Annotated in this window: 51 protein-coding genes and 1 tRNA gene (1 of these 52 running past the window's edge); 27 read left to right on the top strand and 25 right to left on the bottom strand. The window is 62.0% G+C overall.

Going from position 1 to position 57,548, the window contains the following annotated elements:
- Positions 1–795, bottom strand: the 5' portion of a protein-coding gene (locus tag C6W91_RS09120) for an FAD-binding protein (RefSeq protein ID WP_082996153.1). It extends 327 nt beyond the left edge of the window; only the first 795 of its 1,122 coding nucleotides appear in the window; it begins with the start codon at positions 793–795; its stop codon lies beyond the left edge, outside the window.
- Between the two features lie 44 nt (positions 796–839).
- Positions 840–2,288: an FAD-linked oxidase C-terminal domain-containing protein gene (locus C6W91_RS09115; RefSeq protein ID WP_065271691.1), complete on the bottom strand. Its 1,449-nt coding sequence runs from the start codon at positions 2,286–2,288 to the stop codon at positions 840–842.
- A gap of 82 nt (positions 2,289–2,370) precedes the next feature.
- Here C6W91_RS09115 and C6W91_RS09110 point away from each other — a divergent pair, with 82 nt between their 5' ends.
- The gene (locus tag C6W91_RS09110; protein ID WP_065271692.1) at positions 2,371–3,105 is read left to right on the top strand and encodes a DUF599 domain-containing protein; all 735 of its coding nucleotides are present in this window, start codon (positions 2,371–2,373) and stop codon (positions 3,103–3,105) included.
- 37 nt (positions 3,106–3,142) lie between these two features.
- Positions 3,143–3,502, top strand: a complete 360-nt coding sequence (locus C6W91_RS09105; protein WP_065273609.1) for a hypothetical protein — start codon at positions 3,143–3,145, stop codon at positions 3,500–3,502.
- A 9-nt stretch (positions 3,503–3,511) separates the two neighbouring features.
- Here the strand turns inward: C6W91_RS09105 and rlmH are convergent, their stop codons facing one another.
- From rlmH to C6W91_RS09090, 3 genes are all read right to left on the bottom strand, one after another.
- Positions 3,512–3,982, bottom strand: coding sequence for a 23S rRNA (pseudouridine(1915)-N(3))-methyltransferase RlmH (rlmH, locus tag C6W91_RS09100; RefSeq protein WP_065271693.1), 471 nt, complete (start codon positions 3,980–3,982; stop codon positions 3,512–3,514).
- A gap of 107 nt (positions 3,983–4,089) precedes the next feature.
- Positions 4,090–4,449 (bottom strand): ribosome silencing factor, encoded by a 360-nt coding sequence (gene rsfS, locus C6W91_RS09095; RefSeq protein WP_065271694.1) that lies wholly within the window; start codon positions 4,447–4,449, stop codon positions 4,090–4,092.
- Positions 4,450–4,627: 178 nt separating this feature from the next.
- A complete protein-coding gene (locus C6W91_RS09090; protein ID WP_082996041.1) occupies positions 4,628–5,992 on the bottom strand; it encodes a mechanosensitive ion channel family protein in 1,365 nt (454 codons plus the stop codon).
- Between the two features lie 123 nt (positions 5,993–6,115).
- Here C6W91_RS09090 and C6W91_RS09085 point away from each other — a divergent pair, with 123 nt between their 5' ends.
- The 5 genes from C6W91_RS09085 to C6W91_RS09065 all read left to right on the top strand — a co-directional run bounded on the left by C6W91_RS09085 (position 6,116) and on the right by C6W91_RS09065 (position 10,659).
- Positions 6,116–6,229: an isopropylmalate isomerase gene (locus C6W91_RS09085; protein ID WP_065271695.1), complete on the top strand. Its 114-nt coding sequence runs from the start codon at positions 6,116–6,118 to the stop codon at positions 6,227–6,229.
- A 53-nt stretch (positions 6,230–6,282) separates the two neighbouring features.
- Positions 6,283–7,689: a 3-isopropylmalate dehydratase large subunit gene (leuC, locus tag C6W91_RS09080; RefSeq protein WP_274840016.1), complete on the top strand. Its 1,407-nt coding sequence runs from the start codon at positions 6,283–6,285 to the stop codon at positions 7,687–7,689.
- Between the two features lie 12 nt (positions 7,690–7,701).
- Positions 7,702–8,307: a 3-isopropylmalate dehydratase small subunit gene (gene leuD, locus C6W91_RS09075; protein WP_065271697.1), complete on the top strand. Its 606-nt coding sequence runs from the start codon at positions 7,702–7,704 to the stop codon at positions 8,305–8,307.
- Positions 8,308–8,740: 433 nt separating this feature from the next.
- Positions 8,741–9,574: a hypothetical protein gene (locus C6W91_RS09070; RefSeq protein ID WP_274840017.1), complete on the top strand. Its 834-nt coding sequence runs from the start codon at positions 8,741–8,743 to the stop codon at positions 9,572–9,574.
- A complete protein-coding gene (locus C6W91_RS09065; protein WP_370570770.1) occupies positions 9,571–10,659 on the top strand; it encodes an endonuclease/exonuclease/phosphatase family protein in 1,089 nt (362 codons plus the stop codon). The genes C6W91_RS09070 and C6W91_RS09065 overlap by 4 nt, the downstream gene beginning before the upstream one ends.
- Here the strand turns inward: C6W91_RS09065 and C6W91_RS09060 are convergent.
- On the bottom strand, positions 10,645–11,559 hold the full coding sequence (locus C6W91_RS09060; protein ID WP_065271700.1) for a sugar nucleotide-binding protein: 915 nt from the start codon (positions 11,557–11,559) through the stop codon (positions 10,645–10,647). The genes C6W91_RS09065 and C6W91_RS09060 overlap by 15 nt on opposite strands.
- Before the next feature lie 92 nt (positions 11,560–11,651).
- On the opposite strand from C6W91_RS09060, the gene C6W91_RS09055 reads away from it, so the two are divergent.
- Positions 11,652–12,560 carry a LysR family transcriptional regulator gene (locus C6W91_RS09055; RefSeq protein ID WP_065271701.1) on the top strand — a complete coding sequence of 303 codons (909 nt, stop codon included), beginning with the start codon at positions 11,652–11,654 and terminating at the stop codon, positions 12,558–12,560.
- 73 nt (positions 12,561–12,633) lie between these two features.
- Complete coding sequence (leuB, locus tag C6W91_RS09050; protein ID WP_065271702.1) at positions 12,634–13,737, top strand: 3-isopropylmalate dehydrogenase; 1,104 nt, start codon at positions 12,634–12,636, stop codon at positions 13,735–13,737.
- Here leuB and C6W91_RS09045 read toward each other — a convergent pair.
- The gene (locus C6W91_RS09045) at positions 13,734–15,347 is read right to left on the bottom strand and encodes a Na/Pi cotransporter family protein (RefSeq protein ID WP_274840019.1); all 1,614 of its coding nucleotides are present in this window, start codon (positions 15,345–15,347) and stop codon (positions 13,734–13,736) included. The genes leuB and C6W91_RS09045 overlap by 4 nt on opposite strands.
- A 133-nt stretch (positions 15,348–15,480) precedes the next feature.
- On the opposite strand from C6W91_RS09045, the gene C6W91_RS09040 reads away from it, so the two are divergent.
- Positions 15,481–15,557: transfer RNA gene (locus tag C6W91_RS09040), tRNA-Pro, on the top strand.
- A gap of 55 nt (positions 15,558–15,612) precedes the next feature.
- Here C6W91_RS09040 and C6W91_RS09035 read toward each other — a convergent pair.
- The 5 genes from C6W91_RS09035 to C6W91_RS09015 form a co-directional block, all read right to left on the bottom strand.
- Positions 15,613–16,902, bottom strand: coding sequence for a TRAP transporter large permease (locus C6W91_RS09035; protein ID WP_065271704.1), 1,290 nt, complete (start codon positions 16,900–16,902; stop codon positions 15,613–15,615).
- A 69-nt stretch (positions 16,903–16,971) separates the two neighbouring features.
- Positions 16,972–17,976, bottom strand: coding sequence for a TRAP transporter substrate-binding protein DctP (gene dctP / locus C6W91_RS09030; protein ID WP_370570769.1), 1,005 nt, complete (start codon positions 17,974–17,976; stop codon positions 16,972–16,974).
- Positions 17,977–17,998: 22 nt separating this feature from the next.
- Complete coding sequence (locus tag C6W91_RS09025; RefSeq protein WP_065271706.1) at positions 17,999–18,487, bottom strand: TRAP transporter small permease; 489 nt, start codon at positions 18,485–18,487, stop codon at positions 17,999–18,001.
- A 42-nt stretch (positions 18,488–18,529) separates the two neighbouring features.
- On the bottom strand, positions 18,530–19,666 hold the full coding sequence (locus C6W91_RS09020; RefSeq protein WP_065271707.1) for a MaoC family dehydratase N-terminal domain-containing protein: 1,137 nt from the start codon (positions 19,664–19,666) through the stop codon (positions 18,530–18,532).
- A gap of 37 nt (positions 19,667–19,703) precedes the next feature.
- Positions 19,704–21,263: an acyl-CoA synthetase gene (locus tag C6W91_RS09015; RefSeq protein ID WP_065271708.1), complete on the bottom strand. Its 1,560-nt coding sequence runs from the start codon at positions 21,261–21,263 to the stop codon at positions 19,704–19,706.
- 149 nt (positions 21,264–21,412) lie between these two features.
- Between C6W91_RS09015 and C6W91_RS09010 the strand changes: the two genes are divergently transcribed.
- Genes C6W91_RS09010 through C6W91_RS09000 form a run of 3 tightly spaced genes read left to right on the top strand, consistent with a single transcriptional unit; the run spans position 21,413 to position 23,847 of the window.
- A complete protein-coding gene (locus C6W91_RS09010) occupies positions 21,413–22,198 on the top strand; it encodes an IclR family transcriptional regulator (protein ID WP_065271709.1) in 786 nt (261 codons plus the stop codon).
- Between the two features lie 3 nt (positions 22,199–22,201).
- Complete coding sequence (locus C6W91_RS09005; protein WP_082996042.1) at positions 22,202–22,624, top strand: PaaI family thioesterase; 423 nt, start codon at positions 22,202–22,204, stop codon at positions 22,622–22,624.
- Positions 22,621–23,847 (top strand): CaiB/BaiF CoA-transferase family protein, encoded by a 1,227-nt coding sequence (locus C6W91_RS09000; protein ID WP_065271710.1) that lies wholly within the window; start codon positions 22,621–22,623, stop codon positions 23,845–23,847. The genes C6W91_RS09005 and C6W91_RS09000 overlap by 4 nt, the downstream gene beginning before the upstream one ends.
- Here C6W91_RS09000 and C6W91_RS08995 read toward each other — a convergent pair.
- Together C6W91_RS08995 and C6W91_RS08990 are read right to left on the bottom strand one after the other, a co-directional pair.
- Positions 23,844–26,363 (bottom strand): ATP-binding protein, encoded by a 2,520-nt coding sequence (locus tag C6W91_RS08995; RefSeq protein WP_065271711.1) that lies wholly within the window; start codon positions 26,361–26,363, stop codon positions 23,844–23,846. The two genes, C6W91_RS09000 and C6W91_RS08995, sit on opposite strands and share 4 nt — an antisense overlap.
- 6 nt (positions 26,364–26,369) lie before the next feature.
- A complete protein-coding gene (locus C6W91_RS08990) occupies positions 26,370–27,092 on the bottom strand; it encodes a response regulator (RefSeq protein WP_065273612.1) in 723 nt (240 codons plus the stop codon).
- 248 nt (positions 27,093–27,340) lie between these two features.
- On the opposite strand from C6W91_RS08990, the gene phnD reads away from it, so the two are divergent.
- The 6 genes from phnD to C6W91_RS08960 all read left to right on the top strand — a co-directional run bounded on the left by phnD (position 27,341) and on the right by C6W91_RS08960 (position 34,608).
- Positions 27,341–28,324, top strand: coding sequence for a phosphate/phosphite/phosphonate ABC transporter substrate-binding protein (phnD, locus tag C6W91_RS08985; protein WP_274840020.1), 984 nt, complete (start codon positions 27,341–27,343; stop codon positions 28,322–28,324).
- A gap of 124 nt (positions 28,325–28,448) precedes the next feature.
- Positions 28,449–29,222, top strand: a complete 774-nt coding sequence (gene phnC / locus C6W91_RS08980; RefSeq protein ID WP_065271712.1) for a phosphonate ABC transporter ATP-binding protein — start codon at positions 28,449–28,451, stop codon at positions 29,220–29,222.
- Entirely contained in the window at positions 29,219–30,013 is a 795-nt protein-coding gene (phnE, locus tag C6W91_RS08975; RefSeq protein ID WP_065271713.1) for a phosphonate ABC transporter, permease protein PhnE, read from the top strand. Before phnC ends, phnE (C6W91_RS08975) begins: the two co-directional genes overlap by 4 nt.
- Positions 30,013–30,822: a phosphonate ABC transporter, permease protein PhnE gene (phnE, locus tag C6W91_RS08970; RefSeq protein WP_065271714.1), complete on the top strand. Its 810-nt coding sequence runs from the start codon at positions 30,013–30,015 to the stop codon at positions 30,820–30,822. The genes phnE (C6W91_RS08975) and phnE (C6W91_RS08970) overlap by 1 nt, the downstream gene beginning before the upstream one ends.
- Before the next feature lie 188 nt (positions 30,823–31,010).
- Complete coding sequence (locus C6W91_RS08965) at positions 31,011–31,931, top strand: sulfite exporter TauE/SafE family protein (RefSeq protein WP_065271715.1); 921 nt, start codon at positions 31,011–31,013, stop codon at positions 31,929–31,931.
- Positions 31,932–32,169: 238 nt separating this feature from the next.
- The gene (locus tag C6W91_RS08960) at positions 32,170–34,608 is read left to right on the top strand and encodes an ATP-binding protein (RefSeq protein ID WP_065271716.1); all 2,439 of its coding nucleotides are present in this window, start codon (positions 32,170–32,172) and stop codon (positions 34,606–34,608) included.
- Positions 34,609–34,725: 117 nt separating this feature from the next.
- Here C6W91_RS08960 and C6W91_RS08955 read toward each other — a convergent pair whose 3' ends face one another.
- From C6W91_RS08955 to C6W91_RS08910, 10 genes are all read right to left on the bottom strand, one after another.
- Entirely contained in the window at positions 34,726–36,042 is a 1,317-nt protein-coding gene (locus tag C6W91_RS08955) for a TRAP transporter large permease (RefSeq protein WP_065271717.1), read from the bottom strand.
- A gap of 11 nt (positions 36,043–36,053) precedes the next feature.
- Positions 36,054–36,554 (bottom strand): TRAP transporter small permease, encoded by a 501-nt coding sequence (locus C6W91_RS08950; RefSeq protein WP_065271718.1) that lies wholly within the window; start codon positions 36,552–36,554, stop codon positions 36,054–36,056.
- A 63-nt stretch (positions 36,555–36,617) separates the two neighbouring features.
- Entirely contained in the window at positions 36,618–37,589 is a 972-nt protein-coding gene (dctP, locus tag C6W91_RS08945; protein WP_065271719.1) for a TRAP transporter substrate-binding protein DctP, read from the bottom strand.
- A 257-nt stretch (positions 37,590–37,846) separates the two neighbouring features.
- The gene (locus C6W91_RS08940) at positions 37,847–38,989 is read right to left on the bottom strand and encodes a M20/M25/M40 family metallo-hydrolase (protein ID WP_274830435.1); all 1,143 of its coding nucleotides are present in this window, start codon (positions 38,987–38,989) and stop codon (positions 37,847–37,849) included.
- Between the two features lie 2 nt (positions 38,990–38,991).
- Positions 38,992–40,158, bottom strand: a complete 1,167-nt coding sequence (locus tag C6W91_RS08935; protein WP_274840021.1) for a M20 aminoacylase family protein — start codon at positions 40,156–40,158, stop codon at positions 38,992–38,994.
- Complete coding sequence (locus C6W91_RS08930) at positions 40,155–41,840, bottom strand: ABC transporter ATP-binding protein (RefSeq protein WP_274840022.1); 1,686 nt, start codon at positions 41,838–41,840, stop codon at positions 40,155–40,157. Before C6W91_RS08930 ends, C6W91_RS08935 begins: the two co-directional genes overlap by 4 nt.
- 1 nt (position 41,841) lies before the next feature.
- Positions 41,842–42,729: an ABC transporter permease gene (locus tag C6W91_RS08925; protein ID WP_065271723.1), complete on the bottom strand. Its 888-nt coding sequence runs from the start codon at positions 42,727–42,729 to the stop codon at positions 41,842–41,844.
- Between the two features lies 1 nt (position 42,730).
- A complete protein-coding gene (locus C6W91_RS08920) occupies positions 42,731–43,672 on the bottom strand; it encodes an ABC transporter permease (RefSeq protein WP_274840023.1) in 942 nt (313 codons plus the stop codon).
- Between the two features lie 78 nt (positions 43,673–43,750).
- Positions 43,751–45,355, bottom strand: coding sequence for an ABC transporter substrate-binding protein (locus C6W91_RS08915; RefSeq protein WP_274840024.1), 1,605 nt, complete (start codon positions 45,353–45,355; stop codon positions 43,751–43,753).
- Positions 45,356–45,458: 103 nt separating this feature from the next.
- Positions 45,459–46,955, bottom strand: a complete 1,497-nt coding sequence (locus tag C6W91_RS08910; RefSeq protein WP_274840025.1) for a M81 family metallopeptidase — start codon at positions 46,953–46,955, stop codon at positions 45,459–45,461.
- A 131-nt stretch (positions 46,956–47,086) separates the two neighbouring features.
- On the opposite strand from C6W91_RS08910, the gene C6W91_RS08905 reads away from it, so the two are divergent.
- On the top strand, positions 47,087–47,896 hold the full coding sequence (locus C6W91_RS08905) for an IclR family transcriptional regulator (RefSeq protein ID WP_065271727.1): 810 nt from the start codon (positions 47,087–47,089) through the stop codon (positions 47,894–47,896).
- 33 nt (positions 47,897–47,929) lie between these two features.
- On the opposite strand, the gene C6W91_RS08900 is transcribed toward C6W91_RS08905, so the two are convergent.
- A complete protein-coding gene (locus C6W91_RS08900; RefSeq protein WP_370570768.1) occupies positions 47,930–48,751 on the bottom strand; it encodes an IclR family transcriptional regulator in 822 nt (273 codons plus the stop codon).
- A 119-nt stretch (positions 48,752–48,870) separates the two neighbouring features.
- Here C6W91_RS08900 and C6W91_RS08895 point away from each other — a divergent pair, with 119 nt between their 5' ends.
- The 7 genes from C6W91_RS08895 (at position 48,871) to C6W91_RS08865 (ending at position 57,295) form a co-directional block, all read left to right on the top strand.
- Positions 48,871–50,376, top strand: a complete 1,506-nt coding sequence (locus tag C6W91_RS08895; RefSeq protein WP_065271729.1) for an ABC transporter substrate-binding protein — start codon at positions 48,871–48,873, stop codon at positions 50,374–50,376.
- Positions 50,377–50,471: 95 nt separating this feature from the next.
- On the top strand, positions 50,472–51,389 hold the full coding sequence (locus tag C6W91_RS08890; RefSeq protein ID WP_065271730.1) for an ABC transporter permease: 918 nt from the start codon (positions 50,472–50,474) through the stop codon (positions 51,387–51,389).
- A gap of 1 nt (position 51,390) precedes the next feature.
- Positions 51,391–52,287 carry an ABC transporter permease gene (locus C6W91_RS08885; protein WP_065271731.1) on the top strand — a complete coding sequence of 299 codons (897 nt, stop codon included), beginning with the start codon at positions 51,391–51,393 and terminating at the stop codon, positions 52,285–52,287.
- 11 nt (positions 52,288–52,298) lie between these two features.
- On the top strand, positions 52,299–53,306 hold the full coding sequence (locus C6W91_RS08880; RefSeq protein ID WP_065271732.1) for an ABC transporter ATP-binding protein: 1,008 nt from the start codon (positions 52,299–52,301) through the stop codon (positions 53,304–53,306).
- Entirely contained in the window at positions 53,303–54,280 is a 978-nt protein-coding gene (locus C6W91_RS08875) for an ABC transporter ATP-binding protein (RefSeq protein ID WP_065271733.1), read from the top strand. The genes C6W91_RS08880 and C6W91_RS08875 overlap by 4 nt, the downstream gene beginning before the upstream one ends.
- Positions 54,281–54,302: 22 nt before the next feature.
- Positions 54,303–55,889, top strand: coding sequence for a gamma-glutamyltransferase (locus tag C6W91_RS08870; RefSeq protein WP_237028445.1), 1,587 nt, complete (start codon positions 54,303–54,305; stop codon positions 55,887–55,889).
- Entirely contained in the window at positions 55,886–57,295 is a 1,410-nt protein-coding gene (locus C6W91_RS08865) for a M20 family metallopeptidase (protein ID WP_274840027.1), read from the top strand. The genes C6W91_RS08870 and C6W91_RS08865 overlap by 4 nt, the downstream gene beginning before the upstream one ends.
- Positions 57,296–57,548: the final 253 nt, after the last annotated feature.

The following is a 57,548-nucleotide window of genomic DNA, read 5'->3' as shown; positions in this document are numbered from 1 at the left end:
ATCGTGGCCGTGGAACGCTGCCACATCGCGGATGCTACGCCACAGATCCTCGTCCGCCTCGGCGCGGTGAGCAATGCCGTGCTCAGCCAGCCGCTTCACCAACGCATCACAGCGGTAGTCCACCGATTCCTCGAAGCCTTCGACGCGGATATGGGCGGTCATCGTGTCGGGATCATATGCGGCCCCGGTCACATCAAAGGGCGAGCCAAGCGCCGCGGACATCGCCCGCACCGCGCCCGGCAGATCCAGACCGCCGACCGAAACGGTGGCCATCTGCGCCGCACGCGGCAGCACCTTGAAGGACACCTCGCTCAGCACTCCCAGCGTCCCTTGCGCGCCGGACATCAGCTTCACCAGATCATAGCCGGTGACGTTCTTCATCACCCGGCCGCCATTCTTGACGATCTGGCCGGTGCCATCGACGAAACGCACGCCCAGCAGGAAATCCCGCGCCGCGCCCGACTGAATGCGGCGCGGCCCCGAGATATTGGCAGCAAAGAGCGATCCGATTGTTGGCGTGCCGTCGGTGCCCAGAAGGGCGCGGTAGTCCGCCGGTTCAAAGGCAAGGCGCTGGTTCTCTGCCGCCAACAATTCCTTGATCTCGGCAACCGGGGTTCCGGCCTTGGCCACAAGGGTCAGCGCGCCGGGTTCATAAAGCTCAATCCCGCTGAGGGCAGAAAGGCTCAGGGTCTCCCCTTCCACCGCCATGCCACGGGTACCGCCGCCCTGGATGTTGAGGGGGCCCTTGGCCGCAGCGATCATCCCGGCCAGTTCGGCCTCGCTTTCGGGTCGCATCATGGTCTTTTCCAAACGTTCTGGAGAATCATTGAAGGCGGGGATCATTCCGCCGCCAGCGCCGGAGTGCGGCGGCTTTCGGTTACCGACAGCGGGAAGACCTTGGCCGGGTTCAGCAGCCACTGCGGATCGAAGACATCCTTGACCTTCAGCTGGGCCTCCAGATCATCGCCCGAGTACTGGTGCAGCATCAGATCGCGTTTTTCGATCCCGACGCCATGTTCGCCGGTCAGGCAGCCGCCGACTTCGACGCAGAGTTTCAGTACCTCGGCGCCGAATTCCTCGCAGAGTTCAAGGTCTCCGGGTTTATTGGCGTCGAACAGGATCAGCGGGTGCATGTTGCCATCGCCGGCGTGGAACACATTGGCCACCGCCAGACCGAATTCCTTGCTCATCTCGCCGATGCGACGCAGCACGTAGGGCAAAGAGGACACCGGAATAGTCCCATCAAGGCACATGTAGTCGTTGATCTGCCCCATGGCGCCAAAGGCGGATTTGCGGCCCAGCCAGATCCGCGCGGCCTCATCCGCATCAGTGGCTTCGCGCAGCTCGACCGGGTTGTGGGATTGGGCGATGTCTTTGATCACCTTCAGCTGCGCATCAATCTCGGCATCGCTGCCTTCGACCTCGATGATCAGCAGCGCCTCGCACATGGGGTAGCCCGCCTTGGCAAAGGCCTCGCAGGCCTCAATGCAGGGACGGTCCATGAACTCGATAGCAACGGGCAGCACGCCCGCCTTGATAATATCGCTGACGCAGGCGCCTGCCACTTCGTTGCTGTCATAGCCGATCAGCACGGGACGGGCGCCTTCGGGCTTGTGCAGAATCCGCAGGGTCGCCTCGGTCACGACGCCAAGCTGCCCCTCGCTGCCGCAGATGACACCCAGCAGATCCAAGCCGCCCGCATCCAGATGCGCGCCGCCGATTTCGACCACGGTGCCATCCATCATCACCATGGTAACGCCCATCAGGTTGTTGGTTGTAACGCCATACTTCAGGCAATGCGCCCCGCCCGAGTTCATCGCGATATTGCCGGCAATGGCGCAGGCCAGCTGGCTCGACGGGTCGGGCGCGTAGAAGAAATCCTCCTCCTCCACCGCGCCGGATACGGAGAGGTTGGTGCGCCCGGTCTGCACCCGGATGATGCGGTTCTCGTAATCGGTCTCCAGCACGTCATTCATCCGTGCAACGCCCAGGATCACGCAATCCGCGGTTGGCAGGGCGCCCCCGGCCAGCGAGGTGCCCGACCCGCGCGGCACCACGGGCACGCCCTCTTCGTGGCAGATACGCAGGACCTCGGACACTTCAGCCGTGCTGCGCGGCAGCACCGCCAGCAGCGGCGGACATTTGTAAGCCGTCAGCGCATCACATTCGTAGGCTCGGGTCTCAGCCTCCTCCGTGATCAGGGCGTCTGCGGGCAAAACCTTTGCCAGACGCGCGGCCAGGTGGGCTTTGCGCGACAGGACTTTGGGATCCGGGGCTGGCATTTCCATGGCGGGCACTCCTCTTTGGTAAACTTATATTACCAATTCATGCCATCTGGCAAGGGACCAGTTGCTGGGCTAGGGTGGCGGCATGATCTGGATTGACCGTATCGCCCTGTTTTCGACCCTGGATTTTGCCGCGCTAACGCTGATTGTCGCGGGCTGGATCTGGATCGGCTGGCGGATCGAGAACCCGGCGGCTGGCAAGCCTTCGGTGTCCTACCTGATGGCGGATTTCCGGCGCGACTGGATGGTGCAGATGGTGACCCGCCAGCCGCGCATGTTCGACGCGCAGCTGATCAGCGGCCTGCGGCAAGGCACGACGTTCTTTGCCTCGGCCTCGATGATCGCAATGGGCGGCGGGTTGGCGCTGATCGGCAATACCGAACAGCTGGCCGGCGTTGCCGAGGATCTGATTCAGGACAGCGCGCCCGCCTTTGTCTGGGAGGTCAAGATCCTGACGGTTCTGCTGTTTCTGGCCAATGCCTTTTTGAAATATGTCTGGGCGCACCGGTTGTTCGGCTATTGTTCGGTACTGATGGCGGCGGTGCCCAATGATCCCGCTGAGCCACTGGCCCTGCCCCGCGCGGCGCAGGCGGCGGATCTGTCGATCACCGCAGCGCGCAGTTTCAACCGAGGCATGCGCTGCACCTATTTCGCGCTGGCCTCGGCTGCGTGGCTGGCGGGGGCGATCCCGCTGATCCTGGCCACGCTGATTACTTTGGCAGTGCTTTACCGGCGCGAATTCGCATCGCAGTCCCGCAGCGTGCTGTTGCGCATTCCGCCCGAGACGCGGAGACAGGATGCGGACGACACATCTTCGTGATTCCGCACATCACCGCGACCGGACTATGATGCACTTCATGAAACCTGCTCTGATCACCCTGCTTTGCGCGCTGAGCGCGGCCTCTCCCGCCCTCGCCGAGGCGCCCCGAATCGAAGGTGCAACCGCCCACCAGAACGGCAGCAGCTGGACGATCAGCGTGACGCTGTCCCATGCCGATACGGGATGGGAGCACTATGCCGATGGCTGGCGCGTGCTGGATGAGAATGGCCGCGAACTGGGCCTGCGGGTGTTGGCGCATCCGCATGTGAACGAACAGCCCTTCACCCGCAGCCTGAGCGGCATCGCAATCCCGGAGGGCACCCGGCATATCAGCCTTCAGGCGCGCTGCATCGTGGATGGCTGGAGCGACGAAAGCTTTCGCCTGACCCTGCCCTGACCAACCCCATCAGGTTCTGTGGTAAGGACTGCCGGACAGGATGGTTGCGGCGCGGTAGATCTGCTCGGCCAGCATCACCCTGACCAGCATATGCGGCCAGACCATCTTGCCAAATGAGATCGAAAAATCCGCCTCTGCGCGCAGGCTGGAATCGATGCCATCGGCGCCGCCAATGATCAGCGCCAGATCCTGCCGCCCACTGTCGCGCCAGTCTGCCATCTTGCCCGCAAAATCGGGCGAGGACAGCAGCTTGCCCCGTTCATCCAGGGTGCAGATCAGCGCGCCCTTGGGCAAGGCCTTGCGCAGCAGATCCGCCTCGGCGGACATGCCAAGGTTCTTCTTGTCCTCGACCTCAACCACCCGCGCAGGGCCAAGGCCAAGGGCGCGGCCGGTGCGGTCGAACCGTGTCAGATAGTCATCGATCAGGGATTTTTCCGGGCCGGAGCGGAGCCGCCCGACCGCACAGATATGTACACGCATAAGAGGGATCCCGCCCGCCTGTCGATCTCAGCCAAGGAAATCACAGGTAGGTCTTTTGGGGCGCCGCCGACCTTGCAGGTCGCGGGCAGCCGCCCCCGTTTCCGAAATCAGCTGCCGGTCGCGCCCGCGCCGGGCACCCACATCTTTTCCAGCTGATAGAACTCGCGCACTTCGGGGCGAAAGATATGGACGATCACGTCGCCGGTATCGATCAGCACCCAGTCGCCAGCGTCCTTGCCCTCGACCTTGCTGATGATGCCATAGTCCTGCTTCAGCCGGTCGGTCAGCTTTTCGGCCATGGCCGCAACCTGCCGGGTTGAGCGACCGGACGCGATGACCATGAAGTCGCCAATGGCCGTTTTGCCGCGCAGATCGATCTGCACAACATCTTCGGCCTTGTCATCATCCAGAGAGGTCAGGATCCGCTCCAGCAGCACCTCGCTGGTGGGTCGAGTCTTGGCAGGCATAGGGGCTGCCTCATTAACAGCGGCAACTGCCGCTTGGGGTTCGGGTGACAGGACAGTGTCCTCCTTGCTGCGCGCCGAAACACCCCCGGCGCCGGGGCTGCGTTAAATGTAGCAAGACAGGGGCCTTTTTTCAATGAAGCTTCGCTGCATTGCCGCGATGGCATATGCGCACTCTTTTTCAACCCTTTGGCGCCTCTGGCGCGGGCTCTTCTACCGGCTCTGAGATTTCCAGCGGAGTATTCAAAACCCGAACTTCGCGCTGCGGGAAGGGAATCGATATGCCTTCAGCCTGAAAGGCGTCCCAGAGGGCAAGAAACACATTGCCCCGGATATTGGTCAGCCCCGCCGTGGGATCGCTGATCCAGAACCGCAGCACATAATCGACGCTGCTGTCGCCAAAGCCGATGATGTGACAGACCGGCGCCTTGCCGGGGGTGGACAGCACCCGGTTCACCGAACGCGCAGCGGCAATGGCCACCCGGCGCACCTGATGCGGATCATCGCCATAGCCGGTACCGAAATTGATATCGAGCCGCACGTAGCGGTCAGAATGGGACCAGTTCACCACCTGCGAGGTGATCAGATCCTCGTTCGGGATCAGGTATTCGCGCCCGTCCCGCGTCACAACAGAGACATAGCGCGCACCCAGCGCATTGATCCAGCCGAAGGTCTCCCCGAGCGAGATCACATCCCCCGGCTTGATCGAGCGATCCATCAGGATGATGATGCCCGACACAAGATTGGACACCACCTTCTGCAGACCGAAACCGATGCCAACACCAACCGCACCGGACAGGACGGCCAGCCCGGTCAGGTCGAAGCCGATGGCGCGGATGCTGATAATGATTGCCAGCCCATAGAGGGCCAGCTGGATGGCCTTGCCGATCAGCACCTGCATCGAAGGAGAGATATCGCTGTTGCCCTTCAGCCCCTTGCCCGCCGCGTTAGAGCCGAAACGTGCCAGTGTCAGCAGCACCGCCGCAAGCATCAGCGCCTTCAGAACCGCTAGCATCGACAGGTGCATGGCGCCAAATGTGATCGCAACGCTGTCCAGAAACTCTGCCACGTCATCGACAAGGTTCAGCGCCACCAGCGTCGCGTAGATCCACAGGGACCATGTGAACAGCCGCCGCAGCGTGTGATTGCGCACCAGCCGAGCGATGATCCCGATCACCAGCCAGGCCGTGGCCAGGGTCGCTGCGATCCCGATCAGGTAGCTGCGCGACGGCCAGGTCACATTCTGCATCAGCAGGTAAGCCGCCCAGGACAAGACAATGAAGTAAATCAGCGTCAGCCGCCGGATCATGTGAATCAGCGCCCGCAGCCGCCACTTTGGCCAGCCGGTGCGGCGATGCCCCCAATTGTCCCACTGTGTTTTGGTCAAAAGACGCAGCAGATAAGCCAGAATCACCAGCCCGCCAACGATCAGCATCTGATACTGTCGCCAGCCCGGGGTCAGGAACTGCTCCGACAGCATCCAGACTTTGTTCCACAGCGACACCAGAAATTCGATCAATGTCTCGGGCAACTGCTCTTGATTCATGGGGACCTCCACCGCCCAGCATGGCGTCGGCCGCAATGAGGTTGCAAGGAAAACCGCGCAGCCAGGATTGGGCGGCGCCCTTTCGAACCGCACTGCTCGAACCTTGATTGTCAGGCGGGGCGGATGTATCTGACAGGCATGACCTTCGTATTGGCCCAAAAAATCGAACTGCAAGACCGCGCACGCCTGCGCGAACGGTTCTATGGCGCCGCCCGCACGGTCCTGGCGCGCCTATAAGGCTGCAGCCCAGCCCAAAGCCAGCTATTCCAATACAGAACGGGAGAGGACCCATGTCCCCCAAAACACTCTATGACAAAATCTGGGATGCGCATCTTGCGCATGAAGCAGAGGACGGCACCTGCCTGCTTTATATCGACCGCCACCTGGTTCACGAAGTAACCAGCCCGCAGGCCTTTGAGGGGCTGCGCATGGCGGGCCGCACCGTGCATTCCCCGGAAAAAACCATCGCCGTGCCGGATCACAACGTGCCCACCACGATGGGCCGCGAAGACCCGGCGCAGATGACCGAGGAAAGCCGCATCCAGGTCGCGGCGCTCGACAAGAACGCCAAGGAATTTGGCGTGCACTATTACCCGGTCAGCGACATCCGCCAGGGCATCGTGCACATCGTCGGCCCCGAGCAAGGCTGGACCCTGCCCGGCATGACCGTGGTCTGTGGTGACAGCCACACGGCGACCCACGGCGCATTCGGCGCGCTGGCGCATGGTATCGGCACCTCCGAGGTCGAACACGTTCTGGCCACCCAGACGCTGATCCAGAAGAAATCCAAGAACATGAAGGTGGAGATCACCGGCAAGCTGAAACCGGGCGTCACCGCCAAGGACATCACCCTTGCGGTGATCGGCGAGACCGGCACCGCCGGCGGCACCGGTTATGTCATCGAATATTGCGGCGAAGCGATCCGCGATCTGTCGATGGAAGGTCGCATGACCGTCTGCAACATGGCCATCGAAGGCGGCGCCCGCGCTGGCCTGATCGCGCCGGATGAAACCACCTTTGAATACGTCAAAGGCCGCCCGCACGCCCCGAAAGGCGCCCAGTGGGAAGCCGCGATGGACTGGTGGAAGACGCTCTACACCGACGAAGGCGCGCATTTCGACAAGGTCGTGACGCTCAAAGGGGAAGACATCCATCCCGTCGTGACCTGGGGCACCTCGCCCGAGGACGTGCTGCCGATCACCGGCGTCGTGCCCGCCCCCGAAGAGTTCGAAGGCGGCAAGATCGAAGCGGCCCGCCGCTCGATCGAGTACATGGGCCTCACCCCCGGTCAGAAACTGACCGACATCGAGATCGACACCGTCTTCATCGGCTCCTGCACCAATGGCCGGATCGAGGATCTGCGGGCCGTGGCCGAAGTGGTCAAAGGCAAGAAGATCAAGGACGGCATGCGCGCCATGATCGTGCCCGGCTCGGGTCTGGTCCGCGCTCAGGCCGAAGAAGAAGGCCTGGCAGACATCTTCAAGGAGGCCGGTTTCGAGTGGCGCCTTGCGGGCTGCTCGATGTGCCTGGCGATGAACCCCGACCAGCTGTCCGAGGGCGAGCGCTGCGCCGCCACCTCGAACCGCAACTTCGAGGGGCGTCAGGGCTACAAGGGCCGCACCCATCTGGTCAGCCCAGCCATGGCCGCCGCCGCTGCCATCACCGGTCATCTGACCGATGTCCGTGATTTGATGTAAGGAGCCAGCACGATGGAAAAGTTTGAAAAGCTCACCGGTATCGCCGCGCCCATGCCGCTGGTCAACATCGACACCGACATGATCATCCCCAAGGTGTTCCTGAAATCGATCCAGCGGACCGGGTTCGGCAAGAACCTGTTCGACGAGATGCGCTATAACCGCGACGGCAGCGAAATCCCCGATTTCGTGCTGAACAAGCCGCAATACCGCAACGCCGAGATCCTGGTTGCGGGCGATAACTTCGGCTGCGGCTCCTCCCGCGAACACGCGCCCTGGGCGATTGCGGATTTCGGCATCAAATGTGTGATCTCCACCTCCTTTGCCGACATCTTCTTCAACAACTGCTTCAAGAACGGCATCCTGCCGATCGTGCTGCCGCAGGAACAGGTCGATATCCTGATGAAGGACGCGGAAAAGGGCGCCAATGCCCGCATGACCGTGGATCTGGAAGCTCAGGAAATCACCACTTCGGACGGCGAAGTGATCAAGTTCGACGTCGATGCCTTCAAGAAGCACTGCCTTCTGAACGGTCTCGACGATATCGGGCTGACCATGGAGAAAGCCGGAGCGATCGAGGCCTTCGAAAACAAGATGGCCCAGGAACGCCCCTGGGTCTGATCCCTTCCGGCATTGCCATTCTGACACATTTGAAAGCCGCCCGTTCCGGGCGGCTTTCTTTGTTCCAACACAGCCCCATTTGCGGCACCGCGCCACAATTAAGACATATTCCCTAAGATTCTCGCGGCCCGCGCAATCGCAGGCTGACCCGTCATGACGGCTTGCGGTTGCCCCAACCGCTTCCCCTAAATCTGGTATATCGGCCTACAAGGTGCTGAAACAGAAGGCATCTATTGATGTATTCCGGCACCAGTTCCGGCCCGAACACCCGCCCGGGTGGTGGATTCTCTTTCAGAACCCTTGAGTGGTTTCCTGCCAGCGTGCAGAAATAGGGCAGAATTGAGGCAGACTCCCGGACGCAGATCCGGGGCACAAGTTGGAACAAAGGCACGGCAAAGCACCGGCCAGTCCAGGTTGAAGGGAACAGATCGTAGTGTTTGCACGCATCATAGGCGCGGCAACCCGCGGCGTATTGGTGGCATTGCTGATCGCGATGCCGTCCTTGCTGCTGCCGGTATCGGCCACCGAATCCCCCGAGATTATCGTCTTCATGGCGCTTCTGGGTGGCACCCTTACCTTTGCCGAGTATTTCTCCAGCTTTCCCAGCTTTGTCGAATTCCGTCAGGCACCGCCGCTGAACCGGATGCGGTTCCTGTCTCTTTTTGCCATGGTCGGGCTGCTCAGCCTGCTCGCCCGCCATCCGCTGGACCCGACCGGTCTGACCGCTTTGGTGCATGAAGTGGCCGCGCGGCTGGGCGCCGGGATGGATTTTGCCTACTCCCCGGTGCAGTTGACCACCCTGATGATGCCCGCCGATGTGCCCGACGCAACGGTTCTGGCGGTTCGCTCGGCAGCCGGGATCAGCTATCTGGTGGCGGCGCTCAGCATCGTAACCTTTGCACTGGCGGTCCGCATCGGGAACTGGCCGCTGGGCAACGGCGCCTTCAACGTCTGGGTTAACCTACCACTGTTCGATCCCACCACGGGCGGCGATGTGGTGATCCGTCTGCAACGGGACGGACGCGTCAACATGGTGATCGGCGCGCTGCTGCCCTTTGCCATTCCGGCGGCCATCAAACTGGCCTCGGGAATCATCGACCCCGCAGTGTTTGCCGCACCGCAGACTCTGGTCTGGACGGTCAGCGCCTGGGCCTTTGTCCCAGCCTCGATGATCATGCGCGGGCTGGCGCTGATGCGGGTGGCCGAGTTGATCGCCCAGCGCCGCCGCGCCGCCTATGCCGATCCCGAGACTCTGCAAACCGCATGAGACACCGCGCCGGTCTTGTTCTGTCCGGTGCCTTCCTTTTGCTGTCTCTGTTCCTGCCCGCACAGGCTGATACGGTGCGGATCGCGACCTTCAATACCGAACTGTTCCGCAAGGGTCCCGGCCTGCTGCTACGCGATATCGAGCGCCGAGAGGACCCGCAGATCGCCGCCGTGATCGACGTCATCCTGGCGGCAAAGCCTGATGTTCTGACCTTGCAGGGTATTGACTGGGATTATTCCAACCGGACCCTTCGGGCGCTCGAGCGCCATCTGGCTCTCGCCGGGCATCCTTTCCCCTATCTGTTTGCCGCCGCGCCGAATGCTGGCCTTCCCACGGGGCTGGATCTGGATGGTGATGGACGTCTGGGTGGCCCGGGGGATTCCCAGGGCTATGGCGATTTCACCGGCCGCGGCGGAATCGCCGTCCTGTCCCGTATCCCCATCGACACGGCTGAGGTTCTCGACCTTTCGCCGATGCTGTGGCGCGACCTGCCCGGTGCGTTGCTGCCACAAAACGCGGACGGCAGCCCCTTCCCGTCGGCCACGGCACAGGCGGTGCAGCGGCTATCCTCCACCGCCCATTGGGTGGTTCCACTACGCCTGCCCGGTGGAGCGCGGCTGGATTTGCTGACTTTTCAGGCGGGACCACCGGTGTTTGATGGACCGGAAGACCGCAATGGCCGCCGCAACCATGACGAAATCCGCCTGTGGCAACTGTTGCTGGATGGCCGCCTGCCCGAACCGTTCCACCCTGCTGATCTGCGCCAGTTCGTGATCGCTGGCGGCGCCAATCTGGACCCCGGCAAAGGCGCGGGCATCAAAGCCGCAATCCGCCAGCTATTGGACGATCCCAGACTTCAGGACCCCCGCCCCACCAGTGCCGAGGCGGGCCGCAACACGGTGGAGTGGGACAACGCCGGGCAGATGCGGGTCGACTATATCCTCCCCTCGGTCAATCTGCCGGTGGCAGATGCAGGGGTGCTCTGGTCCCTCCCGGGCACGGACAGCGCCTCCCGCGCCAGCCGTCACCGGCTGGTCTGGGTTGATATTGAACTGCCAAGACCGGATCCTTCAGGCTCCGACTAAGCGGCGGGAACGAAGATCCTGATCAAGCCTCTTTTTCACATAGGCGGCAGGCAGCGCTCGCGATATCGCCTCGGCCAGTGGCGTTTCCTGAAAATCTGGGAGGAGGTTCCGCAACACGCTGCCGTCCAGCCGGTGCGCCGTATTCCAGAGGTAGCGCATCTCCAGCAGGCAGCGCCCCAACGGCCAGACCGGGGCCGCCAGCCTTAATGGCCACCACGACATGCCTTTCAGCGCGACCGGTTTGTTCAGGCTCTCATTCACTGCCGCAAACAACTCTCGCCCCGTGAGGGTGTAGCCCGGAAACGGCACATCCAGATAGACCGGCAATTCATCCCCGCGCGCAGCCAGTGCAACGGCAGCCCGCGCCAGATCCGGCAGAAAGGCCCAGGCATGCTGCAGATCCGGGTTACCAGGATAGACGAACCGGCCCTTTGCGAGTTTCGCCGTCATCACCGCGTCAAACCAATTGCCCGACTGTTCGGTATCCAGAAAATCACCTGCTCTCAGAACGATGGTCCGCACGCCGGAAGTCCGGTAGGCATTCTCCATCGCGATGCGGATGCGGCCCAAGGGATTTTCGGCCCGATGGGGCGAGCGTTCGGACCAGGGCGACGGTGTGCTGGCACCAAAGACATAGACATTGCCCGGCACAATCACCGTGGCGCCGCTGGCCTTGGCCGCCGCGATGATCTTTGCGTGCAGATCCGGCACCTGCGCCGCCCAGTCGGGATAGGCCGGGTTCCAGGCCGCAACGATCACATCCTTGCCCTGCGCCGACTGCATCAGATTGTCCCGTTTGCGGTCAAAGCGGGTGACCTCGGCCCCCGCCTGTTCAAAGGCATGGGCGCAAGCACGGCCGAACCGGCCAGAGGCGCCGAGAATGAGAACCTTCCGTGTCATGATCTGTTCCTTCCATCGTGGACAGGCTCAATGTATCCATTCACCAAAATATACCAATTGCATAAATTTTCAGATCTGCCATTCAGTATTGAATGGACAAAACGACACTCAGCGACTGGTCCCTGATCCAGAGCTTCCTTGCCGTGGCCGAAACCGGCTCGCTCTCGGCGGCGGCCGCGCAGCTGGGGCGCAGCCAGCCCACCATGGGCCGCCATATTCAGACCCTCGAAGAGCAGCTTGGGCAGCGGCTGTTCAACCGCCATCCGCGCGGCCTACACCTAAGCCCGGAAGGCGAAGCATTGCTGCCAATGGCGCAGGACATTCACGCCCGCATGCACGCGATTGGCCTGACTGCGGCGGGCCAATCGCAGGATCTGAAGGGCACCGTGCGCATCACCGCCAGCATCTTTGCCTCACATTACATCTTGCCGCAGATCCTTGCCGATATCCGCGCTGCGCTGCCGCAGATCGAACTGGAACTGGTGCCCAGCGATGCCTCGGAAAACCTGGTGTTCCGCGCTGCCGATATCGCCGTGCGGATGTACCGCCCGACCCAGCTTGATATTGTGACCCGCCACATCACGGACCTGCCGCTCGGGGCCTTTGCCGCCAAACGGTATCTGGACCGCCGCGGACGGCCAACAGATCTGGAAAGCCTCTGGGCCCATGATCTGATCGGCTATGACGATGACGATCTGATCCTGCGCACCATGCGGGCAATGGGCATCCACGCGGACAGGCATCACTTTGCTGTCCGCTGTGACAACCAATCCGCCTACTGGCAGCTCTTACGGGCGGGCTGCGGGATCGGGTTTTCGCAATGCGGTGTCGCCCATCTGGACCCCGAGGTAGAAGAGCTGGATCTGGACATTCACATACCTCCCCTGCCGGTCTGGCTGGCGGCCCATGCCAGCATGCGGCAGACCCCACGGATCAGGCGGGTCTGGGATATGCTGGCCACCGGGCTGGAAAAGGCTGCAAAGCGGCCTCCAGCCCCTTAAATTCAAGGCCGCGTTATTGACCCTGCCCGCGGTGCAGAGTACCCCAATTCCAGCTATTTCAAGGAGGAAGCGCATGTCCAACCCATCGATTCTGATTCTGCCCGGAGACGGCATCGGCCCCGAGGTCATGGGCGAGGTACGCAAGGTCATCGGCTGGTACGGTGACAAGCGCGACATTCAGTTCGATGTGAGCGAGGATTTGGTCGGCGGTGCCGCCTATGACAAGCACGGCACCCCGCTGCACGACGACACCATGGCCAAGGCACAGGAAGTCGACGCCGTCCTCTTGGGCGCCGTGGGTGGCCCGAAATACGACGTTCTGGACTTCTCGGTGAAACCGGAACGCGGCCTGTTGCGCCTGCGCAAGGAGATGGACCTTTACGCCAACCTGCGCCCTGCGCAGTGCTTTGACGCGCTGGCGGATTTCTCGTCCCTGAAAAAGGACGTCGTCGCGGGTCTCGACATCATGATCGTGCGCGAACTGACTTCCGGCATCTACTTTGGTGAGCCCCGCGGCATCATCGAGGAAGGCAACGAGCGCGTCGGCATCAACACCCAGCGTTACACCGAGAGCGAGATCGACCGCGTTGCACGCTCCGCCTTCGAACTGGCGATGAAGCGCGACAAGAAGCTCTGCTCGATGGAAAAGGCCAACGTCATGGAATCCGGCATTCTGTGGCGCGAAGTGGTGACCGAGGTCGGCAAGGAATACCCCGAGGTCGAGCTCAGCCACATGTACGCCGACGCCGGCGCCATGCAGCTGTGCCGCTGGCCCAAGCAGTTCGACGTGATCGTTACCGACAACCTGTTTGGCGACCTGCTGTCCGACGCCGCGGCGATGCTGACCGGCTCTTTGGGCATGCTGCCATCGGCCAGTCTTGGCAAACCGATGGCCAACGGTCGCCCCAAGGCGCTCTATGAGCCGGTGCACGGCTCTGCCCCCGACATCGCCGGTCAGGGCAAGGCGAACCCGATCGCCTGTATCCTCAGCTTTGCCATGGCGCTGCGCTATTCTTTCGACATGGGCGAAGAGGCTGACCGGCTCGAAGCCGCTGTCGAAAAGGTTCTGGCCGATGGCGTGCGCACCGCAGACCTTCTGGGCGAAGAAGGCGTCACGCCGGTCTCGACCAGCGAAATGGGCGACGCCATCGTCGCAGCGCTCGACGCCAGCCTCTAAGGCGCGTCGCTGTTTTCGGCTGCGGCGGGATCTTTCGCCGCAGCCAGCGCCCCGCGCGCAACCCCGCCATAATACGCGATCCGTTCGGCATGATGCAGGCAGCGCTGCATCCAGCGCATCGCATCGGTATGGGAAAACACATCCGACAGACTGTAGATACCAGCGTGTTCTCCCAGCAGCAGCGCGCGCCGGTGGCGTTTGGTGCGCAGCTCGATCAGGTCATACAGCCGCCCCAGGCGGGCCACCGTCTTCTCCTCCTCTGCGCGCCCTTCAGCAAGCTGCGCCAAGGCAAGCCCCATGGCCTGCGCCGGACGTCGCAGCATCGGATCCTCTGACAGGGTCGCTGCCCGCCCTTTCTGCCCGCTCCGCGCCATAAGGCGCATCAGGTGGTCGGTCTGATGCAGCAGAGCCGCATAGGCACGCTCCTGATCTTCGCGCCCTTCGGACAGACGGATATCCGCCAGAAATTCCGACAATTCCTGCAAAGCCTCCTGCGCGGATTGCAGCGCCGACAGGGGCCGGTAATCCGGCGGATCGCGCAGCGCTGCGGCCAGGGCAACATTCAGACGCTGGGATATGGTGGCCGTGGCGGCCTCCCCTGCGACGAGGGAAAGCCCTGGATCCTGCAAAAGGGGCCGGTCCAGATCGATCAGCGGCGCAGCGGGATGGTCCGGCACCAGCCGCGCGACCATGGCGGCAAATTGCTGAGTTATCGGCAGGAACATCGCGGTCCCGACGATGTTGAAGCCCATGTGAAAGATCAGGACTGTCGTCACCGCCCCGGTTGCCTGTTCCAGCACCGGCAGCCACGCTGCGCCGGACAGAAGCGCGGCAAAGGCCACGACCGAGGTCGCCACGTTGAAGAACAGATTGGCCAGCGCCGTCTGCCGCATCGGGCGCGAACCGCCGACCGAGGCGAGAATTGCGGTGAACGTGGTGCCGACATTCATCCCGATCACGATGGCCAGCGCCTGCTCCAGCGGCAGGGCACCGCCCTGAACCATCACCAGTGCCAGCGCCATTGCCGCCGAGGATGACTGCATCACGATGGTCAACCCGGCGCCCAGCCCCACCAGCAATACCAGCCCCAAGAACGTATTCCCCGGCAGCATCTGCGGCGTCACCAGCTCAGATGCACCGGCCATGCCCACCTGCATCAGATCAAGCCCGATCAACAGCAGGCACAGGCCCGACACCATCCGCCCGGCCCGCGCCACCGCGCCGCGCCCCAGCAAATCCGCCAGACCTGCAAACAGAAGACCGGCCATCGCCACGCTGCCCAGCTTCAGCTTGAACCCCAGCAGGGAGACCAGCCAGCCGGTGGCCGTGGTGCCGATATTGGCGCCATAGATCACCCCCAGCGCCTGCGGCATGGTCAACAACCCCGCCCCGACAAACCCAACCGTCATGACAGTGGTCGCGCTGGAGGATTGAATCACCGCTGTCGACAGCGTCCCGGTCATGACCCCGCGCAGCGGCGTTGTGGTGAACCGGGTCAGGATGTCCCGCAAATTTGAACCGGCCGCGTCCCGCAGCGCCGCCGTCATGATCTTCATTCCCACAAGGAACATACCGATGCCGCCAAGCACCGTGAGATAGTCTGCTGACATGTCAGCCTCGTTTTTCCCAAGGATGGCGCCCTGCCGCGCGGGACGCAAGTTTTCACAATCCGCGTTCATTGCAAAAAAGCATGACAAATCGGCTTGCAAAACCCGCGCGCCGGGTATAATCCCGCGCCACGGTCGGAGTGTAGCTCAGCCTGGTAGAGCACTGTCTTCGGGAGGCAGGGGCCGGAGGTTCGAATCCTCTCACTCCGACCAATAAAGCAAGGCGCCCCATGGGCGCCTTTGTTGTTTCTCGTCATATGTGCTTGGGTCAGCCAAGCATCAGAGATGGCAGCCAGAGCGTGATCTCCGGAAAGCACAGCAGTACCACCAGCACCACGAGTTCCATCAGAAGGAACGGCACGATGCCCCGGAAAATAGTGCCCAGCGCAACCCCAGTTTGGGCCGAGGCAACATAGGCGTTCAGGCCAAGCGGTGGCGTCAGTAGCCCGATCTCGACCGTCTTTGTCACCACGATCCCGAACCAGACGGGATCATAGCCCAGCGCCATCGCGGTCGGAAACGCCAGTGGCATTGCAAGGGACAGGATCGCCAGCTGGTCCATAAACATGCCCATAACCAGCAGAATCAGTACCATGAAGGCCAGAATCGCTGCACGCGGCAGATCCGTGGTCGATGCGAATTCCAAAAGCGCATGGGTGATCCGCGTGAAGGCCAGATAGTTCGCGAAGATCGCCGAACAGGTGACGATGGCAACGATCATGACGGTCGCCCGGATGGCCGCGGACACAGATGTGCTCAGGCCGACAAAGGTTATGCTGCGCTGCACAAGAACAATGATGAGCGATCCCATCACGCCAAGCGCCGCAGCCTCGGACGGAGAGGCGACACCGCCGTAAATGGCACCGATGACCCCCACCATGAGCAACCCCATTGGGATCACGTGACGGCTGGCCTTGACCGCCTTGCCCAGCTGGAACGGATCCCCTTTGGGCGCCTGATCCGTACGTGTCGCGATGATCTTGATCACCAGGGCCAGACCCGATGCCGTCAGCAATCCCGGCACGATGCCGGCAATGAACAGCTGCCCGATCGAGGTTTCCGTGAGGACGCCATAGACAACCAGCACGATGGACGGCGGCACCACCACGGCAAGCGTGCCCCCCACACTGACCACGGCCGCCGCCAGACGGTCGGCGTAGTTATGGTTACGCATCTCTGGAAAGGCCGATGCGGCCATTGCCGCAGTTGATGCGGTCGAACTGCCCACCAACGCCGCCAGCAGGACGGAGGAGGCCACGGTTGCCATCGCAAGGCCGCCTTTGACATGGCCGATCCAGCACTGGCAGGCATGGATCGCGCGGCGCGTCACATCGCCCGAGGTCAAAAGCTCTGCCATGAGGATGAACAGCGGGATCGCCACCAGAATGAACGAGGACGAACTGTCAAAGAAGATGCGTTCCAGCACAGCGAATGCAGGGCGCCATCCCAATTGCAAGGCAAGTCCGATGAAGCCAACCAACCCCATGGCGAATGCGATCGGCATCCGGAACACCATGAATAGGGCCAGCAGGCAAAGAAGGGCGAGGAAAGTGATCATGTTCGCGGCTCTGTCTTCAGGATCCGGGCAGCCAGATGGGCGCCCGGATCGTTTCAGTCTTTGTCGGGCTTACTTCGAAGTCAGGGCACGATAGTTTTCGAGAACCGCCTCTGCGCCATCCGCATTGATACGCTCCAGCCAGTCCTGGCCAACAAGTTTCATGCTGTCGGTGAGGCTTGCCAGTTCCGCGTCAGAGAAGGTGTAGGTGTCGATTCCTTCGTCCTTCCACTGAGTGACAAGACCTTCGACCGAGTCATCCTGCGCCTTTGCCACATGCATGGCCGTCTCTGCGCCCAGCTCCAGCATCTTGGCCTGCACGTCCTCGGGAAGGTCTTTGAACAGGTCACTGCGTACGACCATTACAAAGCTATAGCCGCCGAAGGATCCGTTGGTGGAAATATGACTCACCACTTCGTTGAGCTTGTAGCCCGGCACCGATGCCAGCGGGAACAGAACCGCATCAAGCCGTCCGCGTTCTACCGCCGTGTAGACCTCTGGCCCCGGGATCGAGATACCCACTGCACCCATGGAGCGGGCCGTCATCGCCTGTGTCGAGCCAGACGTCCGGATATCCAGCGCCTTCCAGTCTTCCGCCAGACCAAGCCGTTTCTTGGCAAGCACCTGATAGGGGGGCAGCACGAAACCGAAGATCGGCGTGACACCTGCCGCCAGCAGTTCCTCGCGCAGCGGTCCCTCCTTCAGCATCGCCTGAAGCGCCTTGGTACCCTGCTGGGCCGAGCTGTAGAACCCCGGCAAGCCGACCACCGAATTCAGCAGCAGGGATTCCGCGTGATAAAGCGTGCCCAGAAGCGCCGCGTCGAGAATGCCATTGTTCACGGCATCCAGCTGTGCCTTGGATTTTGCCGCCTGCTGCGACGGGAAATGCTGGAACGAGACCGCACCTCCGGTGGCCTCTTCCACCGCTGCCATCCAGCGCGTGGTGCCCTCGATCGACACGATATGGCTGGTCGACTGGAAATCCCCAAGGCGCAGCGTCTCGGCGATACCGGCTGTTGCGGTCATGCCCAGAGCGATGATCGCGGAAACCGCAGTGATCTTCTTCAAGGTCTTCATTTCGTTTCCTCCCATTGTTGGTTTATCGGGTGAGATCTGGCTCCGCAGGACGGAACACATCATGGATCAGCCGCAGGACCAGCACACTGCACCCAAGAGGTGCGACGGCATAGGCCCACCCGAGCGGCCAGTCGATCACGCCATACTCGACCTCGTGATGCGCAAAGGCACCCCAGGCAAATTTCGCAGACATGAAGGTGATCGCGGCAAAGAAGGCGGCAGGCAGAAGCAAACGCGCCTTTGCCAGCAGCGTTCCCCAAAGACCGGGGAGGGTCTCTGGGCCAAAATCCAGGGCGAGATGACCACCGTCCCGGAACACCCGCGACAGCGACAGCGTCGCCAAGGCAGGCATCAGGTAGAGCTCGGTCAGTTCGAACTGGATCTGGACCGGGCGGTTCGCGATCATGCGCAGCAGGATATCTGCGTTGATCAGGACCGCCACGGCAACCAGGGCGAGGCACCCGGCAAGATGCAGGGTGTCCTCGATTTTTCTCAGCGTGCGTTCGATCATGGTCAAACCAGCCTCCCTTCTGGTTGACGCGAGAGCCCAGGCTTAACGCTTGGGCAGCTCGACGATTGCAGAGCCCATGGCGGACATTTCGCCATCCTGCTGTTCTGCACGTTGCTGGATTTCAAGCAGATAGCGACCATCTTCCTCATACTTGCGAATGACGGTGCCGTGGATCAGGATGATGTCGCCTTCGGGGTTGTGCCGACGCACCTGGCATTTCGCCTGCCGCAGGAACCCATCATCGCCCATCCAGTTGGTGATCTGATGTGTCAGCCAGGACGTCCGCTCGGGACCATAGTCATAGGCGCCGGGCGCACCAACTTCGAGCGCGAATTCCTCTTCCCAGTGAACCCGTTCGGGGCAATCGGGAATGCCGTAGCGGTTCTTCGGACCAGCGCTTGGGTGTTTCTGCTGCAGCTGCCAGGCCAGCTTGTTGGCCCGGATGTAAAGACCGCCCCAACCCTGCGCATAGGCGATGAAGCCAGTGGCCGTCATCGGCCCCTTGACCATGGTCGGCAGCTCGGTGCCTTCGGCAACGTCATCCCAATAACGGGTCTCGGCGCCGCGGATTTCTTCCTGCTCGTAATACTTGTAGTATTCTTGCAGTTCGGCCTCGGTCCAGACACGGCGGCCCTTCTCCTTGGCTTCCGTATACTTGGTGCCATTCTCGCGCGCCTGATCACGGTCGGTGCGGAAGCACCAGCTGTCAGCATCCGCCACAAGATCGCCCGTCGCAGTGTCATAGAAATCGACGTGATAGATCTGCTGGACGGCTTTCCCTGCGAAACGGGTGTCGTGTTCGACCAGATCCTTGAGGTAGGCCTCGGTGCGGAATTCCATGTTGCGAGTGATGGTCTTGTGCCAGTTCCAGTTGGCCCCCGACCACATCGCGTGCACGCCCGGCAGCCCACCCACATAGCCCGAGATGATCCGGTTCGTCGCGAACAGGAACGAAGGCAGCGCGATCACATCGCCATACTTGGTGGTCTTGGCATAGTCCGGATCACACCACAGCGGGTTGTCGTCACCAATGCCATGGGCGTAGTGGCGAATGTTGTCTCGGGTCGCTTCATAGCACCAGGGCTCGACCGTTTTTTCGATCTTTACGCCAACGCGTTCGCGCAGATCGTCAAGGCCTTCCTCGGTGATCTTCGGAAATTTCCGGGTCATTTCATTCATTCGTTTTCCTCCTAGAATTACGTCTGGTGCGCGCGGATCAGCCCGCGGTTTCCAGTTGTCTGGCTTGTTGATCTCTCAGGATTTTTCGGTTCACCTTGCCTGCCGGGGTTTTTGGCAGTTCGGTGACAAATTCGATCTGGCGGGGGTATTCGTGCCGCGCGAGCTTGGAGCGGACATGCTCCTGTATGTCTTCCTTGAGCCCGGCAGTCTCCGCTGTTTTCAGGATAATGTAGGCCTTGACGACCTGACCGCGCAGTTCATCCGGGGCGCCGATCACACCACATTCGGCAACGGCGGGATGGCTCAGCAACGCGTCCTCGACCTCAACCGCGCCGATGGTCCAGCCTGCGGAAATGATGACATCGTCCGCCCGGCCGCCGTGGTAGAAATAACCATCCTCATCGACCCGCCCCAGATCCTTGGTCGGGAACCATGTGCCTGCCTTTTTGACCATGAGCTCACCGGTCTCGCCGGGGTCACATGGCGAACCATCGTCGCGCTGGACCTGCACCTCGACGCCGGGAACGGCCTTGCCCATGGCACCGTCCCGCACCTCCAGATCATTCGCACCCGGATAATTGGCAATGATGACACCGATCTCGGTGGTGCCATACATCGAGCGGACCTTGGTGCCGAAGACACGTTCCACATAGGCGGCGGTTTCGCTGTCGATCGGCTCACCCGTGAAGGAGAGCTTGTCGAAATGATAGGTGAAATCCTCTGCCCGGCCGGAGTTGCGCATCATCCGGTAATGGGTCGCCGCAGCCGTAAGGTTGCTGATCTCGAAATCGTGCAGGGCCTGCAACAGGCGTACCGCGTCAAACTTGCCCGAGAACGTGCCGGTCGACACGCCAAGGGCCAGCGGTGCCAGCGTACCGTGCCAAAACCCGTGCCCCCAGGCTGGTGAGGACGGACAGAAGAACCGATCGCCCGGGCGGATGCCCGTTGCATAAAGCGCCGCAACCATCAGCGTCACGATGGAACGGTGGTTGTGCTTCACCGCCGCAGGCAGCAGGCGGGTGGTCCCGGATGTGTATTGCAGGACGGCAAGGTCGTTACCCGCGGTCGAGCAGTCGAATTCGCCGGGAAATCCATCCAATCCATCAAGGAACTCTGCATCTGCGACAACAACCCGTTCGGCGCCACCTTCGACGGCTTCCGGCCCCTTCTCTGCGTTGGTGAACAGGATCTTCGGCGCGCAATCCTCGACCCGCAGGCGGATCCCGTCAGGCCCAAAAAGGGTGAACATCGGAACCGCCACGGCACCTGCCTTCATCGCGCCGAACATGACGCAGTAGAAGGGCAGCGACGGCTCGATCATGACCGCGATACGGTCACCTTTCTGGACGCCCTGCGACACCAGATAATGCGCAACCTGGGAGGACCGGCTGGCCAGTTCCGCAAAGGAAATGATCTCATCCTGTCCCGAGGCATGCGCAATTCGCAGCGCCGTGCGATCCCCCGCTGCGTGGCGGTCCACGCATTCATGCGCAATGTTGAAGTTGTCGCGATCCCCGTCGAAGAGCGCCCAGAGCGCATCCTTCGAATAGTGCGTCAGCGCGTCAGCGTAGGATGTGAAATCCGTCAGGCGTTGCATCGCCAATCCTCTCCCTTTCGTCGTCCGGCAAGCACGTCATCGCGGCCTGCCCGTGTTCGTTGACAACGGTAGGGATCAGGATATGTTATTGTCAATACGCTATAATTATTGTATATACGCAATGAAATCAAGCGTTACAGAGGTATAAAATGGCCGCAAAATCAGCAGAGACCACGACCAAGAGACAGGTGCCCGCCGTCACGCGAGCCATTGCTATTCTTAGGTTTTTGGCGCGTTCGGACGAACCGGTGGGCGTCAATCCGATCGCCCGCGAGCTCGAACTTGTGCCCAGCACCTGCCTGCACATTCTGCGGGTGCTTCAGGATGAGGGACTCGTCGATTTTGATTCGAACACCAAACGCTACTCGATCGGAATCGGCATCCTTCCCCTGGCCCGTTCAGCCCTTCAGAAGAACACCTTCTCGGTCCTGGTGCAGCCGCTGCTTTCTGGCCTATCCGAGAAATTCGGGGTGACCTCCATCGCGACACAGGTGGCCGAACCGTCCCAGATGGTGGTCATCGCACTGTCGCAATCGACCCTGCCCTTCCGACTTCAGGTCGACCTTGGCAGCCGCTTCCCCATCCTGATCAGCGCCACCGGCCGCCTGTTTGCCGCATTCAACGTCACCGACCCCGAAGAGCTGCGCAGCGGTTTTGACAAACTGGTCTGGGATCACCCGCCCAGCTTTGAAGACTGGCTAACCGAAGTCGAGGCGACCCGCGCGCGCGGTTATGCGGTGGACAGGGGAACCTACATCTCGGGCGTGACGGTTGTCGCGGCGCCGGTGTTCAACGCCGCCGGGCAGATGATCCGCTCGCTTGTCGCCATCGGTATTTCAGAGCGGATGGATGACAAACAAGTCGCTTCGCTGGCGAAATCCCTGCTGAAGCTGCGCGACAAAATCGAAGCCATGCAAATCGAAACGAGGAGCTAGACAGTGACCCAACTCACCGAACAAACAGGCTGGAAAGAGCTGAAGGCCGGTCCCTTCATGGATGGGATCGGCCCCATCCTGAAGACCAGGGCGCTGGATGGCAGCAATATCTATGGGCTGCGCACCGATGCCTCCCATTGCAACGCCATCGGTTCGGTGCATGGCGGCGTGGTCACCGGGGTGCTGGATCAAGCCATCGCCATCGAGGCCTGGAATGCGGCCAATCGGCAACCGACTGTCACCCTCCAAATGGATACGCGCTTTGTCACCGCTGCGCGCGCCGGTGACCTGCTGGAAGCCAGCGCAACCCTGCGCCACGCGACGCGCTCCATGCTGTTCGTGGACGCGGATCTGTACGCAGGGGATCGCCTGATCGCCACGGCAACAGCCGTCATGAAAATAATCGCAAAGAAGGACACACCATGAGCACGCAACAGGAAGAGCAGCAGCGACGCGGACCGCTGGCAGGTATCAAAGTGCTGGATTTCTCGCGCATCCTGTCCGGCCCCTATGCCAGCATGGTGTTGGCCGATCTTGGTGCAGAAGTGGTCAAGGTCGAACCGGTCGGCAGCGGCGATGAAACTCGCAACTTCCCGCCCTTCAAAGGTCCGCTGAGCCATTATTTCATTGCCCTCAACCGCAGCAAGAAAAGCATCACGCTGGACCTGAAATCGCCAGAGGGGGCAAAGATCGCCCGTAACCTTGCGCGCAAATGCGACGTTGTACTCGAAAACTTCCGCCCCGGCGTGATGGATCGGCTGGGTCTTGGCTATGAGACGTTGAAGGCGGATAATCCCGGGCTGGTCTATTGCTCCATCACCGGTTTCGGGCGCAACAGCCCCCATGGCGACAAACCCGCCTTTGATATCGTGGCGCAGGCGCTGTCCGGGGTAATGGATGTGAACCGCGAACCGGGGCAGCCCCCCAACAAGCTGGGCATTCCGCTCGGCGATATGGCGGGCAGTATCTTTTCGCTGTTCGGTCTGCTCGCTGCACTGGTGGAACGCAACACGACAGGACAGGGCCGCCACGTGGAAATCGCCATGCTGGACAGCCTGATTGCCATGCAGGGTTATCTCTCCCAGATCTATTTTGTCAGTGGCAACAGCCCGCAGCCGGTTGGCACCCGTCACCCCTCAATCGTGCCTTACGGCGCCTTCCCGACCAGGGACGGCCATGTGATCGTCGCCTGCTTGACGGAACGGTTCTGGCACAATTTCGCGCGCTGCCTTGGGCGTGAAGACCTGATCACCGACCCGCGCTTCGCAGAGTATGAAAAACGGCTGGAGAACCGCGACGCGCTGGAGCCGGAAATCTGCGAAATCATGGAAAAAGACACCACGGAATACTGGCTGGATCGGCTGACCGAATTCGACGTACCTAATGCGCCGATCCTCAGCATCGCGGAGTCTCTGGAACAGGAGCATGTCGCAGCACGCGGGCTGATTGAAACCGTGACGCACCCGGACGTGGGGGACATGCAACTGGTGCGCGGACCGATCCGGTTCGACGGCGAGAGCCCTGCCCCCGCGCGCGCGCCTGCACTCCTCGGCGAACACACGCGTTCGGTGCTGTCGGACTGGCTGGGATATGATGAGGAAGAGGCCCGTGCCCTAGAAACACGCGCCGCGGCACCCGGCGCAGGCTAGGCCTCAGGTCTTTGCGCCGTCTGGGCAATCAGACTGCGGATGTCCGCATCCGTGACCGGTTTGGCCAATGAGGCCAGGCCGGGACTGCCGCGCAGGCTTTCCGGGATCCGGCCAATTCGGCGTGTCGACATCAGGATCAGTTGGCAGTCCGGGTGCAGCCCGGCGCCCAGCTGCAGAAGATCCCAGCCTGATGCGCCATTGTCGAGATTGAGATCACTCAGCAGCAGGTCAAGCTGTGGCAACTCCCGGATCTGCGCTGCGCCTTCGGCAAAACTGCTGGCCCGGTGCAGGGTATAGCCGATCCGCTCTAGCGCCTTGCCGGCCGAGTCGAGATAGGCCGGGTCATCATCGACCACCAGTGCCGTACCGGGCGCCTGCAGCGCAACCTCCTGTGGGGCCTCCTCAGCCTTCAGCGGCGGAAAATTCAACGTCACGGTGGTGCCCCGCTCCGGCGGCTCGATGCGGGAGGTGATGTCGAGACGCCCGCCGGATTGGTGCACGAAGCCATCGACCATCGACAGGCCCAGCCCGGTGCCGCTGCCGTCGCTGCGATTGGTGAAAAACGGCTCGGTTGCGCGATGTAGCACCTCGGGTGTCATACCACAGCCATCGTCACGGATGCTGAGCTGGGCGCCGCCATCCTGCCCCGTCCCCACCGAGACGCAAATGCGGCCAGCTCCCTCAATCGCCTGACCTGCGTTGACGCAGAGGTTCAGAATGGCGCTTTCCATCTGGCCCGGATCGACCAGCGCATTGACAGGCTCTGCCGGCAGATCAAAGTCCAGCGAAATGTTTTCCGGCAGAGCAATTTCCAGAAGGTCGGCCATACCTTCGACCAGCATCGACAGATCGGTCACCTGCGGTTCCAGATGCTGCTTGCGGGCAAAGGCCAGCAAACGTTCGGTCAGGGACACGCCAAGATCCACCGCCGAGCCGATGCGGGTCCGCAGGTACCGGGCCTGTTCGTCATCCGCCCGTTTCAGAAGGTGCAGGTTGCCAGAAATACTAGACAGGATATTGCCGAAATCATGGGCGACCTCACCGGCGACCTTGCCCAGGGTTTCCACACGGCGGATTTCCTCCAGCCGTTCATCAATGCGTTTGCGTTCGGTGGTTTCCGACAGCAACCAGACCGCCCCCCCATCGGGCAGCGGCGAATGGCGCAGCTCCAGAACATGGCCAGAGGCATCGGTGTATTCCTCAAATCCACCGCGCTCCCCTGCGCTCACTTGCCGGGTAAAGGCAGAGCGGTCGATCAGCGCCTGCATATTCGCTGGTTCTTCCGCCTCCTCCGGCGGCAGGCGTAACAGGCTGCGCAGCTTGTCGTTCTCGGCCTCGATCCGGCCATCGGCAGCACTGATGGCGACACCGTCTTTGATATTGCGGAACACACGCGAGAACAGCGCGTTCTGACGGCGGATCTGACCAGTGCGCCGGTCCAGCTTGCGCGCGTTTTCGCGAAATACCTGAAAGGCGGCAAAGAGCTGACCGATCTCATCCTCGGACACCCGGGCCCGGGGCAAATCGCTGCGGTGATCCCCGGCGGCCAGTTTGCGCATTGCATCAGCCACACGGCGCAGGTTGCGGGCCACATAGCGCGACACGTAAAGCGACGAGGTGATTGCCACCAGAAGGCTCATCAGGGTCAGCGCCAGAAAGGAATTCTTGGCAACGCCAAGGTTGTCGGAGGTCTCTGCGCGCGCCTGCGACAGGCGGGCCTCGGCCTGTGCGACCTTTTCTTCGGCATAGGTCGAAATGCGGCCCGCCTCCTGCCGGATACGGAACAGGGCGTTTTCCGCATCAAGCTGCGCGGCAAGCTCGCGGTGCTTCAGCACGAACAGGCTGTCACTGCGGCTGAGGGCTGTTTCGATCTCGTCAAAGGTTTCCCGGTGGACAGCCGTCAGGCCCGGCACGATCTGATCACGAACGCGCTTGTAGCGGCGGGTGAATTCACCAAGTTCGATCAGGGCATCCGCCCGCCCGGCGCCGATGGCGCTGGCCGTCAGTTGTTGCAGACCGGCCCAGACCTCGCGCTCTGCCAGCGGCAGCGTGGTATCGCCGGACAGCCGCCGCACCCGCCCATTAAGACGCAGCATGTCCCGGTCGATCGCGGTGAGTTCCGCCTTGCGTGCGGTCTGCGGCACCAGCGCGGTGGTCAGATCATCAATCGCCAGCCTCAGCCGGGCCAGCGGCAGATCCAACGCCGGATCGCGGGCGGCATGGTCTTCGATACTGCGCAGGTTCGACAGAACGCTCTGCGCCTCCTGCTCCAGCTGGAAGGGAGGAAACAGCGCATAAAGAAACGGCGCAGAGGTTGCCAGATCCGCCGCCCGGCGGGACAGGTCCAGCGCATCAGACACTTCGGTCAGCGTGTCCTGATGCAGAACATTCATCCACATCTCGGTCCGGTTCAGCACCCGCATGCCGATCAGGCTGACCAGCAGGATCAGCCCGAACAGAACGGCAATGGCAGCGGAGAGGCGAAATCGGACGCTGAGACGGGAAAGCGCGAGCATGCGACGTCAGCCCGGCGACAGGTGAAAGATATAGCCCTGCGCGCGGCGGGTCTGCAGATGCACCGGTTTTGACGGCACCGCCTCGATCTTGCGCCGCAGACGCAGGATCAGCACGTCGATGGTCCTGTCCACGTAGCGCTGCATGTCCGAGCCGAGCTCCTCCAGCAGTTCCGGACGCGGGATCACCCGGTCGGGGTTGCGGGCGAAATAATCAAGCAGCCGGTACTCGGCATTGGTCAGCGGGATCTCCTCGCCTTCCGCGTCCAGCAGACGACGGGATTGCACATCCAGCCGCAGGGTGCCAAAGGCGATTTGCTGTCCCGGCGCGGCGCTGGGTTTGGCAGGACCATGTCCATAACGGCGCAACACGGCGCGGATACGGGCCACCAACTCGCGCGGGTTGAAGGGTTTGATCATGTAATCATCCGCGCCGGTCTCCAGCCCGATGATCTTGTCGATCTCATCCCCGACACCAGTCAGCATCACGATGGGGATCTCGTAACGCTCGCGGATATGGATCGCCAGCGTCAGCCCGGATTCGCCGCGCAGCCGCAGATCTATCAGGGCCAGATCCACTGGCGGCGGGTCGCCCAGCGCGTGAAAGGCGGGAATATCGGCGCAGCAGACCGCATCGAACCCGCTTTCGCGCATCAGCGCCGACAGCGTTTCGCGCACATCCGGATCATCGTCAACAATGGCGATGAGCGGCTCTGTCCTGCCGTCCTGCATCACATCCTCCCTCACCGCACCTCCTGCGGTCTTCGCGGGCGGCATACTGCCAAGCCCCGCCAGGATACGCCAGCCGATCAGCAGAGCTGTGATGCAGTTTGAAACATTGTTAACATGAAAGCTGGCTTCTCGCTGTTTGATTAACAATACGCGCCTAGCATGCGCCGGATGCGCGTCTTTATCTTCGCCCCACCAGCGCCGCGATGGCGGGAGTGGCTCCCGGCACCGGCGTTCCAAGGGAGGACAACATGGTAAAATTCTGGACCGGCGCCGCCACGGCACTGGGCGCTCTGACGCTGAGCGCAATCACCGCAACCGCAGCCGAAGACTGCGCCGAGCGCGGCGCGCTCGACACGCTGTACTGCGATGCCAACGGCGATCTGGTGGCTGATACCCCCACCGATCCGGCCAAACTGAGCAACCCCGACACCCTGGTCTTTGCCTATACGCCGGTCGAAGACCCCGCAGTTTATGCTGACATCTGGGAACCCTTTATCGCACATCTGGAAGAGACCACCGGCAAGGACGTGCAGTTCTTTGCAGTGCAGTCGAACTCGGCCGAGGTCGAAGCGATGCGTTCGGGCCGTCTGCACGTTGCGGGCTTCTCGACCGGACCGACACCCTTTGCGGTGAACCTGGCCGGCGCCGTGCCTTTCGCCATCATGGGCGCTGCGGATGGTCAGTTCGGTTACAAGCTGCAGGTCTTTACCCAGGCCGACAGCGACATCAAGGAAGTGAAGGATCTGGCAGGCCGCCGCGTGGCGCATACCTCGCCGACCTCGAACTCCGGCAACCAGGCACCGCGCGCGCTGTTCCCGGGTCTGGGCGTCGAGCCCGACAAGGACTATGAAGTGGTCTATTCCGGCTCGCACGATCAATCGATGCTGGGCGTGGTCGCAGGCGATTATGACGCCGCACCGGTGGCCTCCGAAGTGGTGGACCGCATGGCCGAGCGTGGTCTCTATGACACCGCCGACGTGCGCAAGATCTGGGAAAGCGATCCCTTCCCGACGACCTCGTTCAACGTGGCGCACAACCTCGACCCCGAACTGACCGCGAAGATCAAGGAAGCCTTCTTCACCTTCGATTTCGAAGGCACCAAACTGGGTGACGAATTCGAAGGCGTCAGCAAATTCATCCCGATCACCTACAAGGATCAATGGGCGGTGATCCGTCAGATCCAGGCCTCCAACGGTGTGGAATACACGCCGCAGGGCCTCGCCGGGAACTAAACCCACCAGACCCGAAGATCCGGCCGACCACAGGCGTCGGCCGGACACTCCTGCGGCCCCCCGCGGCTTGCCCCCTACGGGCAACGCGGCAGGGGCATGGCCGCGCTATGTCCGAGAGGCCGTCATGCTAGAAATCACCAAACTCACCAAACGCTACGGATCGGGCGATCCGGTGCTGAAGGAGCTGGACCTGACCGTAGAGGGCGATCAGCTGACCTCGGTCATCGGATCCTCCGGCGCGGGCAAAAGCACTCTGCTGCGCTGTATCAACCGTCTGGTCGAGCCGACTTCGGGGTCGATCAATCTGAACGGCACCGAGTTCACCACCCTTGGCCGCCGCGATCTGCGCGCGGCGCGGCGCCGTATCGGCATGGTGTTTCAGGGTTTCAACCTGATCGATCGCCTGACGGTAATGGAAAACGTCCAGTCCGGGCGCCTTGGCTATATCTCGACCTGGGCGGCGCTGACCCGGCGCTATCCGCGCGAAGACATCCGCCACGCCTATGAGCTGATGGAGCGGGTGGGCATCGCCCATTACGCGGACAAACGCGCGGATGAGCTGTCCGGCGGTGAAAGGCAGCGTGTCGGCGTGGTACGCGCCCTGATGCAGCGCCCTGAAATCCTCCTAGCGGACGAACCCACCGCCTCGCTGGACCCCAAGACATCGGAACAGATCATGTCGCTGCTGCGGGATCTTGCGAATGAGCTGAACTTGCCGGTGATCATCAACATCCACAATGTGACCGAGGCCAAGGAATACAGCGACCGCATCGTCGGCATGCGCTATGGCCGGATTATCTTTGACGACCTGCCCGATCAGCTGGGCAAGGACGAGATGGACGAAATCTATGCAGGCGTTCCGGCAGAGGACCGCGCCGAGGTCGGGGCGGCGGCATGAGCACGGTCAAGGACACCTGGAAAAAGCCACCCTTCATCGCCAACCCGGTGATGCGCTACGGGCTGTATGCGGCTGTGGCGATCTATTTCGTCGTGACCCTGGCCACCCTGCCCATCGATTGGGACCGTGTGGCGGACGGGATGAGCCGCGCCCAGCGCATCTTCAGCGGGGCATTTCCGCCCAGCTTTGACCGCGCCGGTCTGCTGTTCGATGGTTTCATGGAAAGCCTGAAGATCGCCATTCTGGCCACCGTCGGCGGCATCGCGGTTTCGGTGCCGCTGGCCTTCATGGCGGCGGGCAATATCGCGGTGAAACCCGTCTATCTGCTGGGCCGCGGCATCATCATCGTCGCGCGCAGCTTTCACCCGGTGATCGTTGCAATCATCTTCGTAAAGGCAGTGGGCTTTGGTCCCTTTGCCGGGGCTCTGACGCTGGTGGTCTATTCCATCGGTTTTGTGGCGAAACTGCTGGCCGAACGGATCGAGGAAATCGACTTTGGCCAGGTCGAGGCCATGCGCTCTGCCGGGGCCGGGTTCATCGCAACGCTGGCCTATGCGGTGATGCCGCAGATCATGCCGCGACTGGTGGGTCTTGGCATCTACCAGCTGGACAGCAACCTGCGTGCCTCTGCCGTGGTCGGTATCGTCGGCGCGGGTGGCATCGGCGCCACGCTGGCCAATGCATTCGGGCGCTATGACTACGACTTTGCCCTCGCCATCACCATGGTCATCGTCGGGGTGATCCTGATCTCCGAGGCGGTGAGCGGATTTATCAGGAAGCGGATCGCATAATGACCAATCAGTCTTTGAACCAAACGCTCGACCATTGGTCCCGCTTTACCCTGCGCCAGCGCCTGATGCGTTATGGCGGGCTGGCCCTGACCCTGCTGATCGTTGGCTGGGCACTCAGCAGCATCGACGTGATCTGGGCCTGGGTCTGGGACGCGCCGTCGCAGATGGCGGATCTGTTCGGGCGGATGATGCCGCCGGACCCGAGCAACCTGCCCTCAATCCTTGAAGCAATCTGGCAGACAGTGAATATCGCCACCCTGGCGACGATGATCGCCGTCGTGGTCTCGCTGCCCGTTGCCTATATCGCCGCGCAGAACACCACGCCGAACAAGTTCGCCCTGTGGGTCGGGCGGTTCATCCTCGTCTCCTCGCGGTCGGTGAACACCATCATCTGGGCGCTCCTGTTCGTGGCCATCTTCGGCCCCGGCATCGTGGCGGGGATCGTGGCGATCATGTTCCGCTCCATCGGGTTCCTCGGCAAACTGCTGGGCGAAGCGATCGAGGAGATCGACCGCAAACCGGTGGAGGCGCTGGAGGCCTGCGGAGCCTCGCGGTTCAAGATCGTGCTTTACGCCATCGTGCCGCAGGTGATGCCCGCCTTTTTCGCCGTAGCGATCCTACGCTGGGACATCAACCTGCGCGAATCCACCGTGCTGGGCCTTGTTGGCGCGGGCGGCATCGGGATGATCCTGCAAGGCGCGATCGACACCTTCAACTGGCCCGAGGTCGCCATGGTCCTGCTGACCATCCTCGCGCTGGTGGTGGTGGGAGAGGTGGTCTCCTCCTTCCTTCGCAAAAAGGTCCTGTAACTCGGATCCTGTGACTTGTGGCGGCCCGCGCGACGTGGGCCGCCATTCTTCAAGCTCTCCCCCCCGTTCCATCGACAAGCCGGGACCGGAGCGCCACGGTTTTTCACATTTGCAAGCCCTTGTCTTGCGCCGCAGATAGCTTGGCCTTAGGCGTAAGAGGGTCCCCTGCCTGAGTTTAAAACCCTGCCATGCAACTTTACCTGCCCATCGCCGAAGTGTCGGTCAACGGTCCCCTGCTGTTGTCCATTGGGCTGGTTGTCGGCATTCTCTCAGGGATATTCGGGGTGGGCGGCGGCTTTCTGATCACACCGCTTCTGTTCTTTATCGGGATTCCGCCAGCCGTGGCGGTTGCGACATCCGCAAATCAGATCGTTGCCTCCTCCTTTTCCGCCCTTCTTGCCCATATCCGCCGCCGAACGGTGGATTTTCACATGGGGCTTGCCTTGATGGCCGGGGGTCTGGCGGGGTCAACCCTTGGTATCTACATCTTCGATGCCCTGCGGCAGCTGGGGCAGGTCGATCTGCTGGTCAACCTGTTCTACGTGTTCTTCCTGGGGCTTGTTGGGTCCCTGATGTTCATCGAAAGCCTGAACGCCATCCGCAAGGCACGGGCACAATCGGGAACACCAAAGCGCAAAGGTACCAGGCGTGACTGGGTGCATGCCATGCCGCTGCGGGTGCGGTTCCGCACCTCCGGACTTTATATCTCGGTCTTTCCGCCGCTGATCGTCGGCTTTGTCGTCGGGGTGCTGTCGGCAATCATGGGGGTGGGCGGCGGTTTTGTCGTGGTTCCGGCGATGATCTATATCCTGGGCATGCCGACGAAGGTCGTGGTCGGCACCTCCCTGTTCCAGATCATATTCGTCTCTGCCTACACGGTGATGATGCACGCCTATACCAACCACACGGTCGATACCGTTCTGGCGGTGCTGCTGATCGTCGGCGGAGTGATCGGCGCCCAGATCGGCACCCGTATCGGGTTGCTCCTGAAGGCCGAACAGCTGCGCATCCTGCTGGCGTTACTGGTGCTGACCGTCTGCCTGAAACTGGGGCTTGATCTGGCCTTGCAACCGACCGAGCTGTTCTCGCTGACCCACGTAATCGGGTGAGGCTGGCCTCAGCCGCCTGAACGCCTCGCTCTCTCGCAACCAGAGCCTTCGGCGCCCTCGTTCTTCCGCATCGCTTCAGCGAAGAAAAATTGACCATACCTGCTGTTTGGCCGTCCCCTGAGCGCAAATTTTGCCACGGCTGGGGACTGACGTAAGATCGTCTATTGAAACTTCCTAAAGGAACTATCGAATATACCCACAAGGGGTTGATGGCCTTCCGGGTCGGATATGGATAGCAATGATTGAACCTCAGTTTCTCGACGATGATCTACGGTTGCAGTTTATTGCAGACCTGCGCATCGACTTCCGGAATCCCACTCCGGAAATCCAGGGCCTGTGCGATCTGGCCGCGCAACTGGCTGGCACTGACATTGCTCTTGTCTCGATCGTAGGGGAACGCGAGCAGGTTTTTCTTGCGAGCACCGGCATGGGAGAGATGCGGAGCACCGCGCGTCAGGTTTCCTTCTGCGGGCATGCGATTTGCGACAAGACCACTCTGCTTGTGCCCGACACCCACAGGGATGAACGCTTCACCGATAATCCGCTTGTATTGGGCCCGCCGTATATCCGGTCCTATGCCGGGGCCCTTCTTGAGCCTGAACCGGGGCGGCCGATCGGCACCGTCTGCGTTATGGGGCGGGAACCTAGCAGCTTTTCGCCGGAGGTTCTGGCCGGTCTGGAAAAGATCAGCGCTGCAGTGAGTGCGCTGCTGCTTGCACATCGCGACAAACAGAGGCTTGCAGAGGCCGCCTCCCAGAGCGCCCGGATCGCGTTTTGGTCGGACATCATGGAGGAGAGCCTCGAGGAGATCTACGTGCTCGATCCCGGCACGTGGAAATTCGTCCTGGCCAACAAGGCTGCAAGGGATAACATCGGCTATTCGATGAACCGGCTGACCGAGTTGACGCCGCTGGACCTTGATCCGAGACTGGATCCGGAACGTTTTGGCATGACGGTGCGAAACCTGATGCAAGGCCAAAACACCTACCGCAGGATCAGCACAGATATGCTGCGGGCGGACGGGTCGACCTATCCGGCAGAGATCACACTGCAACGGGTGTTTAACACCAGCCCGATGATCGTCTGCTACGTGCAGGATACGACCGAACGCTCTGCCGCCGAAACCGCAGCCCGAGACGCACATGCCAGATTGCAGGCCGCCATCGAGGCGCTGACCGATGGTTTTGTTTATTTCGATGCTGATGAACGGCTGGTGCTGGCAAACAGCCGCTATGTCAACATGTTCTCGGCTGAAACAGCCCCCCTGGTCAAACCGGGTCAATTGTTCGAAGTGATACTGCGCAAGGCGGCCTATGAGGGCTATTACGCCGGTACGGAAGGCGGACGCGAGGAAGAGTTCCTAGCGAAACGCCTTGCGGCCTTCCGCAACCCGTCAGGCTCCAGTCTGGTAACTCTGGAGGACGGGCGCGTTTTCCGGGTCTTCGAACAGCGCACCCCCGATGGCGGCTGTGTCGGACTACGGGTGGATGTCACTGAACTCCATCAGGCACGGGCGCAGGCAGAGGCGGCGAATGCGGCCAAGTCGGCGTTTTTAGCCAATATGAGCCATGAAATTCGCACGCCGATGAATGGCATCCTCGGGCTGGTGCAGGTCCTGACGCAGACCGAACTCGATCCGGCCCAGCGCGAAATGGTCGAGGCAGTTCAGGGCTCTGCCGAGGGGCTGCTGAGCATTCTGAACGATATTCTGGATCTGGCCCGTATCGAGGCGGGCAAGGAAACCTTTGACACGGCCCCGTTCAGCCCGGCGCAGGTGTTGCGAGATGTGGCGCGCATTCATCAGTCTGTCGCCCAGCAAAAGGGGTTGAACCTGCGGCTGGAGCTGGCTCCTGAGCTGGAAGGCACCTGGGTCGGCGATGCGCGCCGGATCGGGCAGGTGATCCATAATCTTTGCGGCAACGCACTGAAATTCACGGATCAGGGCCACGTCACCCTGACAGGCAAGGTGTCCACGGAAGGCAATCTGCACCTTTGCGTTTGCGACACCGGGATTGGCATGACGCCAGAACAACTGCGCCGGGTGCGCAACAAGTTCGAACAGGCCGACAACTCGATCACCCGAACATTTGGCGGCACCGGTCTGGGGCTGGCAATCGTCACCGAGCTGACCGAGATGATGGGCGGCGATTTTCAGATAGAGTCGCAGCAGGGACGCGGGACCGAAGCGCGTGTCATCCTGCCGCTGCAACGCGGTACTGCCCCCACTGAGGCAAAAGAGACGCCAACGGCTGTCATCGCGACCACCTCCCACCCTGCCGCTCCGATGCGCATCCTCGTTGCCGAGGACAACGCCACCAACCGTCTGATCCTGAAAAAGATGCTGTCCAAATTGGACCATGACCCGATCATGTGTTCGGACGGGCAAGAGGCACTCGATACCTGGCAGGCGCAGGAGGTCGATTGTCTGCTGTTCGATATATCAATGCCGCGGCTCAGCGGTCTTGAGGCGCTTGCCAAGATCCACCGACACGTCGCGGACACGGGCGGAGAGATGCCGCCTTCCGTCGCCTTCACGGCCAACGCGATGCCGCATCAGATCGAAGAGCTCAAGGCCGCCGGTTTCGATGATGTTCTGACCAAGCCGATCCGGTTTCAGGACCTGTCAGACTGTTTGACCAACCTCGCAGCCCGGGCCGCAAGCCCCAGCAAGGTCTAGCGATATTGATGGGACCATCTGGTTCTGTCTTTGATGCCAAACCGGCCCCTTAATAGCATGAGAGCCAGCAGAACGCTGGCCCCCTTCACTTTTCAAAAAATGCGCCAAATCAGGGCCTTAATCCATCATCAGCCCCGGCAGCCATGTACCCACTGCAGGCTGCCAAACAAGCAGCGCAAGGATCGCGAGCTTGATCACCAGAAACGGCGTCACGGCTGCATAGATCTGCTTCATGCCGATCCCGTCAGGGGCGACCCCGCGCATCACGAACAGCAACAGGCCGAATGGCGGCGTCAGCAGGCCGATCTCCATCGTCAGCAGGTAGACAACCCCAAGCACCAGATCATTGATCCCCAGTTGCGCCGCCAGTGGCACGAAGACCGGCACCGTCACCATCAGCATCGAGACCTGATCGATAAAACAGCCAAGCAGCAACAGGATCACGATCATGCCGATCAGCACGCCAACCGGGGTCGGATCCACCGCGTTGATCGCCTTGATCAATCCGTTGGTGGCGCCGCTGAAGGACAGGATCTGCGAAAAGGTCTGACTGGCGGCCATGATGAACAGGATCATCACCGACAGCTTTACCGTCTCGATCAGGGCCTTGCCGATCTTCTCGAACGTCAACGCCCGGTAGGCGGCCCCTGCGCCCAGCGCTGCAAGGCACCCCAAGGCAGCGGATTCGGTCGGGGTCGCAATCCCAAGAAGCAAGCTGCCGATCACCACCGCGAACAAGGCGCTGAGCGGTGCCACGTAGATCAGGAAAGGCCGCCACCGTTCGGATAGGGACATCGTCGGCAGGTCATCCGGCGGCGCGACCCGCGGGTCCATCAGGCTGCGAAGGATGATATAAGCCACGAAAGAGCCCGCCAGCAGCAAGGCCGGGATAACGCCTGCGACGAGGAGACCAGAAATGGAGATACCCGCAAGGCTGCCCACCAGAACCGCAAGGGCCGAGGGTGGGATCAGCATGGCGATGGCGCCCGATGCCATGATCGGCCCCATGGCCATGGTCGGGTGATAACCGCGTTTCAGCATGCCGGGCATCATGGTCGAGCCGAGCATGGCCGTATTGGCGATCGTCGATCCGGACAGCGCCGCAAAGATCGTACCACCAAACACCGTCACCACCGACAGGCGCCCGGGCACCCGGGTCACCACCCGCTCGATCGCGTCGATGGCGCGATGGGCGATGCCGGTCTGGAATAGGAGCTCCCCCATCAGGATGAACAGGGGAATCGGCGCCATCTGAAAATTCGCAACCGATTGCGTGGCATTGCGCGCCAGCTGCAAAAGGCCCCGATCTCCGCCGAGGATTTCAAAGGCTCCGATCATGGTCACGGTGATAAAGGCAAAGGCCACCGGCAACCCCAGAAGGAGCAGTGCGGCCAGACCGCCCAGCATCCAAGAAAGCGTAACAATCCAATCCATCAGCAGGTCTTTCAGAGGCCAGTCAGCGGCGCATCATCCTGCACCGGGCGCGCAATCTTGCGCAGGAATTCAAGGGTACAGAGCAGCATCGACGCGGGCAGCGGGATGAAGGTCCACCATTCGGGGAAGGTGAAGGCCGTGCGCACCATGGAGCCGCGGCCCTGCGATTGCATAAGCGCCTCGAACGCGTACCAGCCCATCACCGCGCAGGTCGCCGCGCCGATCAGGCAGGTCATCACCAATGCGCCGCGCCGCGCGGCAGGCGGCAGGGCGCGAGTGATCAGATCGACCTGCACATGGGCATTGATGTGCAGCACCCAGGGCGCCGCCAGAAAGGTTGCCACCATCAAGGCGTATTCAATCGCATCAAGCGCGCCGTAGATCACCGGCAGGCCAAGATTGCGCAGAACAACGTTGAGCGGGATCACCAGCGTGATTGCCGCGATCAGGCCCGCGCTCAGCACGGCCAAGGCGCGCAGCAACGCCGAAAAGGGTTTGTCTAACAGTGTCATTGCGGCTCCGGTTGGGGGCGGCTCTGAAGAGGGGCAGCCCCGACCAGAGCCGCCCCTCTCGTGTTACTTCAGCAGGCAGGCCTGCAGCTTTGCGCCAAGATCAGCGTCGATCTTCATGACCTCGCCCCAGCCCTCTTCCTGAGCGGTGGTGTTCCAGGTCGCGGCGGCCTCGCCTTCAAAGGTCAGCGTCTTGATACCGGCATCTGCCTGTGCCTTTGCCTCGGCCGCGTTGCGTTCGACGTTCATGGCGTTCTGCTCTTCGATCCAGGCCGCGCCCTTTTCCAGCAGCGCGCGCTGTTCGTCATCCAGACCGTTCCAAGCGTCGAGATTGACGAGGAAGTTGACATCGACCTGATAGAACCCCGGATCGACGCGATAAGCCGTCTGTTCGTGCCAGCCGAGATCCAGAACCCCCTGGCTGGGCCAGCCGTATCCGTCGATCGCACCGCGCTCCAGTGCGGAATAGACCTCGCCCGGGGCGGTGCGGACCAGCGTGGCGCCCAGTTTCTCGAACATGGCGCGGTAAACCGGCGTGGTGCGCAGCGTCAGCCCGGTCAGGTCGGGGCCTTCCAGCGGTTTGGTCAGATAGAGGTGATAGTTCATGTGATCGCCGACGCGGGCGAGATATTTCACGTTCATCTGGTCCTGGTGGATGCTGTCGACCAGTTCATAACAGCCGTTTTCACGCTGCTCCTGAATGGTGTTCTGGGCCAGATGCAGGGCATCGCCGGTGGGCACGAGGTTCGGGTAGTAGGCGGTGGTGTTGTTGGCAATATCGACGATGCCAGCCTGCACCGCGTTGCCCAGTTCGAACGGCGGCACGGCTTCGGGACCACCCAGAAGCTCGATCTGGACCACGCCCTTGCCGTTCTCGTTCACCCATTCGACGAAAGCTTCGAAATCGCGCGAGAAGGTGGTGCCGGTAGCAAATGCGGTGACAGCCCGCAGCGACACCTCCTCTGCCTGCGCGGCAGATGTTCCCAGAGCGGTGGCCGCGACAAGCGCAATGGTGGCGGCAGATGAACGGAAAGTCATGTGTGTCTCCCTGACTGAAATCAGGCGCGCCGGTGGACTTTTTTGGAACGTCCGGTTGTTGTTTGGGCGGCCTGGCGATGGCGGACCATCTGGCGTTTACTTTATGCTTGAAATTTCAAGCCTCAAGTAATTTATGTGCAAAATCAAGTATTTTTTATACATGTATTGCAGGGTCTTACTAAAAATCCCCCGACTCTTTCCAAAGCCGGGGGATCACATCTTGCAACCGGAATATTCGGCAGCCCAGCGCGACCGGATCAGGCGCCCAGACGGCAGTACAGCCCTGCGGCCAGTCGGGCACGTTCGACGAGGCTGTCGATCTCGATGTGCTCGTTCAGGGTATGCAAACCTTTGCCGCGTACCCCAATGGAATCGAGGGTCGGAAGCCCCATGAAGCCGGTAAAATTGCCGTCCGATCCGCCCCCGGCAGAGCCTGCGGGCAGCTCGAACCCGATGTCACCCGCGATGGCGCGCGCCACTTCCAGCATCGCCATGGTGCCGGGCTGATCTGGCTCCCAGACCGGGCGGGTGACGCCGCGACGCACCTCCATGATGACATCGCCCTCGGTCGAGTTCAGCGCCATCATCTCTGCGACGCCCTCATCCAGCAGTTCCTGCGTTTTGGCCATGGTCAGCACCTCGGCATCGCAGACAGAGGACACGCAGTTGACCCATTTCCCGGCGTTGATCACCCCGACAGAGAAGGTGCAGTCCTCGTTGGTCATGCCTTCGATCACCGCCACGTTGCGGGCCATCTCGGCAATAGCTGATCGCCCTTCGGACAAAGCCCAGCCTGCGTGGCTTGGCCGCCCTCTGGTCTGCAGGTTGAAACGCGCAATCGCGTAGCGGCCGATCACCGCGCCACCATCGGGCCGGGCGGGTTCCGGCACCAGGATATACTGGTGGCGCGCGGCTTCCATCTCGATCAGGCGGCGGGCCATTGGGGTACCGATTTCCTCATCCGGGGTGAAAAGGAAAGTCACTGGCAGCGGTGTTTCGATCCCGGCTGCCAGGATCTGGCGCATGGCTTCAAGGTAGACGTAGTTGCCGCCCTTCATGTCCATGATCCCGGGACCATAGCAAAGGTTGCCCTCGCGCCGGAACGGCAGCTTTTCCAGCGTACCGACCGGGTGCACGGTATCAAGGTGACCTAGCACCAGAATGCCACCTTCGCCCGCGCGGGGATGCGGCATGGTCGCGCGCACACTATCGCCCAGCCCCATACGGCCCGGAATACGCTCGACCCGTGCGCCCAGCGCCGCCAGATCGTGCTGCGCCACATCCATCATGCGGTTCACAGCCGCGGCGTCGAAGGTGGGGCTTTCTGTTTCCACCCACAGCCGCAGCCCTTCGAGCATCTCATCCGCGTCAAAGGGCAGATCCAAGGGATCTTTCGTCATGCTCAGTTCCTTTTCAGACGGGTTTCGATGATCCGCGCATAGACCGAAGCGCCGACAGGCAGGATCGCATCATCCAGCACAAAGGCGGGGTTGTGCAGCGGCACGGTGCCCGCGTGACCAACGCGGCAGTAGGCGCCCGGCACCACCTGCAGCATATCGGCGAAGTCTTCCGATCCAGTCGCCTGATCTTCGGTGATCACCGCCATATCAGGGCCGACGATGTCTGCGGCAGCTTCGATATAGGCCTGAGACAGCTCCGGATCGTTCTGCAGCACATCAAAGACATTGCGCAGGGACACCTCGATCTCCACCCCATAGGCCGCGGCCATACCGGCGCAGAGTTCCTTCATGCGGGCCTCGGCCATTTCGATCACATCGGCGTGGAAATAGCGGATGGTGCCGGCGATGCTGGCGCTGTCCGGAACCACGTTATAGGCAGAGCCGGAATTGAACTTGGTCACCGACAGAACCAACGGTTTGGTGGGCGGCGTGTTGCGGCTGACGACGCTTTGCAACTGCTGCACCAGCGCGGTGGCAATCACGATCGGGTCCCTCGACTGGTGTGGCATGGCGGCATGGCTGCCGGTGCCGGAGACGGTGATGTCAAAGAAACTGGCCCCGGCCATCGCCGGTCCGGGCGTGATCTCCACCCGCCCCGGCTCGCCATTGGGACTGTTGTGCATGCCGTAGATCTCATCGACCGGGAATTGTTCGAACAGGCCTTCCTCAATCATCCGGCGGGCGCCGCCAAGACCTTCTTCGGCGGGCTGGAAGATCAGAACGGCGGTACCGTCGAAATCGCGGGTTTCAGCCAGGTAGCGCGCAGCCCCCAGCAGCATGGTGGTATGGCCATCGTGGCCACAGGCATGCATCTTGCCCGGGTTGGTCGAGGCAAAAGAAACGCCGGATGCCTCGACGATGGGCAGCGCATCCATATCGGCGCGCAGGCCGATGCGACGGTTGCCGCCCCCCTGCCCCTTGATGATCGCGACAACGCCGGTACCGCCCAGACCTTCGTGCACCTCGTCAACGCCATAGGCGCGCAGCTGCTCTGCCACGATGCCAGAGGTGCGGGTTTCTTCAAATCCCAGCTCGGGATGGGCGTGCAGATCCTGACGGATCGCGGTCAGCTCGGCGGCGAAATCCTCAATCTTGGGAAGAACGCTCATGCATAATCTCCTGCTATCTGTGACGCGTCGGGAAGGGCGCGAAAGTTGGCAAAGTCCCAATGGCGGCCGGGAGCGGCCTCGATCAGGCTCTGGGTATATTCATGGGCCGGGTTCGCCAGCACATCGGCGGCGCGGCCCTGTTCCACCACGCGACCGCGCTGCATGACGATGACATCGTCGCAGATCTGGGCAGCCACGCGCAAATCGTGGGTGATAAACAACATGCCTATACCAAAACGCGCCTGCACGTCGTCCAAAAGCTCCAGCACCTGTGCCTGTACACTCACGTCCAGCGCCGAAACCGCCTCGTCTGCCACCAGAAGGTTTGGCCGCATGGCCACGGCCCGCGCGATGGCAATCCGCTGGCGCTGCCCACCAGAGAACTGATGAGGATAGCGGTCAAGCGCGTTGCGCGGCAGGTCCACCAGCTCCATCAGATCACCGGCATGATCCATGGCTTCGTCTTTCGAGGTGCCAAAGTTGATCGGCCCCTCACACAGCGAGCGCGCCACGGTCCAGCGCGGGTTCAGCGAGCGATAGGGATCCTGAAACACGATCTGGAAATGCTTGCGATGGGGTTGCAACTGGCGGCGGCTTAGGCGCGCGACCTCGGTACCCGCAACCGCGACCGAACCGTCTGTCGGGTCGATCAGCCGCATGATGCAGCGCGCAACGGTGGATTTTCCAGAACCGCTTTCGCCAACGATGCCAAGGGTCTGTCCCGGCGCAATGTCGAAATTCACATCCTGCGCGGCATGCACCTCGTCATTCTTTCGGAAGACACCGCCGCCGCCATAGACCTTTTCCAGCCCGCCGACTTTCAGCACCGGCTCAGCGCCCGTGGGCGCACGCGGGGCGCGGGGCGCCAGGTTCGGAACCGCCTGCAACAGCTTGCGGGTATAGTCCTCCTGCGGCGCGGTCAGCAGCTCGGCAATCGGCGCGCGTTCCACGATCTGGCCCTGCTGCATGACGCAGACGGTATCAGCGATCTCGGCCACAACGCCCATGTCGTGGGTGATGAACAGAACAGCGGTGCCGTGGCGCTCCTGCATCTCGGCGATCAGTTTCAGGATCTGCTGCTGGGTGGTGACATCCAGTGCCGTCGTCGGCTCATCCGCGATCAGCAGATCCGGGTCCAGCACCAGCGCCATGGCGATCATGATCCGCTGCCGCTGCCCGCCCGAAAGCTGATGCGGAAAGGCAGAATAGATGCGCTGCACATCCGGCAGATGCACCTGCTCCATGATGTCGAGCGTGCGCGCCTTCGCCTCAGCTGCCGACAGATCGGTGTGCATGTTCAGCACCTCTTCGATCTGTTCACCGACCCGCAGCACCGGGTTCAGCGCCGTCATCGGCTCCTGAAAGATCATCGCCACGCGTTTGGCGCGCAGCTCGCGCATCTGCGACCCGCTGGCGGCAGTGATCTCCACCTCCTTGAGATCGATGCGCCCGCCGGTGATCTCAAGCGCGCCCTTGGGCAACAGCCCCATGGTCGCCAGCGACGTCACCGATTTGCCCGAGCCGCTTTCGCCCACCAGGCACAGGGTTTCACCAGCGCGGATATCGATATCGATGCCGCGCAGGACCGGATCGGTCATGCTGGTCCCGCTGAGGCCGACGGTCAGGCCGCGAATGGTCAGAACCTGTTCCGCCTGCGAGAAGTCCTTGGATTTGAACTGCATCTTATGCCTCCCGTTTCTTCAGACGCGGATCCAGAAGGTCACGCGCGGTATCGCCCAGAAGGTTGATCGACAGGATGCAGAGCGACAGCATCACCCCGGGCCAGAAGATCAGACCCGGCTTGATCTGGAAGAAGGTCCGCCCCTCGGCCATGATATTGCCCCAGGTCGGGATCTCGGTGGAAACGCCAGCGCCCAGGAAGCTGAGGATCGCTTCGATCAGGATCGCGGAGGCGCAGATATAGGTGCCTTGCACGATCAGCGGCGCCAATGTGTTCGGCATCAGGTGCTGGATCAGGATCTTAGGCATCGAAGAGCCCAGCGCGATGGCCGCCTCCACATAGGGTTCCTCGCGCGCGCTCAGCACGACCGAGCGCACCAGCCGCACCACGCGGGGCACCTCGGGGATGGTGATAGCGAGGATGACGGAATGCAGGCTCGGCCCGTTGAGGGCCACCAGCGCAATCGCCAGCAGGATCGCGGGGATCGCCATCAAGCTGTCCATGATCCGCATGATGACCCCGTCGGCAGCGCGGAAGAAGCCCGCGACCAGACCGATGGCAAGGCCGATGGCGACGCTGACCACGGCCGCGCCCACGCCGATAAGCAGCGACACGCGGCCGCCGGTCATCACCCGGCTAAAGATGTCGCGGCCGTATTGGTCGGTGCCCAGTATATGTGCCTCTGACGGCGGTTTCAGACGCGCCAATGCATCCATCGAAAGCGGATCATAGGGCACATACAGCGGCGCCAAAAGCGCGGCCAGCACGATGAGCGTCAGCATCAGCGCGGCCAGCATCGGCCCCAGCCCAAGGCGAGCGCCCGCAGGCAGCGACAACAGGCGGATCAGCGGCTGAAAGGCGCTCTGACTGGAGGAAGAATGATCGGTCATGTCAGTAACGGATCCTCGGGTCAAAGAAGGAATAGGAGATGTCCACCAGAAGGTTCACCAGCACGTAGATGCCCGCCGTCAGCAGGATCATCGCCTGGATCACCGGGTAGTCACGCGCGAGGATGGCATCGACAGTCAGACGCCCGATCCCGGGGATGTTGAACACGCTTTCGGTGACCACCACGCCGGAAATCAGCAGCGCAAAACCGGTACCGATGATGGTGAGGATCGGAACCGCCGCATTGCGCAGCGCATGGCGGAACAGCACGGTGTTCTCGCGCACGCCCTTGGCGCGGGCGGTGCGGATGTAATCCTCTCCCAGCACCTCAAGCATGGAGGCGCGGGTCATGCGCGCGATCAGCGCCACATAGATCGTCGCCAGTGTCAGCGAGGGCAGGATGGCGCGGATGAAGAAATCGCCCAGCCCGTCAGTCGGCGAGGCATAGCCCTGTACAGGTACCCAGCGCAGTTCGATGGCAAAGATCTGGATCAACACATAACCGATCACGAAGACCGGCACCGAAAAGCCGAGGACAGAGAAGGACATCACCGCAAAATCGGCCCAGGTCCGGTGGCGCCAGGCGGCGATCACCCCCATCGGCACGGCCAACAGGACCGAGATGATGATGGTCATCAGGGCGATATTGATGGTCGGCCACAGGCGGTCCCCGATCATGTCGGCCACCGAGGTGTTGGAAATCAGGGAGGTCCCGAGATCGCCCTGGAGCATCTGCCCGGTCCAGGTGAAGAACTGCACATGCAGCGGGTCATTGAGGCCAAGATTGTCGCGGATCCGTTCAAGCTGCGCCGGAGTGGCGGCGTCGCCTGCAAGAATGGCTGCCGGATCGCCCGGTGTCAGCCGCAGCAAAAGAAAGACGAAGACGGCCACGATGATCATAACTGGAACGGTCGCCAGGACGCGCTTCAGGATATAGCTGAGCATAGACAGCTACCTTTTGAATTAGTGTGGAAAAGCCGGGGCGCGGGAAAGTTCCGCGCGCCCCGGAAGTCGGGGGAGGGATTAGTCTTCCTTGGTCACGTTCCAGAACACCGGAACCGGCGAGGGGATCATGTTCTGGATCGCGTTCTGGCGTGCCTGCGGCATGGTGTATTCGCCAAGGTGGATGTAGTTCACGTTGTCCATCACGTGTTCCTGGATCTTCACCGCAACCCCTTTGCGTTCCGCATCGGAGGCCGCCGCGACAAAGTCGGAGCGCAGGGCTTCGATCTTCTCATCCGAAGGCCAGCCGAACCAGGCATCGTCGCCACGGCCGTTGACCATCACGTTGATCAGCGGGTCCGAGATTTCAGGCACCATCCAGTTGGTGAAGAAGATGTTCCAGCCACCTTCTGCCGGGGGCAGCTGCTGGGCACGACGGTTTACAACGGTCTGCCAGTCCATCGGCTGCATGTCGACGTTGAAGCCCGCTTCGCGCAGGGCCTGCGCCGCAACCACCGGCTGGTTCGACAGGCTGACCACGTCGGTCGGCGCCATCAGAACGATGGGGGTGCCATCATAACCGGCTTCCTCCAGCAGGGCCTTTGCCTTGTCCGGATGTGCGCCGGAAGTGATCGCTTCGGCACCGGCCTCGTCGCCCAGCGGCGTGTCACAGCCAAAGATCGCACCGCAGACCTTGTAGTAGGACGGATCGCCCATCATGGTCGCCAGCACGTTTTCCTGGCTCAGCGCTTCCAATGCGGCCTGACGGACCTTCGGATTGTCAAACGGCGCATGCAGGAAGTTCGGGCGGCCGATGGTCACATAACCCAGCGGGTCGCGGGTTTCGACGGTGACTTCCGGGGCCGTCTGCAGGATCGGCAGCAGGTCGACCTGAACCTGTTCAAGGTAGTCGATTTCACCGGCAGCCAGCGCGTTGATGGCGGTCAGCGAGTCCGGCATGGTGGTCCAGACCACCTTGTCGACGTTCACGACCTTGCCGCCAGCCATCCAGCTCGCTTCTTCGCTGCGCGGCACGTAACCGTCGAACTTGCTGTAGGTGACCGAAACGCCGGGTTCGTATTCATCGGTTTCAAACACGAAGGGACCGGAGCCGACATATTCGGTGATGGTCTCATCCGCCGAGGTCTCTGCCACCCGCTTGGGCATGATGAAGGGCGGAACCGCCGACTGTTTGGAAATCACGTTCATCAGCGGCGGGAAAGGTTCGGACAGGGTCCAAACGACGGTCTTGTCGTCGGCCGCCTCAAGGCTTGCAGTGACGTCAAAAATCATCTGACCGCCACTGTCACGCTTGCCCCAGCGGGTCAGCGAGGCAACAACATCTTCACCGGTGACCGGCGCGCCATCGTGGAACTTCAGCCCGTCGCGCAGGGTGAATGTATAGGTCAGCCCGTCGTCAGAGACCGCAAATTCGGCCATCTGGGGCTGCGGCTGGAAGTTTTCATCAACGGCGGTCAGGACGTCATAGACCATATAGCCGTGGTTGCGAGTGATATGCGCAGTAGTAATCACCGGGTCCAGAACACGGAGGCCCGAGTGCATCACTGCCGTGATCACCTTTTCTTCTTCGGCCTGGGCCGCAAGCGGTGTCAGCATGGTGGCACCCGCCATCAGCGTTGCAGCCATGCTGCCGCGCAGGGCGGAAAGGGGACGAAGTGTTTTCATTCTTGTTTTCCCTGTTGTTGTGAGGAGGAACGGTTCTGTTGTTTTTGGTTTTGGGCTCCGGCGAAACACCCGCCGAAACCAGGGCGCAGGGCGCCGTATGAGTTCAGGACCCGAAGACGGGTCCGTTGGGGGACAGGCGCAGGCCTGTCCGCAGCCGCGTGAACGGCAGGTCTGCCGGGCTGAAGGCCATCGGCCCCGGCGCCAGACAAACCAAGGTTTTCCCGGCGATCGGATCGAAATCCGCCCGGAAATGGGTTGAGCTCTTGAGAACGAGAATGGATTGGTCCTCAGGCGTGATGCCGACAAAGCGGAACATCTCGCGGTCGGCGAGCTGGGCAATCTGGCTGGTGACCACCACCCGCACGCCGCCGATCCGCAGGCAGGCCGCGGGGCTGAGATCGAGCCAGGTGCCCCCATAATAAGGACCGGTCGCCTGCAGCTTGTCCGTGACCAGCTGCTCCACCACCGCTTCGGTTTCAAACGGCACGTCCTCAGGGAAGTCGGGATGCCCGCCAAGGGACAGCCTCACGCTGGCTCCCTCCCCCGCAGCAAAGGCGCGCGAAACAGATTCCGGGTCCACGATCAGGCCAAGGGCCGCTTTCTGTGCCTCCGCTTCGACCAGCGCACGTAGCATGCCTGTTGTGGTGGCAGCGCCGCCAGCACCGGGGTTGTCCTGCGTATCGGCCAGAACGATGGGCGCCTTGACGCCTGTGGCCAGAAGCCGCTGCGCCTCGGCGACGCCTTCGGCTGCCGTGTAGGTCCGGCTGTCAAAGGCGCTTTCGGCCTCCCCATAGGCCGCCGCGATCTGATCGACCGCAGCTTCTGCCGCCTTTTGTGTCGGGGCAAAGGCGATTGCGCAGGGGCCACAGTCAGGAATATCCGCTGCCGGGAAACCCATAAACAGGGAGGCCGCTGTGCCCGCATCGTCCATTTGCGCAACCGAACGATAAAGGGATGCGGCAGGCTCCATCGTCGTGCTCTGGAACGAGATCGGCACCATATAGGGCAGGCTGCGATAGGCCTTGGCCGGGAGGGTTCCGCTGCGCAGGATATCATCCAGCAGCCGCGCCGCGCGGGCGCCTGTCTCGGCCATGTCCACATGCGGATAGGTGCGAAAACCGGTCAGCACATCGACCATTTCCACCAGCCGCCGCGAGATATTGCCATGCAGGTCCAGCGCCGCGGCAATCGGCACATCCGGTCCAACGACCGCCCGCACACGAGTGGCAAGCTCACCCTCGCCATCATCCAGATGAGTGGTGACCATGGCGCCGTGCAGATCGAGGAAGACACCATCCAGCGGTCCGGCCGCCCGGATGCCCTCTACGATGCGTTTGGCGATGCTTTCAAAGGCCTCTTCGGTCACTTGCGCCGACGGGATTGCCCCCGCCCATAGAACCGGCTCCACCTGCCAGCCGCGCTCTGCCGCGACGGTCAGGGCACCGCTGATGCCCAGATTCACACCCTTGCCCGCCTCCAGCAGCGCCGCGCCTTCGGTCAGCGGGATATAGCCGCCGCCCTGCTGAAAGGCCGGTAGATCCGCGGGGTTGGGCGCGAAGGTGTTCGTCTCGTGAAGAAATCCGGCCAGGGCGACCCGCATCAGTCATCACTCCGTAAAGAACAAGGTTGCCGCCACGGCAACCTTGTTAAATGTATTATATAGTGATACAGTTGTATCATGAATCAATCGTAGACATCCAATTTTGGATTCGTCAACACTCAGGCGGACTCATGCGACCCAATGTCAGAACAACCCCGGGCAAAGAGCTGAAATTCGAAGCAGAAGAGGGCGATGCGCTTTTTGTGCGTTCTGCGGCGCGGGCCATGCAGGTCCTTGCGGCCTTTCACGGGGTCAACAAGGCGCTTAGCCTCAGTGAAATCGCCAAGCTGTCGGGGCTGGATCGCTCCGCCACCCAACGCATCGTCCACACGCTGGCAAAACTGGACTATGTCCGGCGCAGTTCGGATGATCGCGGCTATCTGCCCGGCCTGCGCCTTCTGGATCACACGCTGGATGTGCTGCGGCTCGACCCGCTGGTGCAAAAGGCAACGCCGGTCCTGCTGGAGCTGCGCCGCTCCCTGCGGGAACGCATCGACCTCAGCCTGTTTGACGACACCCGGATGATTTACGCCTTCCGCATCCAAAGCAAACGCGAGACGTTTTACGCCACTCTTGTCGGCCACAGCGTTCCGGCCTTTGCCACGGCGGGTGGGCGCGCGGCGCTGTCGCTGATGACCGATGATGAGGTCCGGGAGGTTCTGGGCAGGTCCGAATTGATAGAATACACCGCCGCAACCCGCACCGATCCCGAGGAAATTCTGGAGCAGGTCCGGATTGCACGTACCAATGGCTATGCGGTGATCGTCGATGAATACCTGCGCGGCGAAGTCGCCATCGGCGTCGGCATTTCACGCGACGGGCGCCCCATCGGCGCCATCCACGTTGCAGGCTCGCTCTCTGAATGGTCGCAGGACGAATTCGAACGTCAGGCCGCGCCGGTGGCGATGGAAGCCGCACGCGATATCATGGCCAGCCTGTAGGGGCTTTGACCACGGCCAAACCGGGCGCGGTTGTTACCTGTGTGGTGGTGTAATCGAGTTTGCGACATCCAGCAGATAAGGCACCAACTCGCGCTCGACCCGCTCAATCGTCCAGTGGAAGGCAGAGACAGAACATTGCACCGACGCGCGGGCAATGCCGTTGGGGCCGCGGATCGGTGCTGAAATCCCGATCTCGTCCAGAATCATCTGATCCTCTGTCAGACTGAACCCACGTTCTGCGGTTCGGGTGATCTGCCGTCCCAGTTCTTCGCGGTCCATGGTGGTGCGAGCGGTCATCTGCCGCAGCGGCCAGTTTTCCAGTGCTTCCGCAACATCCTCAGGCGCCCAGGTGGACAGAATCGCCTGCCCGGGCGAAGTGGACAGCGCTGGCAGGCTGCGCCCGACCAGCATCGCTTCGAAGTTGGTCCGCTGGCAGGGCAGCCGGGTGACATAGACGATATTGGTACCGGAGATTTCAGCCAGGTTCACCGTCTCGCCCAGCCGCTGTGACAGTTCGATCAGCTTTGGCATCGCCAGCGCCACCAGGTGATCGGACCAGTAATAGGCATAGGCCAGCCCGAGCCAGGCATGGGTCGGACGGAATCTCTTGGTCACCGGATCCCGGTTGAGAAAGCCTTCGACCGCCAGGGTATTGGCCAGCCTCTGCACCGCGCTTTTGTCCATTCCGCTGAGCTTGACCAGTTCGGTCAGCGACAACTCAGTATGGTTGCGGCCGAATATTTTAAGTAGTTTCAGACCCTTGGCCAGAGAAGACACATAAAGCGTGTCCTGCTTCCGGGGGGTAGCACTGTTATCGCCACCGGCGTCACCGGACATTTTTCGACTTGACGACATGGGACAGCCTGCCCTCTTATGACATTATTGTGATAGTGAGTATCATATAATAATACCAATGTCAAACCCTGAGTACTGTTGCACCCTATGGCAGCCCTTCAGGTCAACATGGAGTAAACATGAAACGCTTTCTGATCCCCGCGACCGTTCTTGCGCTCAGCGCTGCAGCTGCGCATGCAGACAAGTCCGAAGACGTGCTGAATGTGGCCTTCACCAAAGAGCTGGAGAACGTCGACAGCTACTTCAACTCCTCCCGTGAAGGCGTTGTGCTGCAGCGCGCGGTCTGGGACGGTCTGATCTACCGCGATCCCATCACCAACGAATACAAGGGTAACCTTGCAACCTCGTGGGAGTGGATCGACGATCTGACGCTGGAGCTGAAACTGCGTGAAGGCGTGACCTTCCACAACGGCGAACCCTTTGATGCGGACGATGTGGTCTACACCGTGAACTTCGTTGCCGAAGAACAGAACGGCGTGAAGACCCAGCGCAACGTCAACTGGATGAAATCGGCCGAGAAGATCGACCAGTACACCGTGCGCATTAACCTGAAGGCCCCCTTCCCCGCCGCGATCGAATTCCTCTCCGGTCCGGTCTCGATGTATCCGAATGAATATTACGCCGAAGTCGGTCCCTCGGGCATGGGCCTGGAGCCCGTCGGCACCGGTCCCTACAAAGTGGTTTCGGTCGACCCGGGCAAGCATTTCGTGCTGGAGAAATACGAAGGCTACCACGACAGCCCCAAAGGCCAGCCCGAAGTCGGCACCGTCGACATCCGCACCATCCCCGATGTGAACACGCAGATGGCGGAACTGTTCAACGGCTCGCTGGATCTGATCTGGCAGGTGCCGTCTGATCTGGCGGAAAAGCTGGAGCAGATGGGCAAGTTCACCGTTGCCAACGAAAGCACCATGCGCATCGGTTATCTGACGCTGGATGCCGCCGGTCGCACCGGTGAAGACAACCCCTTCACCGACGTACGCGTGCGCCGCGCGGTGGCCCATGCCATCGACCGCGAGGCATTGGTTTCGGCGCTGCTCAAAGGTAAGAGCCAAGTGATTTCCACCGCCTGCTTCCCCAGCCAGTTCGGCTGCGATCAGGATGTGGTCTCCTATGAATACGACGTCGAAAAAGCCAAGGCCCTGCTGGCCGAAGCGGGATACCCCGATGGGTTCAAGACCGAGTTCTACGCCTACCGCAACCGCGACTACGCCGAAGCGATCTCCAGCTTCCTGAACGCTGTCGGCATCGACACCGATTTCAAGATGCTGCAGTACTCTGCCCTGCGCGAACTGCGCATGAAGAGCGGCACGCCGGTCTCCTTCCAGACCTGGGGCTCCTACTCGATCAACGACACCTCGGCGATCACCAGCCAGTTCTTCAAGCTCGGCTCGCTTGACGATGCCCGCGACGAAGAAGTTGCCGGCTGGCTCGATACCGCTGACAGCGCCACCGATCCCGAAGTGCGCAAGGAAAACTATTCCAAGGCACTGAAAAAGATCGCGGATCAGGCCTATTGGGTGCCGATGTTCTCCTACAACACCAACTACGTCTTCTCCCAGGATGTGGCCTACACCCCCACTGCCGATGAAGTTCTGCGCTTCACCGACATGGAATGGAAGTAAGCTGATCCCTGCGGCGGGGCCCCGGCCCCGCCGTCTCTGCTCCCCGCCCTGCCCGGGTGGTTCTCCCTTATCCTGCCCAGCAAATGAGGTTCCCCTTGCTGCGTTTCATACTGAAGCGGGCCGGGCTGGCCATATTGGTCGCCCTTACGGTCTCGTTGATTTCCTTTAGCCTGCTGTTTTTGTCCGGTGATCCCGCCACGGCGATCGCGGGCGAACATGCCAGCGATCAGGATGTCGAAGCCATCCGCCGCATCTACGGGTTTGATCGCCCGATGCTGGTTCAATACTGGGACTGGCTGGTCAGTGCCCTGCGTGGCGATTTCGGCGAAAGCTACTATTTCAAGCTGCCGGTGGCGAGCCTGATCATGGACCGCCTGTCCATCACCATGACCCTGGGTGTCTGCGGCATTTCCTTTGCCCTGCTGACCGCTGTTCCGCTTGGCGTGGCCGCCGCGATCAAGCCGAACTCGCTGATCGACCGTTTGGCCCTGTTCCTGTCCGTTGCCGGTCAGGCGATGCCCAGCTTCTGGTTCGGTCTGATCCTCATCGTGGTTTTCTCGATCCAGCTTGGCTGGCTGCCGCCCTCGGGCACGGCAACGCCGCTGCACTTCGTGATGCCGACCATCGTGCTTGGCTACTACGCGATGCCCGCGATCATGCGTCTGACCCGTGCAGGCATGCTCGAAGTGCTGTCCTCGGACTACATCCGCACCGCCCGCGCCAAGGGCGCGCCAGAGGGGCTAGTGATGTTCAAACACGCGCTGCGCAACGCGATCATCCCGGTGGTGTCGCTGGCGGCCGTGCAGATGGGCTTCATGCTGGGCGGCTCGATCGTGGTTGAATCCATCTTCGCGCTGCATGGCGCAGGTTACCTCGCCTGGGAATCCATCAGCCGCAACGACCTGCCGACCGTGCAGGCGCTGATCCTTGTATTCTCGATGTTCTATATCGTTTTCACCTTCCTTGCCGACGTTTTGAACGCGTGGCTGGACCCCCGCATGAGGGCCGGATGACATGACCCAGACTGCTGATCCTCTTCTTCAGGACATTATCGGCCCGACCCCAGGCCAGCTGCTGCGCAAGCGTATCTTTGGCCATCAGGGCCTGTTGATCGGCGGCGTGGTGCTCGCACTGCTCGTCATCGTCGCGCTGTTTGCCCCCTATATCGCGCCGCATGATCCCTATGCCCAAAGCCTGCTCGCACGGATGGAACCGCCGGTCTTCCTTGGCGGCACATGGGAACATCCGTTGGGCACCGACCACCTTGGCCGGGACTACCTGTCGCGCCTAATCTATGGCGCCCGCGTATCACTGATGATCGGTGTCGTGGCGGCGCTGATCTCGGGCCTCATCGGTACCGCCATGGGCGTGGCCGCAGGCTATTTCGGTGGCCGCGTCGATGCAGTGGTAACCTTCCTCATCAACGTGCGTCTGGCGATGCCCGTGGTGCTGGTCGCACTGGCCGTGGTCGCAATCTTCGGCGGCTCGCTCACCGTGGTCATCCTCGTTCTGGGCCTCCTGCTCTGGGATCGCTTCGCCGTGGTAATGCGTTCCTCCACCCTGCAGGTGCGCGGCCGCGAATATGTCGCCGCCGCCCGCGCCATCGGCTGTTCCAACACCCGCATCGTGATGTCGGAAATCATGCCCAATATCGTCAACAACCTGATCGTTGTCGTGACGCTAGAGATGGCCCACGCCGTCCTGCTCGAAGCGGCGCTGTCCTTCCTGGGTCTTGGCGTGCAACCGCCGACGCCCTCCTGGGGCCTGATGGTCTCCGAGGGCAAGCAGATGATGCTGTTCGAACCCTGGCTGGTTCTGATCCCCGGCTTTGTGCTCTTTGCGCTGGTTCTGGCGATCAACCTGCTGGGTGATGGTCTGCGCGACGTCACCGCACCTGAAAACCGCAACTGAGGGAGGCAGGCATGACTGACACACCGATACTCTCTGTCCGCAACCTGACGCTGGATATTCCCGTCGGCGGCGGCACCTTGCACGCCGTACGCGGCATCGACTTCGACCTGAATCGGGGCGAAACGCTCTGCATCGTTGGTGAAAGCGGCTCCGGCAAGTCCCTGACCTCGCTCGCGATCATGGGGCTTCTGGGCAAGAAGATCTCGCGCAAGGCGGATCAGCTGTCCTTTGACGGCATCGACCTGATGAAGACCAGCCAACGCGGCATGCGCAAGCTGCGCGGTCTTCGCATGTCGATGATCTTTCAGGAGCCGATGACCTCGCTCAACCCGGCCTATACCATCGGCGACCAGCTTACCGAGGCGCTGCTGCTGCACAAGCCGGTGTCGAAGGATCAGGCCCGCGCCCGCGCGGTGGAACTGCTCGAAAAGGTTGGCATCACCGCCGCCGAAAGCCGCCTGTCGCAATATCCGCACCAGCTGTCGGGCGGCTTGCGGCAGCGGGTGATGATCGCGATGGCGCTGATGTGTGAGCCTGAGCTGATCATCGCGGACGAGCCGACAACCGCGCTCGACGTGACCATTCAGGCGCAGATCCTGCGGCTTCTGGTCGATCTGCAAAAGGAACTGGGCATGGCGATGATCCTCATCACCCATGACCTGGGCGTGGTGGCCCGCGTCGCCGACAAGGTTGCGGTTATGTACGCGGGCGAGCTGGTCGAGACCGGCCCCGCCACCGCCGTCTTCCAGTCCCCGGCGCACCCCTACACCCGTGGCCTGTTGCGCTGCATCCCGGTGCCAGGCAAGACCGAGCGCGGCGCCGAACTCGGCACCATCCCCGGCATCGTGCCTTCACTGGTGGGCGATGTGACCGGCTGCCCTTTCCGCACCCGCTGCGATCATGCAGTCGCGGCCTGCCGCGAACCGATCCCGCTGCGCGAACACGCCAGTGCTGATCACAACTTCCGCTGTGTCCACGCCAATGGCCACGCCCAGAACTCCGAAGAGGTGCCCGCATGAGCGATACTCCCGTGTTGGAACTGCGCAACGTGTCCAAGACCTATTCGGTCAAACAGGGCATGTTTTCCTCTCCCAAGCCGCTGAAGGCGGTCAATGACGTGTCGCTGAAGATCGGCCGCGGCGAGGTCCTGGGCCTTGTCGGGGAATCCGGCTGCGGCAAATCCACCCTCGCCAAGATCCTGCTGGGCCTAGAACAGCCTACCGAGGGTCAGGTGCTGGTGGATGGCAAGGAACTCGGCGCTCAGAACCGGTCGGAACTGGCCCGCCGCATCCAGCCGATCTTTCAGGATCCCTATTCCTCGCTCAATCCGCGCAAGAGCATCTACGACATCATCTCTTTGCCGCTGCGGGTGCACAACGTGGGTGACAGCGCCAGCCAAGAAAAGGCGGTGCGCGAGATCCTGGACATCGTCGGCCTGCCCGCGCGGGTGATGAATACTTACCCCAGCCAGATGTCCGGCGGTCAGCGGCAGCGGGTGGCGATTGCCCGGGCGCTGATCATGAAGCCCGAGATCGTCATCTGTGACGAGCCAACCTCGGCGCTGGATGTGTCTGTGCAGTCGCAGATCTTGAACTTGCTTGCAGATCTGCGCCGTGAATTCGGCCTCACCTACCTTTTCATCAGCCATAACCTTGCGGTGGTGGAACACCTCGCGAACCGGGTGGCGGTAATGTACCTCGGCCGGATCGTCGAGGAAGCCAGTGTTGAAGGCCTGTTCGACCGCAGCCGCCATCCCTATTCCGATGCGCTGCTGCAATCGGTGCTGACTCCGGACCCCAACAAGGGCGTGCCGGACACCCACCTGGGCGCGGCCTACCCGAACCCGATTGCGCCCCCATCAGGCTGCCATTTCCACCCGCGCTGCGCCAAGGCAATGCCCCAATGCAGCCAGGTTGCGCCGCAGACCGTTGCGACCGAAGATGGCCGCGTCGAATGCCACCTCTTTGACAGCGCCCAGACCTCTGCGGCCTGATCGGACAGAAAGGAAGACTCACATGATATCCAATCTCTCCTCGACGCAGGTGACCCGCAAGACGGTGATCGAAACCGAATACGGCGTCGTCGCAGCCCAGCACAGCCGCGCCGCCCGGATCGGGGCCGATGTGCTGGCCGCAGGCGGAGACGCGGTGGATGCCGCCGTCGCCGTCTCCTTTGCCATCGGGGTGGTCGAACCCTGGATGAGCGGCCCGGCCGGTGGCGGCGCCGCCATGCTCTGGCGCGCTGACGAAGGGCGCGCCTATGCACTCAACTACGGCATGCGCGCGCCTAAGGGGCTGAACGTCGCCGATTATCCGCTGTCCGGCGAAGGCAAGGCCGGCGATCTCTTCCCCTGGGAAAAGGTCGTCGAAGACCGCAACGTGCAAGGCGCCACCGCCATTGCGGTGCCAGGCACCGTCGATGGTGTGGGCAAGGCCCACGCGCGGTTCGGCAAGCTGCCGTGGAAGGACTTGCTGCAACCGGCCATCGCACTTGGCCGCGAGGGGCTTGCGGTGGACTGGTATGCGGCGCTGATCATCGCCTCGACCACCCGCGCGCTGGCGCAGGACGCCGACGCCGCGGCGCTGTTCCTTGAGGACGGTCAATGGCCAACCATCGCGGGCTGGACCAGCCTCGCGGACAAGCGCATCGACATGTCCAAGATGGCTGATACCCTGTCGCAGCTGGCCGAGGCCGGAGCGCGGGATTTCTACGAAGGTGACATCGCCGCCGCCATGGCCGCCGACGTGCAGGCCAAGGGCGGATCGCTCTCGGTCGAAGACCTTGCCAGCTATCATGCAGAGCTGCAGGATCCACTGTCCTTTGCCTATCGCAACACACGCTTCGACGTGATGCCGGGGCTGACGGCGGGGCCGACATTCCGCGATGCCTTTGCCCATCTCGAAGAGGCGCTGACGCCCGGCGATCAACCGGGTGCAGAGGCCTATACCGCCTATGCCGCCGCGCTGAAGGCGGCCTATGCCAAACGTCTGTCAGGCATGGGCGATGATGGCGAAACGCCGGATGCCCCCGGCTGCACCACGCATTTCTCGGTGGTGGACCGTCACGGCAACATGGTGTCCCACACCCAGACGCTGCTGTCGATCTTCGGCTCCCGCGTGGTGTCGCCGCAGACCGGATTGCTGATGAACAACGGCATCATGTGGTTCGACCCCGAGCAGGGCAAACCAAACTCGCTGGCGCCCGGCAAACGCTGCCTGATGAACGTCTGCCCGGTCCTGGGCGAGACAGAAAGCGGCAGCCGTTTTGCCTTTGGCGCATCCGGCGGGCGCAAGATCGTCTCGGCCGTGGCGCAGCTTTCGTCCTTTATGGCGGACTTTGGCATGGACGTGGGCGAGGCTTTCCACCAGCCCCGGATCGATGTGTCAGGTGGGGAGACCGTGGTCGCGGACGACAGCCTGCCCGCCGATGTGATCGCCGCGCTTGAAGCCGAGCACAACACGGTCACAACCCGCCGCGCCGTCTTCCCCTATGCCTTCGCCTGCCCGGCCGGCGTTCAGCGCAAGGAAGGCCGCAACAGCGGCTGCACCGAAATCATGTCGCCCTGGGGCGATGCCATTACCGAACCTGTGGAGCAGAAATGACCGCATCTACCAGCCGCGACGGCGCAATTTCCCGTGTCAGCAGTTATTTTGACGAAGGCACCTTTCAATCCGACCTGGCCCATTGGGTCACTTACCCGACCGAAAGCCAGAACCCCGAGGCCGCGCCTGAGCTGATGCGCTACCTTGTCGAGGTGATCGAGCCCCGTCTCACCGCCTCCGGGTTTACCTGCGAGATCTTCCCGAACCCCGATCCTGCCGGTGGCCCGCTCCTGGTCGGCGAACGGACCGAGGATCCGGCCCTTACCACCGTTCTGACCTATGGCCATGGCGATGTGATCCGCGCCCAGACCGAACAGTGGCGCGAAGGGCTGGGCCCCTTCACCCTGGTCGAGGAAGGCGATCGGCTTTATGGCCGCGGCACCGCCGACAACAAGGGCCAGCATCTGGTCAATATCGCCGCGCTGGAGGCCGTGCTGGCCGAACGCGGCAGCCTTGGCTTCAACGTCAAGATCGTGATTGAAATGTCCGAGGAAACCGGTTCTGCCGGTCTGCCGGAATTCTTCACCGCGCAGAAGGACCGCCTGAAGGCCGACGTTCTGATCGCCTCAGACGGGCCGCGCCTGCAGCCCGACACCCCCACCATGTTCATGGGCTCGCGCGGCGGTGTCAGCTTCGACCTTGAACTCGACCTGCGCGAGGGTGCGCATCACTCCGGCAACTGGGGCGGCCTGCTGGCGGACCCGGCGATGATTCTGGCCCACGCGCTGACCACCATCTGCGACCGCCGCGGCCAGATCCAGATCCCGGAATGGCGCCCTGACAGCCTGACCGACACCGTGCGCGCCGCGCTGGACGGCCTGCCGCTCAAGGGCGACAGCGGCCCTGCGATCGACAGCGACTGGGGCGAGACCTCGCTGACCCCTGCTGAGCGAGTCTTTGGCTGGAACTCCTTCGCGGTGCTTGCAATGACCAGCGGCGTGCCGGAAGCGCCAGTCAATGCCATCGCCCCAACCGCCCGCGCCACCTGCCAGCTGCGCTATGTGGTGGGCACTGATCCCGATGACATCCTGCCCGCACTGCGCCGCCATCTGGACAAACACGGGTTCGAAAACATCAAGGTCACCCCGCATGACCGTGGTTTCTTCAAGGCAACCCGGCTGGATCCCGATCACCCCTGGGTGACCTTCGTGGCCGGATCGCTGACCGAAACCGCAGGCAAGAAACCGCATATCCTGCCGAACCTTGCCGGATCCCTGCCGAACGACAGCTTTGCCGATATCCTGGGCCTGCCGACGGTCTGGGTGCCGCATTCCTATCGCGGATGCTCGCAACACGCCCCGAACGAACATGTTCTGAAGCCCGTCTGCCGCGACGCGCTGCGCTGCATGACCGGCCTGTTCTGGGACCTGCCGCAAGCGGACGCAGACGGCACCGCGGCCAGCTGATCACCGCGCTGTATTTTGATCGAAACAAAGGGCCCGCGACTTTGCGGGCCCTTTGTTTCAGTTCAATTTCCCAAAAGGTCCAAGCGCGATTGAAGACTGCCAGCGCGCCATTGTTCGATGTGGCTGTTAATCATTGGTAGAACACAAAAACGCCGCAGCCCTTTCGGGTGCGGCGTGTTCGCTAAAGTTGGTTGCGGGAGCAGGATTTGAACCTGCGACCTTCAGGTTATGAGCCTGACGAGCTACCGGGCTG

The sequence above is a fragment of the Phaeobacter sp. SYSU ZJ3003 genome (assembly GCF_041300735.1).
Classification (GTDB): Bacteria; Pseudomonadota; Alphaproteobacteria; order Rhodobacterales; family Rhodobacteraceae; genus Phycobacter; species Phycobacter gallaeciensis_A.
This window is presented reverse-complemented; position numbering and strand designations above follow the sequence as displayed.

Bases quoted from the DNA above. Each gene is read 5' to 3' on its own strand.
- dctP (WP_065271719.1), bottom strand. From the start codon at position 37,589: ATGACTTTCCGTTCATCTGCCGCCACCATTGCGCTTGTCGCGGCCACC.
- C6W91_RS08950 (WP_065271718.1), bottom strand. From the start codon at position 36,554: ATGACACTGTTAGACAAACCCTTTTCGGCGTTGCTGCGCGCCTTGGCC.
- phnE (WP_065271714.1), top strand. From the start codon at position 30,013: ATGACCAATCAGTCTTTGAACCAAACGCTCGACCATTGGTCCCGCTTT.
- C6W91_RS09000 (WP_065271710.1), top strand. From the start codon at position 22,621: ATGAGCACGCAACAGGAAGAGCAGCAGCGACGCGGACCGCTGGCAGGT.
- C6W91_RS08915 (WP_274840024.1), bottom strand. From the start codon at position 45,355: ATGAAAACACTTCGTCCCCTTTCCGCCCTGCGCGGCAGCATGGCTGCA.
- rlmH (WP_065271693.1), bottom strand. From the start codon at position 3,982: ATGCGTGTACATATCTGTGCGGTCGGGCGGCTCCGCTCCGGCCCGGAA.
- C6W91_RS08955 (WP_065271717.1), bottom strand. From the start codon at position 36,042: ATGGATTGGATTGTTACGCTTTCTTGGATGCTGGGCGGTCTGGCCGCA.
- leuB (WP_065271702.1), top strand. From the start codon at position 12,634: ATGTCCAACCCATCGATTCTGATTCTGCCCGGAGACGGCATCGGCCCC.
- C6W91_RS08925 (WP_065271723.1), bottom strand. From the start codon at position 42,729: ATGACCGATCATTCTTCCTCCAGTCAGAGCGCCTTTCAGCCGCTGATC.
- C6W91_RS09025 (WP_065271706.1), bottom strand. From the start codon at position 18,487: ATGATCGAACGCACGCTGAGAAAAATCGAGGACACCCTGCATCTTGCC.
- C6W91_RS09055 (WP_065271701.1), top strand. From the start codon at position 11,652: ATGGACAAAACGACACTCAGCGACTGGTCCCTGATCCAGAGCTTCCTT.
- phnE (WP_065271713.1), top strand. From the start codon at position 29,219: ATGAGCACGGTCAAGGACACCTGGAAAAAGCCACCCTTCATCGCCAAC.
- C6W91_RS08910 (WP_274840025.1), bottom strand. From the start codon at position 46,955: ATGCGGGTCGCCCTGGCCGGATTTCTTCACGAGACGAACACCTTCGCG.
- C6W91_RS08995 (WP_065271711.1), bottom strand. From the start codon at position 26,363: ATGCTCGCGCTTTCCCGTCTCAGCGTCCGATTTCGCCTCTCCGCTGCC.
- C6W91_RS08920 (WP_274840023.1), bottom strand. From the start codon at position 43,672: ATGCTCAGCTATATCCTGAAGCGCGTCCTGGCGACCGTTCCAGTTATG.
- C6W91_RS09015 (WP_065271708.1), bottom strand. From the start codon at position 21,263: ATGCAACGCCTGACGGATTTCACATCCTACGCTGACGCGCTGACGCAC.
- C6W91_RS09090 (WP_082996041.1), bottom strand. From the start codon at position 5,992: ATGAATCAAGAGCAGTTGCCCGAGACATTGATCGAATTTCTGGTGTCG.
- C6W91_RS08935 (WP_274840021.1), bottom strand. From the start codon at position 40,158: ATGAGCGTTCTTCCCAAGATTGAGGATTTCGCCGCCGAGCTGACCGCG.
- C6W91_RS08870 (WP_237028445.1), top strand. From the start codon at position 54,303: ATGATATCCAATCTCTCCTCGACGCAGGTGACCCGCAAGACGGTGATC.
- leuD (WP_065271697.1), top strand. From the start codon at position 7,702: ATGGAAAAGTTTGAAAAGCTCACCGGTATCGCCGCGCCCATGCCGCTG.
- C6W91_RS09110 (WP_065271692.1), top strand. From the start codon at position 2,371: ATGATCTGGATTGACCGTATCGCCCTGTTTTCGACCCTGGATTTTGCC.
- C6W91_RS09065 (WP_370570770.1), top strand. From the start codon at position 9,571: ATGAGACACCGCGCCGGTCTTGTTCTGTCCGGTGCCTTCCTTTTGCTG.
- C6W91_RS08885 (WP_065271731.1), top strand. From the start codon at position 51,391: ATGACCCAGACTGCTGATCCTCTTCTTCAGGACATTATCGGCCCGACC.
- C6W91_RS08960 (WP_065271716.1), top strand. From the start codon at position 32,170: ATGATTGAACCTCAGTTTCTCGACGATGATCTACGGTTGCAGTTTATT.
- C6W91_RS09020 (WP_065271707.1), bottom strand. From the start codon at position 19,666: ATGAATGAAATGACCCGGAAATTTCCGAAGATCACCGAGGAAGGCCTT.
- C6W91_RS08905 (WP_065271727.1), top strand. From the start codon at position 47,087: ATGCGACCCAATGTCAGAACAACCCCGGGCAAAGAGCTGAAATTCGAA.
- C6W91_RS09105 (WP_065273609.1), top strand. From the start codon at position 3,143: ATGAAACCTGCTCTGATCACCCTGCTTTGCGCGCTGAGCGCGGCCTCT.
- phnC (WP_065271712.1), top strand. From the start codon at position 28,449: ATGCTAGAAATCACCAAACTCACCAAACGCTACGGATCGGGCGATCCG.
- leuC (WP_274840016.1), top strand. From the start codon at position 6,283: ATGTCCCCCAAAACACTCTATGACAAAATCTGGGATGCGCATCTTGCG.
- C6W91_RS08875 (WP_065271733.1), top strand. From the start codon at position 53,303: ATGAGCGATACTCCCGTGTTGGAACTGCGCAACGTGTCCAAGACCTAT.
- C6W91_RS08990 (WP_065273612.1), bottom strand. From the start codon at position 27,092: ATGCAGGACGGCAGGACAGAGCCGCTCATCGCCATTGTTGACGATGAT.
- dctP (WP_370570769.1), bottom strand. From the start codon at position 17,976: ATGAAGACCTTGAAGAAGATCACTGCGGTTTCCGCGATCATCGCTCTG.
- rsfS (WP_065271694.1), bottom strand. From the start codon at position 4,449: ATGCCTGCCAAGACTCGACCCACCAGCGAGGTGCTGCTGGAGCGGATC.
- C6W91_RS09010 (WP_065271709.1), top strand. From the start codon at position 21,413: ATGGCCGCAAAATCAGCAGAGACCACGACCAAGAGACAGGTGCCCGCC.
- C6W91_RS09085 (WP_065271695.1), top strand. From the start codon at position 6,116: ATGTATCTGACAGGCATGACCTTCGTATTGGCCCAAAAAATCGAACTG.
- C6W91_RS08895 (WP_065271729.1), top strand. From the start codon at position 48,871: ATGAAACGCTTTCTGATCCCCGCGACCGTTCTTGCGCTCAGCGCTGCA.
- C6W91_RS09035 (WP_065271704.1), bottom strand. From the start codon at position 16,902: ATGATCACTTTCCTCGCCCTTCTTTGCCTGCTGGCCCTATTCATGGTG.
- C6W91_RS08965 (WP_065271715.1), top strand. From the start codon at position 31,011: ATGCAACTTTACCTGCCCATCGCCGAAGTGTCGGTCAACGGTCCCCTG.
- C6W91_RS09115 (WP_065271691.1), bottom strand. From the start codon at position 2,288: ATGGAAATGCCAGCCCCGGATCCCAAAGTCCTGTCGCGCAAAGCCCAC.
- C6W91_RS08900 (WP_370570768.1), bottom strand. From the start codon at position 48,751: ATGTCGTCAAGTCGAAAAATGTCCGGTGACGCCGGTGGCGATAACAGT.
- C6W91_RS09060 (WP_065271700.1), bottom strand. From the start codon at position 11,559: ATGACACGGAAGGTTCTCATTCTCGGCGCCTCTGGCCGGTTCGGCCGT.
- C6W91_RS09045 (WP_274840019.1), bottom strand. From the start codon at position 15,347: ATGTCAGCAGACTATCTCACGGTGCTTGGCGGCATCGGTATGTTCCTT.
- C6W91_RS08940 (WP_274830435.1), bottom strand. From the start codon at position 38,989: ATGACGAAAGATCCCTTGGATCTGCCCTTTGACGCGGATGAGATGCTC.
- C6W91_RS08930 (WP_274840022.1), bottom strand. From the start codon at position 41,840: ATGCAGTTCAAATCCAAGGACTTCTCGCAGGCGGAACAGGTTCTGACC.
- C6W91_RS08865 (WP_274840027.1), top strand. From the start codon at position 55,886: ATGACCGCATCTACCAGCCGCGACGGCGCAATTTCCCGTGTCAGCAGT.
- phnD (WP_274840020.1), top strand. From the start codon at position 27,341: ATGGTAAAATTCTGGACCGGCGCCGCCACGGCACTGGGCGCTCTGACG.
- C6W91_RS08880 (WP_065271732.1), top strand. From the start codon at position 52,299: ATGACTGACACACCGATACTCTCTGTCCGCAACCTGACGCTGGATATT.